Here is a 56,437-nt window from a genome sequence, read left to right as displayed (position 1 = left end):
GGTCGGCGCGGTGCTGGTGAAGACGAAGATCGCATCCGACGTCGCGGCATTGCCATCGCCGACCGCCGATTGCAGGTAGAAGCCGTTGGTGTCGACCGCGGTGACGATGCCCGTCGTTCGGACCGGCTGGCCGACATATTGCGACGTGTGCCCGGCGCCCTGGATCTGGCTGATCGTCAGCGTCACGAAATCGTCGTTGACGATCGTGCCGATCGCACTGCCGTCGGTGATCGCGATGTTGCCGGTCGGATTGTTGAGCGTCAGCGACAGCGTTTCGTTGGCCTCGCCCACTGTATCGCCGACGACCGGTACTGTCACCGTCGCGCTATGCGCGCCGACCGCGAACGTTACCGTACCCGTCAGCACCGCGCCCGCGCCGATATCGTCGCTGGTGGCGGTGCCGTCGAAGTCGATCGAATAATCGACCGTCGCACTCGATCCCAGCCCGCCCGCACGATAGACCGTGAAGCTCAGGTTGCTGGTCCCGGCATTGCCCTCCACCACCGACGCATCGGCGACGCGGATCTGGCCGGTGGCGTTGTCGGCGATGATGATCTGGCTGGTGTTGAGCGAGCCGAGGCTGCTGGTCGCGTCCGATTGCCAGGTGAAGTCGGCATAGCTCGCGCCGCTGCCGATCAGCTGGAGCGATTGGCCGAGCGCGCCGCTGCCGTCTTCGGACACGCCGATATCGGTGCTGGTCACGCCCGCAGCCGGGGTGCCGGCGGCGGCGGTGAAGACGCCCTCATAGGACAATAACTGGATCACCGTGCCGTCGGGCGCGATCAGCGCGACGCCGTCGGCAATGCCGTTCTGGATGCCGTTTGCGGGATAGCTGAACGACAGCGCCCCGTAGCCCGAGCCGCCTTCGTTGTCGATCACCCCACTCAGGTTGGTGGTCATGTACGTAGGGGCGGCGCCGGGGGTGTTGCTGCCGTTGTAGAAGACCAGTTTGTAGTTGGTGAGATCGGTGCCGGCGACCCCGGCGATCTCGATCGCCTCGCCGGCGTCGGTGCCGGCATTATCGTAGTGGATCTCGTTGATATAGACGTTGGCGGCGGGCGGGATGGGATCGTCGTTGGTGATCGTGCCGGTACCGGTCGCGGTACCCAGCGACGCGCCGCCGGTCGGCGCGCTCAGCGTGACGGTAAAGGTCTCGTTGGGCTCGTACGTCGTATCCCCTGCAATCGGCACATGGATCTGCGCGGTGGTCGCGCCGTCGGCGAAGGTCACCGTGCCGGTCGAGACGAAGCCCGCACCGAAGTCGCTCGCATCGGTCGTGACGTTACTAATCGTATAGGTCGCCGAAACCGCGCCAACGCTACCGTTCGCGCGCGTGACCGTAAACACGGCGTCGGTGTCGCCGCTATTGCCCTCGGCCAGGGTCACGTTGCCGACGTTGAGCGTGCCGGCGGGGGCGGCGTCGTCGTTGGTGATCGTACCGGTTGCGGTCGAATGACCGCCTAGCGTGGCGCCGCCGGTGGGGGCGCTGAGCGCGAGTGAGAACGTCTCATTGGGTTCGTACGTCGCATCTCCGGCAACCGGCACATGGATTTGCGCGGTGGTCGCGCCGTCGGCGAAGGTCACCATGCCGGTCGAGACGAAGCCCGCACCGAAATCGCTCGCATCGGTCGTGCCGTTGGCGATCGTATAGGTCGCGGAGATCGCGCCCGAGCTGCCGCCTGCGCGCGTCACGGTGAACACCATGTCGGTATCGCCGCTATTGCCCTCCGCGAACGTCATGTCGGCAACGGTCAAGCTGCCGGGCGTCGGTCCGGCGGCGGCGATCGGGGTCAGCGAGAAATCGTCGATCGCCAGGCCGTCATCTGCGCCGGTGGCGTCGGTATCGACCCAGCGGATCCAGAAGGTGGCGCCGTTTGCCAGCGCATCGGTCAACGTATAGGTGAATGAAAGTGCAGTCCGGTCCGCCGCTCCGTTACCGTTCTTCGCGCCGGTCGTGGTGGTATCCGGCGTCGTGAAGTCGAGCTGGTTGATATCGATCCATGTCCCCGTGCTCAGGCTGGACGCGTCGAAGCTGATCTGGAAATCCACCCTGTCGGTCCGGCCGGCAGTGCCGAGCCGCCACTCTTCGCCGGTATAGGCGATCGCCAGCGAGCCGAGCGCGCCGCCGGTATTGTTGGTGAATTGGCTGCCGATGATCGCGATCGCGGTGCCGCTGCGCAATTGGCCGAAGGCGCGATCCAGGCTGGCCGCCGCGCCGTAGCTGTATGTATCGCCCGTCGTGCTGCCGCCTGTGTCGACGGCGTACTGACCGTTGTCGCGCGCGCCCCCGCCCGATTCAATGAAGTACCAGCCATCCGGCGTGGCGGTGTTGGTCGTACTGCCGGCGGTGTTGGATAACGTGTCGAAATTCTGGAAGACCGCTGTCCCAGCCGTCGTCAGCGAAACGCTACCCGCGCCAGCCTGCGCGGCCTCCGTCTGATCGACCGCCGCCACGAAGCCCTGGGCGGGTGCGACCGCACCAATTCGCGCATCGACCTGCGCGATGCTCCTGACGTCGTCCACGCGGTTCGTGTCGAAGCGGCCAAGGTTGAACAGCGAATCGTCTTGCGGGTCGAACAAGATACGGGACATGATACTTCCTTCGCAACGCGGCCGGGGCTGGTGGTCCGGCCGATAAGAATCGACCGAGGAATCGTGGAAATTCAGACCATTCTGTCGCTATGCGCGGACTGTGACAACCACGTTGCGAAGGATGTGGATAATGCCTTCGCCGGGACGGACCGGCGATTCACCCGCGCGTCAGCGCCGCCTTGGGTGCTGTCAAGAAAGGGGTCATTCGATGCGGAAACGGCGTACGGGTGTGCGGTCATGAACCTCGCGCCGATCCGGTCCGAGGCGGACCACCGCAAGTCGCTGCAGAGGCTGGAGAAGTTACTCGCGACTACTAGCTTCTGATCCACCATCCTTGTTCATATGACGCCAATCGCCCGGTTTATATCGCTTGCGAAACGTACTGGAACAGCGTCAATTGCGACGCGTTTCCGAAAGGATGGAACGCTGAATCGAGGAGGGTTGAATGCATATCGTCCGAATGCTCGTGGTTGGCTTCATCGTCGGTCTTCTCGCCCGCTTTTTCTATCCCGGCGCCGTGCCCATCAATATGCTCGGCAGCATCATCCTCGGCATCCTCGGCTCGCTTCTCGCGGGCTTCGTCGTCCAGGCGACGAGCGGCGCCGCAGCCAAGCAGCCCTTTCACCCGGCTGGCTTTCTCGCCTCCATTCTCGGGTCGATGGTGCTGATCTTCATCGCGCGGCACTTCCTCCACCTCGTTTGAGGGGAGCCGCAAGGCGCCCGCTTATTGCTGCGGTAGCACCTTCCAGTAGCGCACATAATCGACTGCCATTTGCTGGGGCAGCGCTGCGTCGTCCACGCCCTTCGCGCCGCCCCAGTCACCGCCGATGGCGAGGTTGAGGATCAGATTATAGGGCCGCGTGAAGGGCCAGGCCGGTTTGCCGCCGGGCTGGTCGTTCCTGACGCGCATATAGGCATGGTCGTCCACCCCGATGGTAATCGTGTCGACACCCCAGTCGAGCTGGTAGCGGTGAAATTCCGAACAGCTTGTCGGCACCATCGTCTCGGCCCCGCGCTGCGTTCCCAGCCGGTGGTTGAACGCGCCGCTGTGGAGCGTCGCGTGCACCACCCCGGGCTGCCAGCCGACCATCTCCATCACGTCGATCTCGCCTTCGTCCGGCCAGGCTCCGCCCGTGGGCAGCAGCCAGATTGCAGGCCATGTGCCGCGCGCGCAGGGCAGTTTCGCGCGGACTTCGTAAAAGCCATAGCCATAGGCTTGCCGGGTGACGAGCTTGGCGGATGTGTAAGCCTGCCCAGCCCAGTCATGCGCCTTGGGCAGCGTCTCATGACGCGCCTCGATCACCAGCACGCCCCGCTCGATCCGCGTATTTTCGGGCCGGGCATCGGCATAATATTGCAGCTCATGATTGAACCAGCCCGGCGTGTTGAACGCGGTATCGAACCGCCATTTCGCGGGGTCGACCGCCGCGCCATCGAACTCGTCCGCCCAGCTCGGCGGCGATGAAGGCGCCTGCATCGGCGCATCGACCGTGTAATTGGTGGCCGCGAGCGTCGTCGCCTGCGCGGTCACGAGAAGGAGCAGGCTCATCATAAGGCAATCCTCAGTCGATCCCGGTCGCGAGAGTCCCCCACGGTCATTCCATCGATTCCACCAGGTCCTTGGCTTCCTTCAGGCCGCAATGGGTGGCCTCCCGGGTGAGCTTGATCGCCTCGAGTTTGCGCCCCGCCGTCAGCAGTCCGCGCACCTGCTCTTCGATCTCGGGCGGTAAAATGGCAGCGGGAGCTCCCTCCAGCGACGCAGCGCGCGCTGGCGCCTGCCGCACGCCCATCAACGGATCGCGCCGGCGCAACGCGCGCAGGGCCCAGCCGACCAGCAGCAGCATGGCGATACCGATCGCGATCAGCACAGGCATCGGGATGAACATCTTGGCTCCTCTCGCTGGCCTTACGGTCTCGCACGTCCAGTCTCCCTCCGCCAGTCCGCGAAGGTGAGCAACATGGTCCCGCTGTTGCAGTTTATATCGTAATACGATATAAAACCGAGTCGGCTTTTAGCGGCAATACGAGGCCTCGGTCATGCACCTGCTCCTCATCGGACTCGAGTCGATCGCCCTGATCATCGGATCGCTTGTGGTGGCCATCCTGATGTGTCGGTTCCTATGGTCCCTGTTCCGATGGCTGCGTCATCCAGCCTGGGCGGCATTGGCGGTCCTCACCTTGGTCGCCTTGGCACTCGCTGGCCAATTGCCGTCCAGCAAGTTTCTGCAAATGGTGCTTATGTTCGCTGCCCTCGGTGCCATCCCGCTATGGATGGAGGGCCTGGCCTGGCGCCGCCGGACCAAAGATGCCGCATTGCTGAACCACCCCGCCACGCCGCGCAGAGCCACGCCGGCGGCATCCGCTCAACCTCAGCCAAGCCATGGCCGCTATCCGGCGATCATCGCCTGTATCGGCCAGAATCGTGAGGCCGAGCGGTCAGAACTTCGCCTCGTGGCCGCGCGGATCTGGCGCGAGACATATCAGCCCCGAGCCACGCAGTCGGACTCCACGCCAAGCTTTGCGCTACGCCGTCAGCTGGTGAGAGCGGCAAAATATGCGATGAGCGGCCGAATCCGCGTCCATCACTGAAGCCCCTCACGCTTCGGCCGGTCTGTGCCCCCACCGATCCACATTCGCGCGGGAAGCATTTCTACGAAGCGGCTCACGCTGTAATCAGTCCCTGCCGATCGACCGCAGAGGGAGACTGACCGATGATCAAGCCCGCCACCCCCGATACGATCGATCAGCAACGCCGTCGCCTGTTCGGCGCCGCAGCCGTCACGATCGCCGCCGCGCCCTTCGTCGCCAACGCCCAGACGGAACCAGCAAAGCAGAGCGGCGGGGTAGGGACCAGCAACGCCTTTGCCCCGCTCAAGCAGATCCACGCCGGCCCGCTCAATATCGGCTATGCCGAGGCGGGCCCGGCGAACGGACCCGCCGTCATCCTGCTGCACGGCTGGCCCTATGACATCCACAGCTTCGTCGATGTCGCGCCCGTGCTTGCCGCCGCCGGCTACCGCGTGATCATCCCCTATCTGCGCGGCTATGGCACCACCCACTTCCTCTCGCCCGATACGACGCGCAACGGCCAGCCCGCCGCCCTAGCCCTCGACGTGATCGCGCTGATGGATGCGCTCCATATCGACAAGGCGGTGCTCGCCGGCTTCGATTGGGGCGCCCGCACCGCTGATATCGTCGCGGCACTCTGGCCGGATCGCTGCAAGGCACTCGTCTCGGTCAGCGGCTATCTGATCGGCAGCCGGGAATCGCAGAAAGCGCCGCTGCCGCCAAAGGCCGAGCTGACCTGGTGGTATCAATTCTACTTCGCCACCGATCGCGGCCGCGCCGGCTATGCGCAATATCGTCGCGATTTCGCCAAGCTTATCTGGCAGATCGCCTCGCCGCGCTGGGCGTTTGACGACGCCCTGTTCGATCGCAGCGCAGCCGCCTTCGACAATCCCGACCATGTCGACATCGTCATCCACAATTATCGCTGGCGCCTGAGCCTCGCCGAGGGCGAACCGAAATATGACGCGCTGGAACAGCAGCTCGCCGCCGGCCCCGCCATCACCGTGCCGACCATCATCCTCGAAGGCGACGCCAATGGCGCCCCCCATGCGCCCGATGACTCAGCCTATCGCAAGAAATTCACCGGCGCCTATCAATACCGGGTCGTCACCGGCGGCATCGGCCACAACCTCCCGCAGGAAGCTCCACAGGCTTTTGCCCGCGCGGTGCTCGACGTGGCCGGCTGAAGCGCATCACGCTTTGGCCAGCGCCTGCTCGACCCATTGCACGATCGCCGCCGTCGGCATCGCGCCAGAGGTGCGCGCCACTTCGCGGCCCTTGCGGATCATGATCATGCTCGGAATGCTCTGGATGCCATAGCGCGCGGCAATCGCCGCCTCGGCCTCGGTATCGAGCTTGGCCATCCGCACCCGCGGCTCGAGGCGCGCCGCCGCCGCCTCGAAATTCGGGCCCATCATCCGGCACGGGCCGCACCATTCGGCCCAGAAATCGATCACCACCGGCAGATCGCTCTTCAGCGCATGCCGATCGAAACTCGCCGCCGTCAGGTTCACCGCCCTGCCCCCGAAAAGCGGGTTGTGGCACGTCCCGCATTTCGGCGCCTCGCCAAGCCTCGCGCGCGGGACCCGATTGAGCGCACCATCGACAGGGCAGGCAACCACCAGGCTATCGGTGCTGGTCTCGCTCATCGAAAAATCTCCGGTAAATCCGCGCAGCCGGCGATATCGTGACGATGGCGCCACTTCGCAATCGTCGCTCGCCATCGAGGCGATACCGGGCGAGAAGGGCCCAAAGGAGAGCATAACGATGATCCTCGCCCTGGCAGCCGCCGCCTCCATCGCACCGCAATGGACCGAGGATTTCCGAAAGCTCGATCCGGCGCGCTGGGAAATCCAGCTCTATTCCTTCCCTGCCAATGGCTGCGACATGCGCGCCGATCAGGTCCAGGCCGCCAACGGCGCGCTGCAGCTGAAAGTCACCCACCTGGAAACCCCGCATGAAGGCAAGATCTGCAAGGCCGGAGAAATCGGCTCCCGTCGCTTCTTCCAATATGGCCTGTTCCAGGTCCGCATGGTCCTGCCCGCACTACGCGGCGGCGTCACCGCCTTTTTCCTGATGAACCAGTGGCAGCCGGAAAAATGGGAACACAAGGAGATTGACTTCGAATTCCTCGGCAACAAGCCCGACCAAGTCCAGCTCACCAACCATGATTTCCAGAAGGGCGGCACGGTCTGGAAATCAGCGGCAACCGAGGCCAAGCTCGGCTTCGATTTCGCCGCCGCGCCGCATGATTATACCATCCTCTGGACGCCCGCGAGCGTGCGCTGGTACGTCGATGGCCGCCTGCTGCACGAAGAGAAGCAGTACGTGCCGCACGAGCCCCTTCAGATCCGCGCCAACATCTACCTCGGCTCCCCAAACGAGCCGGGCGTCGCCGCCTGGCTCGGCCCGATCGACAAGCGCAGCGTTCCCGCAACCGCGACCTATTCGTACCTCCGATACTTCCCGCTCGATGCCCTGCCACCGGAATTCAAACCGGATTGAGGCCCGTGCGCGCTACCGCCTTGAAACCCACCCACAAATATGAAACCCATCCGTCGCCGACATCACCACAAGAGGTTGCCTTGAAAATCGAAGCTTGCTGCGCCGGGCGTTCACGTCGGCATTTCCTCGCCACCGCCGGAACCGGTGCGCTCATCGCCGGCGTTTCCGCCCTCACGCCAGCGCCCGTGCTGGCGAAGGAGCCTGAACAGCCAGCCCTCCAGCCCGCAGCAAAACTCAAGCCCTTCGACATCGCCGACATAGACCTCGGCGAAGGCCCTTTCCTCCACGCCCAACGCAAGACAGAGGCCTATTTGCTGCAGCTCAGCCCCGATCGCATGCTGCACAATTTTCGCGTCAATGCCGGGCTCCAGCCCAAGGCGCCGGTCTATGGCGGCTGGGAATCCGAACCCATCTGGGAGGACATCAATTGCCACGGCCACACCCTCGGCCATTATCTGTCGGCAGTCGCGCTCGCCTGGCGCTCCACCGGCGACAAGCGCTTCAAGCAGCGCGTCGACTATATCGCCGCCGAGCTCGCCGCCTGCCAGAAGGCATCGGGCACCGGCCTGATCTGCGCCTTCCCCAAGGGCCTTGCTTTGGTCGCGGCGCACCTGCGCGGCGAGAAGATCTCAGGCGTCCCCTGGTACACCCTGCACAAAGTCTATGCCGGTCTCCGCGACGCGACCCTGCTCGCCGACAGCGAGACAGCCCGCGCGGTGCTGCTGCGTTTCGCCGACTGGGCGGTCGTCGCCACCCGGCCGCTGTCCGACGTTGAGTTCGAGACCATGCTCGGCACGGAACATGGCGGCATGAACGAGGTCTTCGCCGATCTGTATTTCATGACCGGCAACCCAGATTACCGCACCCTGGCCGAGCGTTTCTCGCACAAGGCTATCATGGAGCCGCTCGCCAAAGGCCGCGACTATCTGGACGGCCTCCACGCCAACACCCAGATCCCGAAGATCGTCGGCTTCCAGCGCGTCTATGAGGCAAATGGCGACGCGAAATACCAACAGGCGGCCGCCTTTTTCTGGCAGACCGTCACTCGCACCCGCAGCTTCGCCACCGGCGGCCACGGCGACGGCGAGCATTTCTTCCCGATGGCCGATTTCTCCCGGCACGTCTTCTCCGCCAAGGGCTCGGAGACCTGCTGCATGCACAATATGCTGAAGCTCACCCGCGCCCTGTTCCTGAGCGATCCGCAGGCGGAATATGCCGATTTCTACGAGCGCACGCTCTACAACGGCATCCTCGCCTCGCAGGATCCGGAGACCGGCATGGCGACCTATTTCCAGGGCGCCCGCCCCGGATATATGAAGCTCTACCACTCGCCCGAACAGTCCTTCTGGTGCTGCACCGGCACCGGCATGGAAAACCACGTCAAATACCGCGATTCGATCTACTTCCATGATGATCGGGCGCTCTACGTAAACCTGTTCCTGCCTTCCACGGTCCGCTGGAAGGAGAAGGGCGCGGCGCTGGTCCAGACCACCAGCTTCCCCGAGACGCCATCGACAAAGCTGCGCTGGAAACTCCAGAAACCAACCGAGCTGACCCTCAAGCTCAGGCACCCACGCTGGAGCCACAGCGCGACTGTCCTCGTCAACGGAACCGAGGCGGCGAAGTCGATCAACCCCGGCAGCTATGTCGAACTCGCCCGAACCTGGCAGAATGGCGACGAGGTCGAGCTCCGCCTCGTCATGGAAGCTAACACCGAATGGGCCCCAGCCGCGCCGGACATCGTTGCGTTCACCTATGGCCCGCTGGTCCTCGCCGGCGCCCTGGGCAATGAAGGCCTTGCGCCGGGCGCCGACATCGTCGTCAACGAACGCGAATACGGCAACTACAACAAGGCCCCCTTCACGCCGCCGACGCTCGCCGGCGAGCCTAATCGCCTCGCGAAGGCCATCCGCGCGAGCGACAAGCCGCTGGAATTCACGATCGCCTCATCCGAGCAGAAGCCGGTGCGGCTGGTGCCATACTACCGCATCGCGCACGAGCGGTATGCGACTTATTGGAAGGTTGAGCCGGCGGTGGTTTGAGGCGGATGGAGTAGGGTCGCTTGACGTTCCGCCGCTCAGTCCAAGCGGGGTTGAGCGACGCGCCCGACTTCAAGCCTGTACGGCGGAACGGCTGAACAGTGGGATGCCGGTCGGCTTTGCCGCGGGGACTGGACAGTAATCCGCGCGCCGCGCCTCACGCGGGACACTTGCAATGAATCTGTTCAACATCATCGGCGACGCCTCTCGGGCTCGGTCGGTTCGCCACTCCTTCGCTCAGATCCACGGCATGTCACTTACGGCGTCCACTACAGACCCAGCTGCACCTGCTGTGAGACACCTTTGCATGTCCGTCGCATGTCCGTCGCCTTTTCGTCCGCTTCTCCCTGCAATCGCCGAAAAAGCGCTATAAGAATCGCACCGACTCGGATGTTTCCAGTCTAATCTGGATAATTTTCCGCTCAGTATTTGAGGCCTTCAAAGGATCGGTAGACCGATGTCTTTTGGCGATCGCAAAATCTCGGTGATAGGGCGCTTGGGCGTCTACCCGATGGTGAGGCTGTCTCTGCCGGCCCGGCGCCTGCTCGCGTGCCTGGCGGTTCGCGGCGGCGCCATCACGCGACAAGTGGCTGCGGATCTCCTGTGGCCCGATGTGAGCGAGGAGTGCGGTCGAGCCAGCTTGCGCCGGTCTTTGTGGCAGGTCCATCGCGGGTGGGTGAACTCTGTTGATGGTGAACTGGTGCTCGACGCGGAGTGCGATCTCCCGCGCGCACGGGAGTGCGCGGTCGCTGCAATCAGCGGCCGCCCGCTTGCGTTCGACGAAATCGACTTGCTGGCGAGCGACCTCTTGCCGGGCTGGCACGACGAATGGGCCATCGAAGCCAGCGAGGAATTCCGCACCTTGCGCATCCAGGCGCTCGAGGCCGCCTGCCGTACGTTCGTGGCGCACGGGAACTTCCCGCTTGCGATACAGGCTGGCGCCGCGGCGGTGGCCGCCGAACCGCTGCGCGAGTCGGCCAGCGAGGTGCTGATCGAGGCACATTTGGCGCAGCACAATCGCTACGAGGCGCTGCGTTGCTACAAGGCGCTGGCTCGCCGGCTCGGCGAAGAGCTCGGCGTCGCACCGATGGAAGCCCTGAGCGATCGGATGGCTGACGCCGGTATCGTCCGACGGGTCGCATAGGCGGCGTCCATCAGCACTTAATCGAAGTATCGCCTGCGGACGCTGGACGGACGCTGGGCGGACGCGCACGCGACGCGTTCCGGTGCCGAGACGGACGCGCATTGAATGGTGCAACGACGCGCGACCGACGATGCGCGGCACGGCGCGCGACGGCGGGTGTGCTTAAAGGTCATCAGACTTGGCCGGGAGCGCAGCGCGATGGAGGCAGCAACAGATATCGCGGGGCAATGGGAGGCGAACGCCAACGCCCCGTTCGGATCGCCGTTCAGCGAGGCACCCGCAGTGCGGGCCGACGACCGCTACATCAGCCCCACGATCATGCTCGCGCTCTCGCCGTTCGCCGATCACGAGGATGGCGGCATTGAAGGCCAAACCGAAACGGTCATGCGCGACGCTTTCGCGCAACTTCGCGACGACAGCTTCCATGAGGCAGTCTCGGCGCTCGCGGAAGAGCTCGAAGCGGCGGTCGACGAACGCTTCGAGGGCGAGGACCCAGCAAACGTGGCCGAGCGCGAGCGGTTTGCGCGATCCTATCTCGCTCCCACCCAGTTCGAAGCCGATCAATACCTGGCCTCGCTGGAGACGAGTTTAGCCGAGGTCGATGCCGGAGCCATGTCATCGGAGGCGCTCGACGGCCTGCTCGAGCGCTTGGATCCGACGCTTTCCGACTTGTCGCCCGCCGGCGAGGAATTCATCGGCGGCCTCATCAAGAAGGCGAAGGGCGTGGTTCGCAAGGTCGCCAGCGTGGCCAAGCAGGCCGCGAAGCTGGCCAGCCCGCTGCTGATGCCTATCCTCGGGAAATTGCGCGCGCTCGTGCGGCCCTTGCTCGAGCGCGTGCTGCGCTTTGCGGTTGGCAAGCTACCGGCACCGCTCCGCCCGGTCGCGCGGACGGTGGCGGATCGCATACTCGGCAAGTCGTCCACTCCCGCGGCGCCCGCGGCCGCCGCCGGTGCGGCGATGGCACCGGCGCAGGCGACCGACACCGAAGAGCTGGCCGACACCTTCGACCTCTGCCTCGCCGAGGCGCTGTCATTTCCCGAAACCCTTGAGCAGCAACAGGACGAGTTCGGCATCGGCGAGGCGCCTTCGACCCCCGCCAGCGACGAGCTCGGTGACCTGACGGAAGCCCGCCGCGCGCTAATCGAGGGACTGGCCTCAAGCGACGGGCCCGAAGCGCTCGGCCCCGAGATCGAGCAGTTCGTGCCCATATTGCTGGCCGCGCTGCGCACCGGCATCAGCATTGTCGGCCGGCCAAAGGTGGTCTCCTTCCTGTCCGGCTATCTTGCCAAGATGATCGCCCAATGGGCCGGCCCGCAATCAAAGCCGCTTTCGAAGGCGATCGTCGACGCCGGGCTCAAGATGGTCTCGCTCGAAGCCGAGGGCGCCGACAATACCGCGGATAGCACCACCGCGCGGGCCGGGCCGGTGGCGATGGCCAGCGTCGTCGAAGACACCGTGCGGCGTCTGGCCGAGGCGGACGAATTCGTTTTCGAGGACCCGGACCTCACCGAAGTGGCGATCGCTGAAGCGTTTGGCGAGGCCGCCGCGACGTTCCTGCCGCAAGAGACGTTGCGCGAAGAGCTCCAGCTCGCGCCGATGCTGGGCGGCCGTTTCGTCACGCACCGATCCGGGCTCCCGAGGAGCTATGCCAAATATAATCGCGTGCCGGAGGTGACGATCTCGGCACGCGCCGCCGACACGCTGCCGGGTTTCGGCGGCGGCACGCTCGGCGCCTCGATGCGTGCGGCAGGCGGGCGCTTTCCGCTCCGCGCGCGCATGCACATCTTCCATACCAAGCCCGGCGCCAGCGCCGCGACGATGGTGCGGCACGGCCTGGGCCATGGCTTGCGCAACGTTGGAATCTTCCCGCTGACACGGCGTGCGGCGGGATCGCTGTTGCGCGAGCCGGGTCTCGGCGCGGCCACCCCCGCGCGCTTCATGCACAGCCATCGTCGGTTGGGCGCGGGCCAGCGGCTCTATGTACTCGAGCCGCTCGACCAGACGGTCGCCGGAGCCGGGGGCGCCGCTACCGCACCGGGCAAGGCGTGGGTATCGATCAACCCGGCCAAGTCTCGCGTCACCTTGGGCTTCTATCTGTCGGAAGCCGACGCCCAGCTCGTCGCGGGGGCGGTGCGAACGGGGCGCGGGCCAGGCGAAGTGCTGCGACGCGTGATGACGTCCTATCGCCGGTTGGCCGATCCCACCCATGTCGACACCGGCGGACTGGCGCATGAGGACGGCGAGGATCTTGCCAGTTTCGCGGCGCGTTCCGCGGCCAAGCTGCCGGGGGGCTTTTTCCCGATGCTTCGCAATCGCATCGCGGCATGGGCGTTACCCGCGCTGTCCGCATGGCTGCGCGACCATGCGGAGAAATTCCAGGCAGCAGCAGCCCATCCGGACCCGGGGGTGCGCATCCTTATCCGGTTGTTCGAGGTGCCGGGCTTAGCGCAGGCGCTGGCCGCGGGCGAGGGCAAGACGCTGGCCGCGTTGCAGGCCGCGATGAAGGGCAAACCGAAAATCTCCATAGCGGTCCATCCCGGCGGCAAGAAGCGGTGAGCGAACCAGCGAACTTCGACAGCAAGCTGCTCGCGGCCGATTTGCGGCGGCAGGTGGCGCATTGGCTGGCGTCTGCCCGGACGTTCCGCGATGCCGAGCAGTTCGCCTCACTCGAAGCGTGGCGCTCGGTCGAGCGTGACATCGGCGTTCCGTTGCGGGGAGAGATAAACCGCATCGTCGAAGAGCTGGTGGCGATGGGCGACAGGATCGAACGCGACATCGCCGCGCTCGACGCTGATCCCGTGTCCCTGGCGCGTATAGCCTCGGACGTTCAGCGTTTCCGCAGGCGCTACGTGCAAGTCGACACCACGCTCGATTTCCTTGGTGACGCCATCAACTCGCGCACCAGCCCGGTGCTCCGCGCCGCGTTGACGACACTCGACAGGCTGGCGGCCGCGAGTATGGAGAAGGTGCTCAAGCTTGCCTGCAAGCCGGTTCCGCGGGTCCTGGTGTATCAGGACAAGGGCACCGGTGCCTCGATCCTGCGCGCGGGCGTCAGGCTGTGGACGCCGGGCGCGGTGATGCCGGTGGCCGCGATCAAGATTGTGCGCCACAACCTGTATCGGCCGACGTCGCTGTTCCACGAAGTCGGCCACCAGGTCGCCTTCCTCACAGGCTGGACGGAGGCCACCCGGCAAGCGATCGGACAGGCGCTGGCGGGGGATGTTGAACTTCAGGCGATGTGGACGCCGTGGGCGTCGGAGATCGCCGCCGACGTGTTCGCCTTTCTGCATACAGGCTATGCATCGGTCGCCGCGCTTTATGATGTCGTCTGCGACGCGGCGACAATTCTGCGCTGGCCGATCGGCGATCCTCATCCCATCGGCTGGCTGCGCACGGTGCTCGGCTGCGAGTTCTCGCGACAGGCCTTTGGGCCGTCGGGTCCGTGGAACGGCCTCCAGCGGGCGATGGTCGCACGGTTTCCGCCCACCTTGGCCGACGTTTCGCTGCGCGAGTTGCTGCCCCGCTCGCTGGCCGCGATGCCAGCGATTGCGCGCGCATGCCTGGAGGCGCCGGTGCCTGCGCTGCACGGTCGACCGATGACCACCGTATACGATCCACAGCGTGTGTCTCCGGGCGCGCTGGCCGAGCTCGAACGGGCGGCGGGGGCGTCACTGTGGACGTCGCCCCACTGGCGGCGTGCCGAAGGTATTCGCATCGTCGCACTGGCCGGGCTGCGCGAAGCCGAGCGGCCCGACCAGGCTTCGCATTGGATCGACAAGGCTCGTTCGTGGCTCAACTACCAGGCCCTTGCGGCGTAAAGGAAAGGATCGCCCCATGCGCAAGAACACCGAAGAGAAGATTGATTACGAGCGCGCCATCGCCGGCGCGCTGGCGATCCTAATCGAACGCTCGAACCTGGGGGGCATGGAGGCGATGCAGGCGTCCGCCCCTGGTTGGGTAGGTGAAGTGCTGGATGCCCTGGCTCCGCTCAAGGCTCTGGCGCCGGGACTCGGGCAGCTGCCGACTCAGGAGGCGACCATTTTGGCGCAGATCCAGGACGCCCTGAGCCGTGCCGACCTGTCCAAGGCCGCCGCCGCCACCAATCCTCGCCGCCTCTACAAATAGCCTCGCGTCAGGAGGAACGACCATGATTCACCACCTTATCAAGCAGGTCATCGGACTTCCCGATCCTACTTCCGCCACGCCGGAGCAAATCTATGACGCCGCGCTGACGGTGCTGACCGCCGATCCGCTCGATCTCGTGCTGTACATGGAGCGGGTCTGGGATCTGGCGACGCATGGCGAGCCGGACGATTACCACAGCGCCCGCGACCGCTTCTGGGAAATGAGCCGTTTCACGGACATGCCGAGCACGCTCTATCCGATCGATCCGTGGGACCATCTGGGCTACGCGTACGTGCTCGAAAGCACCCGTGCCGTGCAAATCCTCAACCGCGTCGTGCGCGCCTATCGTTCGGGTGAAAGCCTCGGCATTCCCTCGGTCGAGACGCAGCGCTGGGTCGATGCGACCGAGGCCATCATGTTCGGCGCTGCGAACCCGCTGGCGGCCTGGCTGTCGACCAGTGTCGTGCGGCCCGATCCAGAAGCAGTACGCCGCAATGCCTATTGGAGAATGTTTGGGCTCGATCTGTCGTTCGGCACCGAAGACGAAGGCGCCCCCAGCTACGAGAAGGCTGCGGCGGCCAATACCGGCTTTACCGCGTTGTTTGAGGAGCTCCTGTTTGAGCTGTGGCAGGCGATCTCCAACGAGCGCAACCTGGTCGGCGTCAACAAGTCGGACAATGATCGGATTTTCCGGATCGCCGAACAGCTCAAATACGTGCTGATGTCGCGTCGCCAGAAGGGCATGCTCCGCCGCGAAGAGCTGGCGGCGGTGACCGCGCTCGGTTGGGCCGAACTGACGGTCGCGTTCGACACGCCGGTGGTGCAGGATTTGGTGGCGCAGGGATCAAGCGCGGCCGAGCGCCTCAAGCTGATGGGCGAACGCGTGGGGCTTCGGCCGCACAGCAAGTCAGCGGCGTTCTTCTCGATGGCGAGCGAGATATCGGTGCTGCTACGCACCATCGAGGCGGGCACGGTCTCGAACGCCGACCTTGCATGGGTCCTGTATGCGCTGCCGTCGACCACGACCACCGGCCCCAAGCCGATCGGCGTCGAGACGCGAAGGGTCATCACTGAATGGGCCGCCGCCACCGGCAAGAACCTGAAGGATGGCAGCAAGCCCATCGAGATTCGTACGCCCCGCCTCGCGGCGGTGCGATAAGTCGGGGGCCGGGCAATGGTTGAGGTGATCCCCTACGAGCAAGGCTATGACCCGTTCGGCCTTGAGTCACCGTTCGCCTCGGGCGCGGTGGGCTATGAGGACAACCCGTGGAGCGGGGAGGCGGCAAAGCCGCAGATGCGCGCCGCGCCACGCACCGACGACCCTCCGCAGCTCGCCGATATGTTGGCGATCCCCGGGCGGTTCGATGATCCCAAGCGGGACGCTGCGCTGGAATTCGACGGCACGCGGTTCGGCGCCTTCCTCCCGACCCGCGACCGCCGGCAGTTCGCGGCGGACTGGCTCGCCTCGCGCCCAGCACTGGCGCTCGCCGCGCGCGAACCGGGCGCCGACCTTACGGCCGGCGATATCGCCAAGGCGTGGTTCGTCGTTCACGACATCGGGGTGCCCGGCTCGGTCACCGACAGGCGTTTCCAGGCGAAGGACCCCAAGACCAAGAAGGGGGCCGTCCACGGCTACCTCAACCGCGGCGGCTATTATGCGGCGACCAACGACTTCGACAAGAACAGGATGGGGACCGTCTACGAGTTTCTCAGCCGCAAGGGCGTGGCGATCTGCGGCAAGAAGACGATCAATATCGAAACCGCGCCCGATATCGAGAAGTTCGACCTCAACGCCAACGGGTCGCTGCCGCCGCCGACCAATCCGGAGCGCTACGCGTCGATCGGCTATCGCCGGCTGGGCAAAGCCGACGCGGCAGCACAAAAGCACACGCATTTCTACTACAAATGGACCGTCGAGGCGTTCGACGTCCTGGCCGATCTCTATATCCTGGCATCGGCGAGGGCAGGGCACCTGCTGACCATAACCGCGCACAAGGAAGTCGATCGCAACCTCGGCAAGTCGGTAATCTGGCGCGAATATTCCGCGAAGGAACTCCGCGCGCCGAAGAACACATACCTTCTCAAGGCGCGCGACCATCCAAGCGATTACCACGGCGATCCGTTCGCGTTCGATATGCAGGCGCTCTACGACCGGATCACCGCCAGGTTGAATGCGCTTGGCGGCCTGCAGATTCCGGCCGGGGCGCGTTATGGCGTCCACCCGCTTCGGCTGCGCAAGAGCAATGGGCAGGATGTCGGCAACGGCGACAGCCAACTCCACGAATTTCCTCACCAGTCCGATCCGATCGTCAAGACCGACGGCAATCTCAAAAAGGCCGGCTGGTGGAAGGCCTCCGGCGACGGCGAGAGCTGGGAGGAAAGCCCATGGTCGGCGGGGGAGTGGGCCGCTTCGCTGGCCGAGAATGCCGATTTCGAGGCGCCAGACCAAGAGGAGCTAGCCATGTGCGGCACGCATGAGCACGATCACGAAGGCGGATTCGCCGAACCCGAAGGTCTCGCCTGGCTCGATATGCAGGGCGAAGCTGGCGTTTGCCCGCATTGCGGCGCCTCCGAAAACTCGGACGAGCAGGCGTGGTCCGAGAGCGACTATGAGGGCGGCGATGCGGCCTATGAGGTGCCGTCCAGTACGGGGACCGGCACGGCCTCGATCCTGCAGGAGGCAGACTATGAGACGCCGCGAAGCGCCGCGCCCTACGCCCTCCTCGCGGCCATTCCCGACGATGCGAATGTCGCCAGGCATATACCGCTCGAGTATCGGCTCGACGCCAAGGCCATGGTCGGCAAGCTCGCTGTCGATCTCGAGCAGTTGAAGACCCCTGACGCCAAGGAAATCGCGAGTTTCGGCAAGGAGCTGTTCGACCTTGTCCGTGAAGGCAATCCGGCCTCGATGATGGTCAAAATCCTCAAGGACGTGCTCGAGAACATTCCCAACGCCTATCTCGGTATTGCCGACAACGCCGCAAAGGAGTGGGCCGCCAGGGGGTTTTCGCGCGCCGTCGTGCTCGGGGCCGAGCGCGTTCGCTCGAAAAAGTACCTGATCGACATGTTCGGCCGCGAGAGAATTCCCCCCAACAACATCTTTCCTTATGCCCGCAAGGTCGCCGCGGCAAACTATGCAGGCGGGTTGCTGGCGGGCTATGTGCAGGGGCGCGCGCTGTCTGACAACCAGCGCAAGATCTTCTTCAAGGATATGGTCTCCAGGATGGGCAGCCAGTCATGGCGTGGGCCGGTCGCCAGTTGGAGCCACAACCGCTGGCAAGAATGGTATGTCGACTTCGCGGCGGCATTTTGGCGTTGGCATCTGTGACGACGCGGGGACAGCCTTGCGCGCATCTATCGCCAAACTGCGGCGGTCGTCGCGGGTTCCGATGGCACGTGCAACAACGCCTCTTCAGCACCCTGATTGCCTTTGCCCATGAGCGTAGCGGCGCGTCCCACCTCACCCAAAGCGACTCTCACGGCGCAGGCACCTCAGCGCGTCGCCGATAGAGAAAGGCGAAGCTCGGCTTCCACGTGTTGCCTCCATCGGCGCTGCTGATGCCTTCCTGCAGCACTGATCCATCCGGATTGGGCGTATAGGTCATCCGCACCCGGTTCGGTTTCGCCGGATCGGCCGGCGCGGGCCAGTCGCCCTCGATCACCATCGCCTTGCCATTCCACCCGCCGACGAACTCCGCGCGCGAGCCCTGCGCGTCGATCCAGGTTTGAAACCATTGCTTCTGTGCCGGCAGATAGATGTTGAGGCTCCCGCCTTGATCCTTCCGGGGCTGCCAATTCTCCCGGATGCCGCACCCGTGATAGACTTTCTCGATCAGGCTCTCGCCGACATTCTTGCCGCTCTTCGGGTCGAACACGTCCCAGTGGCCCACCCAGAAATCGAACTGACGATGTTCGGGCGCCGTGCAGGCGGGCGGTGGGGGCGGGGGCGTACCGACCGTCGCTATGGCCGTCTGGGCATGTGCCGGTGCCGCGATCGCGAAAGCCGCAACGAGAGCGCTCAACTGGATCTTCATGCGACAAATCCTTGTTCGCGTTGATTGCATTGAGCCTAGCAGCACACATCTTTTGGATGGATAGCATGGCGGGGCGCTGGCAGCGGATTGGCAACCGTTCGCAGCTTTCGCGCGGGGCCAGGCGCCAGAACCGAACGCTCGCGCCGATGTGCCAGACCCCGAAAGCAACTGGACGTCTTCCGCCCCGCTTGCCGCAATCAAACTTGGCTGCCAGACCCCCCTGGATGGGAGGTCTGCTGAAACATAAATCGGAAGAGACCCCGGCATGATGGGGTGCCTGCGCATCGGGGTAGCGCTCCTCATTTTAGCGGCGCTCGCCCTATATTGCGCGTTCCCGCACCCCACGCACAATGACACGACATTGCAGGCAGTTGCAGCCGAATCGCGACAGCTGATGGTGACTCATCCCTTTGGTCCGTCCGGGCCCTCTACCCGCTTGCGCAAAGACCAATGGCCGCCTGCGATCGCCAGCCTGAAGCCTGTTTCCGTCACCGTCCGCCGCGGGATGGTGGATATCACCACAAAGGAATATTTCGACGGCGGCTGGGGATACGGCTTCGCCCCGGACAAGCAGAACCTGACGATGCTGGTGGAATGCTGGTCGGAGCTGGGTCACGGCGTCTACTGGCATGGCCCATGCTGATCAGGACTTGTAAGCTAGGCAGTCGCCAATCTCCAGTGAGTGACGATCCTAATAGTTGTATGATGTAGTTTAATCGTTGAGCGGGGTCGTTGTAAATGACAAGCAAGGTAAAATATATAATTTTTCTATTATTGTCATTTTTGACAAGCTCACCGTTACTTGCTCTGGACGAAAAATGTGACGCGCCCAGCGGTTGGTATCCGGCCGATCAGCCGGTGCCAGAGCCCGGATATTACATATCGATCAAGGTAAAAGAACATAGTCTCTATGTATTGGATAGCGTAAATATTAAGGAAAAAGCGCTTATCAAGGCTCTATCGCATGCATACGCACATAAAGAAAATTATGAATTTGTGTCTGGGTATTTATATCTGACTTCGGATGTGAATTTCAGCTGCGATAGCTACAGGCATGCTGCCGACATAGTCGACAGATCCTTTCATTGCACCGAGGATCGTAAATGCGTTTGGGCATACGGAGTCGGCTCGAAACAACCCTCAAATATTCCGGAGCCACCCGATAGATAGACCAACTTGCCCCAGGCAGAATGACATTGCAGCAAGGCTACGCACCGTCAGTGTGCGCCGCACTCGACATAGTAGCTCGAAACGGTGTTGCGTGCGGGCTCCAGCGCGCCGCCCACTGTGCTGACATGCAGCAGCCCCGCTTTGCCGCGATAAGCCCAGTTGCAAAAGCCGACGCCCGTGCCGGAGCACGCCTCGGCTTCAATCAGTCCCATCTCGGCCATTTCACGAGCCATGTCGCCATCGCCCGGCTTCTCGGCAGGGTGCTGCGGCTTCCAGCCCCGCGCGAACAGCATCCTGCGCGCAGTATCGATGCCCTTTTCATAGATGTCGGGCACTCGCGCCAAGCCCTGGCAATAGGCGTGTTCCTTCGCGCGAGCGGTCAACCGCAGGCTCTCGCCCTCCACCCGAAGCTCGCCTACGGGCGTGCCCGGAGGATCCGTCCAGATCAGCAGCCCCGTACCATCCTCCAGTGGCTCGACCACGCCGAGCGGGATCGGGTTCGAATTGGAATCCGGTCCCTGGTAAGGACGCTTCGGATAAGCGAGCGCCACCAGTGCGCCACCCTCGAACACAGCGATATTGGCATTGCGGGCAAAGCACAGCGCGCTGGTGCCTGGGTTGAACCCGCTTGCGAAGGTAACTGTCCGGAAGCGCCCAAGCGGCGCCTCGGACGTGACGATCCACCCCAGTTTCTCGACCGAACGCGCCAGCGGACTCTGCTTCGCTGCCCGGTATCCGCTGCAATACTCGTCCAGCGCCGACTTCTCCGGCGAGCGCGGCAAACGGCGCAGGGGGATCAGCTGGTATTCGCCAAGATCCGATTTCAGCCGCAACCCGGAGGTCTGCGCCGCTGCCTCCCCAACGCTTGTCCCGCGCGATTGAACCACCCAGCCAAGGAGGCCTAGCGAAACACAGGCAAGTAAAAGAACCACTATTCTCATGCGGGAAGCCTCGCACGCGCACGAACCGGGGGCAACGGCTTGCGGCGAAAGCGCTTCGTAAACCGATAGCTGGCGCCCGAGTGCAGCTGAGCGCCAGGTTCTGGCCGGAAATGACGGTGGACTCCCTTCCCGGGAGCAGAAAATTCCCCGAGGCGCCTTCCCGGTCGGCGCTACTCGCCCATGCCCGAAAGAAATTCGCCAAGCCGGTCCAGCTGCTCCGGCAATGCGGCCGCTCCGCCCTGCAGTGCTTCCTCGAGAGCCTCCCTGGAGGGATAAATTTCGTGGAAAGTCAGAAGCGTCGTTCCGCCCAGGTCCTTAAAGGTCACGGTCGTGATCGCGCCCTCTTCGCCCTCATCATTGGTCCAGACGATGCGCTCGTTCGGCACCACCTCGAGATATTTGCCGTAAAAGGCCATGGTGTCCGGGCCGCCGGCGCTGAATTCTAGTCGATATTTGCCGCCGGTACGGACGTCCATCTCGCACGCTACGAGCGAAACGCCGCCGGGGACCGATTTCGGCACCCACCAGCGCCGGAACAGCTCGGCCTGGCTCCACGCCGTGAAAACGATGCTCGGCGGCGCATCGAATGTCCGCGTAATGACGAGTTCGCGGTCCCCTCTGCGCTCGACTGAGGTGGGGTTATGCGTTTCAGCTTGCTGGGTCATCTTTTGCCTCCAGTTTCACTTCGCTGATGATGTCGTCCAGTGCGTCGAAGCGGTCCTCGAAGAGCTTGCGATGTGCCTCGATCCACGCGGCCTCCGCCGTGAGCCCGCCTTTCCCAAGCCTGCATGTCCGCACCCGCCCGACCTTCTGCGTCACGACGAGCCCCGCCCGTTCGAGGACCTGCACGTGCTTCTTCATGCCGGTCAGCGTCATCTTGAACGTGTCGGCGAGGCTGGTGATCGAGGCGTCCGCTCGCCCGAGCTGATCGATGATCCCGCGCCGGGTCGCATCGGACAGCGCCGCAAAGGAGAGATCGAGGGGAGGGCTTGCAAACTGAACCATATGGTTCAGTGTGTAGCCTGCGCGCGCAGGAAGCGCAAGCGGCGCGCGTTATCCAGGGGTGAAGCAGGCGCGCATCACTCGATGCCGTCCTCCTCGCGGTCCTCTTTCATAGCGTCCGACCAGAGGCCTAGTTTCTTCTCGCGCGCAAACCGTTCCGCATCATTGATACGGGTGATCCTCACCTGATAGTCTTCATCGGATATAAGGCGCTCGCTGTGGTCCTGCGGTGCCGCAGCTCGCTCTTTTTCGATTTCGGCACGCATGTCGGCGAGCTTTGGATCATTTTTCAGAAGCCAGTCGAAACTCTTTTGACTATCAACCATGTCATACATTGTTCCGCCCGCGAATATCCCGGCGCGGATCAGATCGACATTCAGGCTGTCGCTCCCATCCTCTGCCCAGACATAAACGATCTCCATCACCTGATGAGTCCGCGTGTTGGTCGACAGCATGCGCGAGATCGGGGTAACAATCGCCTTTGGATGCGATTTCAGCCACTCGGAAACAAAGGCTTTGGGGTCGCCGAAGGTCGTCGGTCGCAGAAAACCGCTGCCAAGTAACACATAGGTAGCTTGATCGCCCTGCTTCGAGGCCATGATGTCGTCAAAGTGATACTCGCTCGCGCTCCCGCGCACCGGCAGGCTCGGCGCAGGCGGCGCGGCATAAGCACTGGGCGGAAAAAGAGTGGCCGCCAGTAACGCCAAGCGGAACGAAGAAAGTATTTTCACGGATCAATCCTTCAGCACGTCAACGCTAAAACTACTGCAAGCAAATGCAAATTCGATCCGGATTTTGTCCACTTCTCGCATTATCATAAACAGGCGCTACCCCGCACAGCACGGCTGGGATTGGTCGTTAATAAGATGAGGTATCGGCACATGTCCGGCAAAATCGCCGCCTTCATCGCGGCACTGCTCTTCATGGCCTGCGGTGCCGTTCCGGCTTCCGCGCAACACTGTCCCCGCGGCACACCCTCCGGGGCGGACACCGCGTCCGTCGCGCAAGCCCTGCAGGGCCGGCTTACCCATCATGCCGGCATCCGAGACTGGTTCGAGCTGAAGCTGGATCGAGCCACATGCGGTTACAAGGCGATCCAGCTGACTGTATCGAATGACCATTGGGAGCCGCTCGAGCGCATGCGGGGCTGCCGGGTGCAATCCTTTGGGAAAATCGACTTCTCCCCGACAGGATATTATTCGCTCGGTCTCTTCCAGGATGTGGCGCGGTTGAAGGCGGTCGGCGCCTGTGTCCGGCAGCCGCTCTTCGCTGATTATTCGAATGTCCGGCCCGACATGCACCTGCGGAGCTACACGGTGGCCATGCACGTCGATTATCGGCCCGGCGATCACCCGGTCATGTTCACGGTGACGAGCGGGCGCAGGACCCTTCATCCCTGGCAAGCCTATGCGAGTTATATGCTGACCGGCGGTTTCGTTCTGTATGGCCTGTGCGGGCAGGGGTTTGCCGTCGACCGGGTCTACGGACCCCGTGCCGCCCGGCCCGCGCCTTCCGACGAGCCGCGCGGCTCGGGCAACATGGCGCAGTTCGATCCGGAGACCGCGGCCAAGTCCGGCAAGACTGACCTGCATCTCGGCTATAGCTGCGTCCGGGCGCGGTAAGCGGCGACGCTGCTCAACCCTTGCGATTCAACCCTCCGCCGCGCTCGCTGTCATCCCGCACCGGTGATCCGCACCGGCATTCCGAACCTCAAGCCGCCCAGGCGGCAAGGTCCTCCTGCTGCCCGATCAGTGCCAGACCATGCGCGATCGAGGTCAGCTCACCGCCGGACGCGATCCGCTCCTCGCCGAAGCGGTCCACGAAGAGTCGGCGGATGCGCGGCGTCAGCGAGGTGCCGCCGGTGAGGAACACACGGTCGATCGCGCCCGCCTCCACGCCCGCGACATCCAGCGCCCGGTCGACCGCCGCCTCGATCCGCACGATATCGGGCGCGATCCACGCCTCGAACTGCGCACGCTCCACCTCCGCCTCGATCGACAGCCCCGCGCCCGTGAAATGGAACCGCGCCGTCTCCGCGGCCGACAGCGCCCGCTTCAGCTGGCCGACCGCGTCGTACAGCTGATAGCCGAGCTCCTGCTCGATCACCGCGATCATCCGGCCGATCGCCTCCGGGTCGATCGCCGCACGGCGCAGCTTCTCCAGATCGGCCAGCGTGCGCCGGTTGCGCATCAGCGCCAGCCGCGACCAGTCGGCAAAGTCAGTGAAATAGCCGCCGGGGATCTCGAGCACCTTGTCGAAAGACCGATAGGATCCGCCCTTGCCGAGCAGCGGCATGACGAGATGATTGACGATGCGGAAATCGAACCGGTCCCCGGCAATGCCGACGCCGGCATGGCCAAGCGGCTCGCAGCGCCGCGCCGCGCCCGGTGCCGCGATCCGCACCACCGAGAAGTCGCTCGTGCCGCCGCCGAAATCGGCAACCAGGATCGTCGCCGGCTCTTCGATGCGCGATGCATAGCTGAACGCCGCGCCGAGCGGCTCATAGACATAATGGACCTCGGCCCCGAGCGCACCGAACATCGCGTCATAGCGTGTCCGGGCCAGCGCTTCGTCGGGCCGGGCGCCCGCATATTCGACCGGCCGCCCAACCACCACCCGCGCCGCGCCGCCGCTCATTGCGGTGCTCCCGCCGCCCGCCCGCGCCGCCATCTTCTCGAGGAACAGCCGCCCGAGCTGCTCGAAGCTGTAGCGCCGCTCGAACACGGTCGCATGCTCGAAGCTCGCGCTCGCCGCGACGGTCTTGAACGATTGCAGGAAGCGGCTGTCCTGCGGGAAGGCGAGATACTCCTTGATCGCCCACGGCCCCGCATCGACGCCAAGCCCACCGCGCTGCGCCTCATCCTCCCAGAAGCACAGCGCCGATCGGAACACCGCGTCGGGTGCTTCCGGCCCGTCGAACAGCACCAGCTCAGCCGCATCGCCCCGCGACACAGCCGCGACCGAGTTGGTCGTCCCGAAATCGAGTCCGAGTGCAAAGGGGGCAGGGGCATGCATGAGGCAGCGCCCTCTAGCGGCGCCTCACGCCAAAAGGAAGCGAAGCTCTACTTCCTCCCTCTCCCAGCGGGAGAGGAGTGTTGGGTGAACAGCGCCCCGCGCTGTTCAGGTCATGCCGGGGGCATGGCCGACCCAACACTGGGCCCGTCACGAAGTGACGGGAAGGGTGAGGGCGACCAAAGTGAGCGCCACCCACTCAACCTCACCCCGCGCTGCTGCGCAGCTTGCCCCTCTCCTAAGAGGAGAGGGGAAGGAAGAGTTAACCACACTCAATCCTGTTTACCTCATCCACACAGAGAGAGGCGTACACCCGGTCCAACCATTTCCCGCTCCACCTCAGTTTGACCACCCAATCCAACGGACCCATCACCCGCAACATGGCCAGCTTCTTCCGCTCGATCAGTCTCAAGATCTTCAGCGTCTCCGTAGGGCTGCTCGTGCTCATGGTGGCTACCGCCTTGTGGTCCGCGCACGCCACCAATCTGGTCCACCTCCAGCTCCGCACGCTCAGCCGCTCGCTGTTTCCCCTGGCGATGACCCTGACCGATCTCCATGCGGTGGCCCAGGCCGAGGAAGCGCATACCGGCACCGGGCTCCACACCCCCGATATCGCGGCCGTGAACAAATGCCGTGAGACCGCGGCGAGACAGGGGAAGTCCGCTGACCAATTGGTGCGCCAGGCTCAATATTATCGCGATCTTGGCGCCCGCATCGCCCAGCGTGAGGTCAACAGGATCAAGCTCGCCGCGCTGCAGCCGATGCTCGTCGAGCTCGATTACCAGCAGGACGCGCTCAATCGCCTGATGTTCACCGCGTGCGAGCATGACGCAACCGACGTCCAGATGGACCGCGCCCGCGCACAGGCGCGCGAGGTCGAGCGCCTCTCGGAAAATGTCACCGGCGAAATCAAGGACTTCGTGTCCGAGGGCGTGGTGACGATCGGCGAAAACCAGAAGACGGCGATGCAGGTCAACCTGCTGATGATCGGCTCGGCCGCCTTGGTCGGGCTCATGCTGGCCTGGCTGATCAGCCGCGGCCTTACCCGGCCGATCATCCGGCTCCAGGCGGGTGCGCGCGCGGTCAGCGCCGGACTGCTCGCCGAGGCCGATGTGCGCGTCACCTCGCGCGACGAGATCGGCGACGTCACCCAGGCCTTCAATGTCATGGTCGAGGATCTGCGCGAGAAGGAGCGCATCAAGGAAGCGTTCGGCCAATATGTCGATCCCCGCGTCGTCGCCGGGCTGATCGGCGGCGGCCATTATTCCACCGTCGGCGAAAAGCAGGTCGCGACCCTGTTCTTCTCGGATATGGCCGGCTTCACCGCCATCTCGGAACGCCTCGCTCCGAGCACCCTCGTTGATCTGGTCAATGCCTATTTCTCCGAAATGGCGATCCCGATCAGCGATCGCTCCGGCATCATCGACAAGTTCATCGGCGATGCGATCATGGCCTTCTGGGTGCCACCCTTTGTCGAGGCCAATCTCCAGGCAAGCCTCGCCTGCGCCGCAGCACTCGATCAGTTCGCCCGGCTCAAGGCATTCCAGGCCCGGGTGCCTGACGTCATCGGACTGCGCCGCGACATCCCCATCATCGATTTCCGCATCGGCCTCGCCTCGGGCGAAGTGGTGGTCGGCAGCATCGGCTCGGCCCAGGCGCGCAGCTTCACCGTCATGGGCGACACCGTCAATTTCGCGTCTCGGCTTGAGGGCGCCAACAAGATCTACGGCACCCGCCTGCTGATCGACGACGCCACCCACGACATGGCCGGCGACAGCATCGAATCCCGCGAGATCGACAGCATCCTGGTCCTCGGCCGCGAAGAGCCGGTCCGCATCTACGAACTTGCCGCGATGGCCGGGGAGCTGCCGGCAGAGCGCCGCCGCATCTTCGATCTCTACGCGGAAGGGTTGGCCCGATACCGCCTCGGCAAATGGGATCCAGCCGCCAAATCCCTCCACGCCGCCTTGCAAACCGACCCCTCCGACGGCCCCAGCAAGACGCTGCTCGCGCGCATCGAAGAGTTCAAAGCCACCCCGCCCAAAGCTTGGGACGGCACCTGGCGCATGACGACGAAATAGGGGGCGACTCTTCTCCCTCTCCCAGCGGGAGAGGAGTGTCGGGTGAACAGCGCCCCGCGCTGTTCAGGCCATGCCGGGGGCATGGCCGACCCAACGCTGGGCCCATCGCAGAGCGATGGGAAGGGTGAGGGTGACCAGCAAGAGCCGTCACGCACTCAACCTCACCCCGCGCTGCTACGCAGCTTGCCCCTCTCCTAAGAGGAGAGGGGAAGAAGGGGAGCCCCGCACTATGATTGAAGTCCGCCACACCACAAAAAAAGGTGCTGCCGCGACGCGTGAGCCCTGCGTCGCGGCAACACCCAGGAAAACCCGCCACCGCCCGGATACGCGCGGCGGCAGCGGCATTTCCCTATCTCAGCTGACGAAATCCATTTCGACGGCAACGCGGAAAATCCCCTCGTTATTGCCGTTGAAATCGAGCGTCTTCACCCGCTTCTTGCTGGCGGGTGGCACCAGATCCGCCGCGGTCAGCACGAACTCGTGCGTGCCGACGACATCGTCGAAATTGGGCGCGCCGGTCGGCGTGCCGAGCGCACCGCCGATATCGGCGATCAGCTTCTGAACCCGCACCGAGCGCGACATGCCGCTCGAGGCCGCCAGGCTGCCCACCGCGGCGAGCTTGACGAGCGTACGCAGCGTGTTCGGCTTGCCGTCGTCATTCTCCATCACCGAGACGATGAACACCACGTCGTTCGGGCTGGCGATCGGCGCCGGCGTCTTGTTGTCGAGCGCCCAGAAGGGCCGGCGACCCAGCGGGCCCGAATTGATGGCGTCGGCGATCGGCTTGGGCAGGCCGGCGGGTGCCACGATCGTGGCATGGGTCTCGCCCTTGTCGACATCCTCGAACGGGCCATAGAGCGTCACCTCAACCTGCGGGATGAGCCCGGCGAGATTGGCGGCGGTGACCAGAACATAGGGCTCGTCCGAGCCGACTTCAGTGCTGTCGTCGAGGGATTTGATGCTCTGCATTGTGATTGAGAGGTTATGTGCCATGATATTGATCTTCCTTCGATGTTTTACGCCGAATAAAATCGGCAAGAATACAGATCACGACCACTCCATTCGAGTGCGTACATGTCATTGTACAAAAGCGACATCATTGTCGCCTCAGTTGTTGTCTGTGGCGCCGCTCTATGTACGGAAATTACATTGAGAAACTGGCCGTCGACGGAAATGAGATGAAGCTGTATTTCATTATAGTGTCGCGCTATTGGCGACATCATGAAACCGTCAACGCATTCCCGTCGCGCCCGCGCCCACGAAAAAAATTGTGCAGCCCATGTCGATTTCGGACAAACTCGTTCGTCGTCCCGATGAGACGCCAATGGGGCCGGCTCGAACAAGGAGACAGACGATGCGCGTTATGGTGTTCGCAATGGCAAACGAGAACAGCGACAAGGGCATGGAGCCGACGCCCGAGATGATGGAGGCGTTTCAGGCCATGGACCGCTTCACCGAGGAGCTGGTCGCCGCCGGGGTCATGGTGGCCGGCGCCGGCCTCAAGCCCACCGCCGAGGGCAAGCGCATCGTCTCCGAAGGCGCCGCCCGCAGCGTCATCGACGGGCCGTTCGCCGAAGCCCGCGAGATCGTCGCCGGCTTCTCGATCTGGGAGGTCAAGGACATGGACGAGGCAATCGCCTGGGCAAAGCGCGCCCCGGCCGTCATGCCCCGCCGCAACGTAATGGAGATCCGCCCCTTCTACGAAGCCGCCGACCTCGCGGATTTCATCACCCCCGAAGAACTCGCCACCCCCCGCGAAGGCGACCGCGGGAAACTTGGGGTGGCGTGATACGCGGCGAGGGCACGCACATTCTTCTCCCTCTCCCCCTGTGGGAGAGGGAAGGGGCCCGTGCGAAGTACGGGAAGGGTGAGGGGGACTCTTGAGAGGTTAGCGCCGCCGGACATCTCATCCCCCTCATCCTTCCGTCGCTTCGCTCCTCCCTCCTTCTCCCACAAGGGGAGAAGGATTTATGCGCGCATCGCTATGTGTGAATCCGGTAGCCTGAAGATGAGGCGCTGAAACTCCCATCCACACCCGACCAAACCCCAACTCCACCGCCTGGCCTACCCCCAACACCTTGCCTCCCCCGCACCCATGCCCGAAAAGACGGCATGACCCCAGGCGAGGCACCCCCCACCACCGAGACCCACCGCACAATCGAAGCCACCTTCCGCATAGAACGCGCCAGGCTCATCGGCGGCCTCGCCCGCCTGGTCCGCAACATAGACCGCGCCGAGGAGCTCGCGCAGGACGCGCTGGTCGTGGCCCTCGCCGAATGGCCGAAGACCGGCGTCCCAGCCAATCCCGGTGCCTGGCTGATGGCCGTCGCCAAGCGCCGCGCCATAGACGCCATCCGCCGCGACACCATGCAGGCCCGCAAGCACGAGGAGATCGCCCGAGAACTGGACGAAGCAGTCGACGACACCGCCGCCATGGTGGAAGCAATGGACGACGATCTAGGCGACGAGCTGCTCGGCCTCATCTTCACCGCCTGCCACCCGATGCTCTCGCGAGACGCCCGCGCCGCGCTCACGCTACGGGTGGTCGGCGGCCTCACCACCGACGAGATCGCCCGCGCCTTCCTCTCGGCCGAAGCCACTATCGCCCAGCGCATCGTCCGCGCCAAAAAGGCGATCGCCAATGCCGGCCTCGCCTTCGAGGTGCCGCGCGGCGCAGACCGGGCGGCGCGGCTGTCCTCGGTGCTCGAGATCATCTACCTCATCTTCAACGAAGGCTATGCGGCCACCGCCGGCGACGATCTCGTCCGCCCCGGCCTGTGCCTCGAGGCGCAAAGGCTCGGCCGCATGCTCGCCGGCCTGATTCCCGATCAGGCGCCGGACAAGGCGGAGATACTCGGCCTCCTCGCCCTGATGGAGATCCAGGCCTCGCGCCTCGCCGCGCGCACCGGGCCGGACGGCGCCTTCATCCCCCTCGCCGAGCAGGACCGCGCCCGCTGGGACCATCTGCTGATCAGCCGCGGCCTCGAAGCCCTGGCCCGCGCCGAAGCCCTGAGTGGCAAGGGGGAAAGCGGCCCCTATGTCCTGCAAGCCGCGCTAGCCGCCTGTCACGCCCGAGCCCGCCGCGCCGCCGACACTGACTGGCCCCGCATCGCCGCGCTCTATGATCGGCTGCGCGTGGTGGTGCCCTCGCCCGTGGTCGACCTCAACCGCGCGATCGCCCACAGCATGGCCTTCGGACCCGAAGCCGGCCTCAAACTGCTGGACGAGATCCCCGACGCCGAAGCTCTCCGCCACTATGCGCCCCTGCCGGCGGCGAGAGGCGACTTCCTGTTTCGCGCCGGCCGACTGACCGAGGCGCGCGCCGAATTCGAGGCGGCCGCCGGGCTTACCCGCAACGAGCGGGAAAGGGCGTTTCTGCTGGCGCGGGCGGGGGCGTGTGGTGGGTGTGGAGTGACCTTTCCGAAGCGCTGACTGGCAACGTGCCAAGTTGAATGCACTGTCGCCGAGATCTGGCCATTATTTGGCTTGCAAGGGGTTCTACACCCGTTCCATTGCGCCGAAGCAGCAACTGCGCCAACTTGGCGTGGGGGTTGGCATGAAGGGAATTGAGACTGCGGCGATACTGTCGGTATTCGGTGTAGCAGTCGCCGAGTGCAGGATCCGCCTGCGGGTGCCCAAAGGGTTGATCACATGACGGGCAGCAGAGGCAACATAGTCCGTTCCTTGAGCTACATCGACGGGCACGGTGAAAGCCAAGTCATCGGTCAAGATGAAATCTTGTCTCTGCCGGGGCCGATCATTGTACTTGGCGAGCCCGGGCAAGGTAAATCGGTGCTACTACGCGAGACAGCATCGCGTTCCGGCCTGCCGTTCATCACGGCGAAGCAGTTGCTCCGCCGCAGCGCGATTGCCGTGGACGGTCGAGCGCTGATTATCGATGCGCTCGACGAGGTCGTGACGGCGCGAGAGGCGGATGCGGTTCAGCGCGTGCTCGAAAAGCTAGACGCGGTCGGTCGCCCTGACTTTATCCTGTCCTGCCGTGCGGCCGACTGGCAGGGAGCGGTGGCCGCACAGGATATAGAAGCAGACTATGGCCGCGCGCCGATCATCCTGACCCTGCTGCCGCTTTCGCGCGCGGAAGCGCTCCGTTATCTTGCGGCTCATGTGCAAGCGGGCGATCCCGAGACGCTGGTAACGCATCTCGAGGCACGCGACCTGGACAGCCTATACGGCAATCCACTGACGTTGCGCCTGTTCGCCGACGTGGCCGGCACGACTGCACTGCCGGATAGCCGAGGCGAGTTGTTTCGCGCCGCGTGCAACATCCTCTGGCGCGAAGAGGCAATCCAGCACGAAGTCTCCCCGCTGAGCAACCTCAGCGAAGCCGAGGCGCTAGACGCGGCGGGCGCCGCGAGTGCGCTGCAGATTTTGACCGGCGCCGATGCGATCTCGACCCGCGCGGTCGCCCGTGTTGACGAGAACGACCGAGCGCTTCGTGACGTGGAGCAACTGCCAAAGGGCAAGGCAGCCCGCGCGGTGCTGGCGAGCCGGTTGTTTGTACCGGTGGGCGAGCAGCGGTTCGCGCCGTTGCATCGGGTGATCGGCGAATATCTCGGTGCGCGTTGGCTTTCCGGGCTGCTTGCCGCGAATGTGTCGTCCCGCCGGCTATTTTCACTGCTGACCTTGGCCGACACTGTGCCCGCGTCGTTGCGCGGCCTGCACGCCTGGATAGCCTACTACAGTGACGCGGCCGCCGCGCATGTGATTGCCACCGATCCGTTCGGCGTGGTGCGCTATGGCGATGCCGGCGCGCTCTCGACGCCGAAGGCGCGGCTACTGCTGGAGACGCTCGAAAAACTTGCCGCCGAGGATCCCTATTTTCGCGCGCAGGATTGGGGGCAGCTATCGGTCCATGGCCTGGCGCGGTCAGATTTGCAGGCCGATTTCGAGCGCATTCTCGATCAGAGCCGCAATTTCCATCTGCGCAAGCTACTGCTTGAGGCGATTAATGAATCGCCCTTGGCTGCCGCGATGGAGACGAGACTGCTGGCCTTGGTGCTGAACGCGGAGGCGACCTTCTCCGAACGCGTCGAAGCCGCCGAGGCGCTGGCCAACGTCATGGCGAGCGATGCTTGGCCTGCGATTATCGACATGCTGCGGAGATTTGCCGACCAAGATTCGACGCGTTTGGCGCTCGAGACGATGACCGACCTCGACCTCCAACTCTTCACCGACCAGCAGATTGTCGAGACGATTGTCGCCTTTCTCGGCTATTCACTGTCACCGATCGATCAGGCCGGCCAATGGACGCGTCAGGCCGCCGGCTCGATGACGCTGTTTGCCCGCAAGATTATGAGCCCGCGCGCGGCGAGCCTTCTCGATCTCCTGACCGACTATGTCCCCATCTCGGCTTCGAAAGACAATTGGGAGCGCCGATGGGAGCTGGCGAACCTCGCCAGCAATTTGATCCTGAAGGCGCTTCCCGACGATCAAATTACACCGGCGCGCGTCTGGCGATGGCTGAAGCTGCTAGACCCTTATCATGGCCGCAGCCGCGACGATCACGTGAAACTGGAGGAATTTTTCCGCACCAACCTGGCTTTGCGTCGCGCGGTCCAGCGTCACGCGCTCTTCGGTACGAGCGACAGGACCTTGTGGGAGCGGGGCTGGCGCCTGCGCGAAACACTTGGGGCGCTGGGAATGACTGCACAGGACGCACTTGGTTTTCTCGAGGAACTCGCCGCCCAAGATGTTCGCGATGAGCTGCACGACCAGCAGTGGAAAGACTTGGTGCAGCTCGCTCGAACGCAGGAGGGCCTGACGGCGGAGGCGCGCGCAATCGCCCGCCTGTATGCGCGCGGCAATAGTGAGCTGCTGACGCTTCTGCGCAAGCTGGCGCGACCGGTTACCAACCGCTGGGAAAAGCAATTTGAGCGGCGGCGGCTGAGGGAGGACCAAGAACGTCAGGCAGCGCACGCGCAGCATCGCGACGATTTCTTAGCCCATGACGCTGCATTGCGTGCCGGCGAGCTACAATGGATCGTGCCGGCGGCGCGCGCGTATCTCGGTCTCTATCGCGACAACGATCGCGAGCAGGCGCCCATTGATCGGGTGCGAACTTGGCTTGGCGATGCGATCACCGAGGCCGCTGCCCAGGGTTTCGAAGCTGCGCTTTTCAGGGGCGACCTGCCGACGGCCGCCCAAGTGGTGAAAGGATTTGCCGAACGACAGATTTGGAACATGGTTTATCCGATCGTTGCGGGCCTTGCCGAACGCGTTCGCGGCGAGCGCGCTCTCGACGACGTGCCGCGCGACACGCTGCGTGTCGGCTGGCTTACCCTACAGAACGAATCTTATCTCGACGACCACGCGAAGATAGATGACTTCGCCGGGCGCTTGGAACGCAGGCTGGCGCTAGATCCCATCGCGTTTGCGGAAGATTTCCGACTTCTCATCGAACCGCAACTCCAGGCACGGCACGATCATGTTTCCGGCCTGTATCGCCTGATGCGCGCGCCGGCGCTTCGAGAACTGGGCGCGCGCCTCGCCGCCGAGTGGATCGAGCGCTATCCGTCGTTGCCGCTCACGACCGAACTCGAGCTGATCGAAGGCATGCTGTCTGCGCGCGAGCTGACACTGCTCGCGGGCTTGTGGCAACGGCGCCGCCCCGACCCAGCGGTCGATCCCGAACGCGCCATAGCCTGGCTCGCCGTCGCCTTCGTCGCCGATTTCAAGAGAGCCCGACCCGATCTCGACCGCACCGCAGCGGCGCTGCCGAGCCTCATCTGGCCAATCCGCAGCAGGCTTCGCCGCGACGAGCAGGGCGGGCGCATACCCGTTACGGCTGAGCAACTCGCGTGGATCGTCAGCACCTTCCGTGAGCCGTGGCCGAACGTCAGCCATCCGATTGGGGTGACGTCCGGTGACATGAATTCTTGGGACGCAGGCGAATTGCTACGTTGGGCGATCGTGACGCTCGCCGGCGATACCTCGGAGGAGGCGATGGACTGCCTCGCCGCACTACGTTCGGGCAAGCAGGATAGTTATTCGGATCTCATCCGACATTCGGCCGCGCAACAGCGACGTGCGCGTAATGAAGCCAATTTCGCTCCGGTAACGGCAGAGCGAATCGCAGCGATGGCATGCAACAAACCGCCCGCCTCGATCGATGATCTGCACGCCATGTTGCTCGACAGTCTCGCAAGCGTCCAGGCGAAGCTGCAGGGTAGCGAAACCAATCCGCTCGCTGCCTTCTACTCATCCGATGGTACGCCTCATGGCGAGAACTATTGCCGAGACCGTTTGGTCGAGTGGCTCCAGCGGGAGCTACCACGCGGTGTCAGCCAAGCGACGGAACCGCGCATGCCAAGCGATAAGCGCAGCGACATCGCCTTTGTCAGTGGCGATTCGCTGGTGCCGGTGGAGATCAAAGCGCAATGGCATTCCAACGTCTGGGATGCGGCAATCGATCAGCTGGACCGCTTCTACACCAAAGAATGGCGCGCAGCCGGACGCGGTATCTATGTCGTTCTGTGGTTCGGCGATGTAACCGCCCCTGCGAAGCGGCTGACGCGTCCTCCCGAGGGAGCGCCGCCGGTCCGAAGCGCTGCGGAGCTACGTGTGGCGCTCCAGCTTCGCATTCCGGAGGCGCGACGCGGGCAACTCGCGGTCGTGGTTATCGATCTGGCGCGATAGTGATGACGGCGCGCTCAGATCGCGCAGATCGCGCAGGCACGACGCGAGCAAGCGCTAGAGGCCACGCGTGATCGACCGCGCGCTCGCTCCGTACCTACGGGAACGGCTGGCCACATTCCCGTGCGTGGCGTTGCTCGGGCCGCGGCAGGTCGGAAAGTCGACGCTCGCTCGAACGATTGCCGATTCCACTGAGGGCGCGTTGTTCTTCAACCTCGCCCTTGGCGAGGATCGCGCACAATTGGCCGACCCCGCGACGTTTTTGGCACGACAGATCGGGCGTCTTGTTGTCCTCGACGAGATCAGCCGGGCACCGGACGTGCTCCAAGCACTCCGGGCACAAGTCGAGCTGAGAGGGCGCGAGGGCCAGCGGGCTGGCCATTTCCTTTTACTCAGCTCCGACTGTGAATGGATGCGGCGCAACGCGGCAGAGCATCTGGGCGGTCACCTCGCTTCGATCGAACTCACCCCACTGCAAGCACAGGAGATCGGCGATCCGCCGCCTCTTCCTGAGCTGGAACTCATCGCCCAGGCCCAATCGCCCGTACCCGAAGTCGATCCACGCGAGGAGGAAATGCGACTCTGGCTTCGCGGTGGTTTCCCCCCGAGCTACCTTGCCGACACTGACGAGCATAGCTTCGGGTGGCGGCAGGCCTTTATAGAGGCCGTGATCGGCCGCGGGTTTTATGCGGATGGCACTGCCCTCCCAATTGAAGCGGTTCGACGGGGGTGGCAGAGCATCGCGACCCACCAAGGCACTGAGGTTGATCCCAATCGGATTGGTCACGCGCTCGGCATCGTCGCGAACCACGCGGTCCGATTTGTCGACTCCGGCTGCGACGGACAGCTCCTCCGGCGCCTGCCGCGGTGGACTACCAATGATCGCAAGCAGCTCAGGTTGCCGGACAAGCTTTACATCCGTGATTCGGGGATGCTGCACGCCCTGCTCGGCGTTGCCGATGCTGGAGCACTTGATCAGCACGGCGCTGCCGGCAACAGTTGGGAGGGCCACGCAATCGAAGCTCTGATCACGGCAGCGGACCCCGATGCGCGACACGCCTATTTCCGCACCGACGACGGCACTTCGGAGATGGACCTTGTCCTCGCGCGGCGCAAAGAGACTTGGGGAATCGAGATCAAGAAGAGCGCTAATCCTGCGCTGAGCAAGGGATTCTATGCTGCGCGGGAGGCGCTGAGATGCGACCGCTCAATCGTCGTCTATCGCGGCGCCGACCGATTTCAGGCGGATCGCACCGTCGAGATGATGGCGTTACGGGATGCAGCGCGTGAAGTTGCGGGTTGGTAGCGCAGGACTACGTTCTCGAGCCGCACCTATGCTACCAGCTACGGTGACGGGTGCGTTTTGGGTGAGAGGCGTGAAAGCCCCTTATGCAACTGGCTCAATGATCACGTGTGAGTAGAGATTGCCGCGCGTGTCAACGTTGCAGTAAGTATTATTCCATATATAAATGATATATATCAATATATTAGTTGATAAATACCGGCACCCTACGCTGACAGAACAATGTCAGCACCCGCATGACATTCCCAACAGCCACCCGCGATTCAAACCGCGCACCACACTCCCTCTTCACGGCCCCGTCCAACAGCCCACCCCCCGGATAGGCATGACATAATTCAACCGCCACACGCGCCCACTCCCACCCATTCCCCCTCGTGAAACCCCAACTCGCGCACCGCATCCGCCCCCGAATTATGTCACAACCAGCCCACGACAGCCCACCAAACCCGCCCCGCCGGCACGTTGATTCAACCCCACCACAACCCGCGCTACCCAGTCCTCATGACCGCAGGACGCCCCACCACTTATCGCCCCGAATATGCCGAGCAGGCGCGCAAGCTGTGCCGCAACGGTGCCACTGATCGCGAGATCGCCGATATCCTCGGCGTCTGCGTGCGCACCTTCTATCGGTGGCGCGCCGAATATGACGCGTTCGCCGAGGCGCTCACCGCCGGCAAGGAATTCGCCGACGACCGGGTCGAGCGAGCGCTGTACGAGCGCGCCTGCGGCTATGAGTATTCCGATGTGAAAATCTTCCACCCCGCCGGAGCGAAGGAGCCGGTCATCGTGCCGGTCACCGTCCATGTCCCCGCCGATGTCGGTGCCGCCAAACAATGGCTCGCCACGCGCCGGCCGCCTGCGCCTCCCAAACCCCCGGAGGATCCGGGCCTCGCCGAGCAGTTCCGCAGGGCGCAGGAGCGCTACGACAAGATCATGGCCGAAAAGGAAGCCGCTGACGCAATCCGCTTTGCCGAGCGCGTCGAGACCCGGGTCTGCGAGGAACTCGCCCGATACGGACATTCCCAACAATCGCCCTCGATTCAAACCGCGGACAACATCCCCTAAAACACCCTCATGGCAGACGGCTCACACCCGCCCGCTTCTTTCTCATCGTCGGATCAAGGGCTCACTGGCCTGCGCGAAACCTTGCGCAACGCCCGCGCCTGAGCGACAGCGCGGCCATGTCGAACCCGCCTGAAGTCTCCCCGCCGGTCGAGGCGCACGAAGCGGATGCGCAAGGCGTCATCGCCTTGTGGGAAGCCTGCGGCCTCACCCGGCCGTGGAACGATCCCCGGGCCGATTTCGCCCGCGCGCTCGCCGCGCCCGGCTCGACCATCCTCATCGTCCGGGGTGAAGGCGGCGGGGCGGGGCAGGGCGGTCTGGCGGGCTCGGTCATGGTCGGGTTCGATGGGCATCGCGGCTGGGTCTATTATCTCGCGGTCGCGCCGGATCGGCGGCGCTCCGGGCTGGGGCGCGTGCTGATGGCGGCGGCGGAAGCCTGGCTCCGCGCCCGCGGCGCGCCCAAGATCCAGCTCATGGTCCGCGCGGACAACGAAGCCGCGCTCGGTTTCTACGAGGCCTTGGGGCTCGAGCGGCAACAGGTCGTCACGCTCGGCCGGTTTTTGAAGGATTGAGGAAAATGGCGGTCACGCTGCACGGCATCAAGAATTGCGACACGATGAAAAAGGCCTGGACCTGGCTCGATACGCACGGCGTTGCCTACACCTTCCACGATTACAAGAAGCTCGGCATCGATGAAGCCACGCTGCGGCGCTGGGCCGGTGTCGTCGGGTGGGAGATACTGCTCAACCGCGCCGGCACGACCTTCCGCGCTCTGCCCGACAGCGACAAGGCCGATCTCGATGAGGACAAGGCGATCGCGCTGATGCTGGCCAACCCCTCGATGATCAAGCGGCCGGTTCTGGAATCGGGCAGCACGCTGCTGGTAGGGTTCAAGCCCGATACCTATCTGGGGGCAGGGCTGGGAAACTGAGGAGCCGATACATGCCGACCGCACGCTGGAACGGAACCGTCATCGCTGAATCCGACGATACCGTGGTCGTCGAGGGCAATCATTATTTCCCGCCCGAAAGCGTGAACGCGGCTTTGCTCGAAGCCAGCGACACCCACACCAATTGCCCATGGAAGGGCGTGGCGAGCTACAAGAGCCTCGTTATCGACGGCAAGCGCAACCCCGACGCCGTCTGGTTCTACCCAGATCCCAAACCCGCCGCGGCGGAAATCAAGGATCGATACGCCTTCTGGAAGGGCGTGACGGTCGAGTAGGGGTGGGATTGCTTTCTTCTCCCTCTCCCAGCGGGAGAGGGAAGGGGCCCAAGCGAAGCTTGGGAAGGGTGAGGGTGATTAAATGAGCGCCACCCCCTCAACCTCACCCCGCGCTGCTACGCAGCTTGCCCCTCTCCTGAAAGGAGAGGGGAAGGGAAGGCCATCACCCCTCCCACTGAAACACCTCATCAAGCGTCTTCCCAAACACCTGGGCAATCCGGAACGCAGCCTCGAGCGTCGGCGAATATTTCCCCGCCTCGATCGCCGCGATCGTCTGCCGCGTCATGCCGATCCGGGCGCCGAGATCGGCCTGGGTCATCTCGCCGGCCATGAAGCGCAGCGTGCGGATATTGTTCGAGATCGGGATGTTAGCCATGCCAGCCTCGCCGGTAAGCGGCGATGATCGTCCCATAGCGTGCCAGCTCGGCAACCACGATCGCGAACAGGGCCGCATTGGTGATCGCCCAGCCCCGCGCGGAGAACGGCATGACCATCCCGACCAGGACCATCCCCGTCATCATCACATAATAAGCGATCGCGGCTGATCGTCCGGCAATCGCCCGGTCCCGCTCATCGGCCGGCGCGCGGGCATCGTCGGGGGAGGAGGCGCGGATCGCCAGCGTGCCCGCCCCCATGATCAGCAGCCGCACGATCGTGGCGATGCTGAGCAGGGCGAACAGCTTCAGCACCATGCCTGGAGGATCGCCGCCGATGATCTGCGGCGGCAGGGTAGCGATCGCGGCGAAATAGCCGCCATAGCCAATCACCATGCCCGCAACCGCCACCCAGGCGCTTTTCTCGCGGTACGGCACGCCGGCTTCGGCCAGGTTTATGTCGGATAGGTTCGTCATCATGTCAGCTGCCTTTGCGATAGAGAAAGAGGATAGTCGCGGATCGCACCAACTCGGCGATCACCAGCGACAGGAGCAGCGCGTTGCTGATCACGATCGGCACCAGGCTCATCGGCTTCCCGCCCAGCCACGCGGGCGCGGTCGCCATCGTCAGCGGTGCCACCACCGTCAGCGTCGCGATCAGCACGCTGAGCGTGACGAAGGCGGCGCGATAAGCAACCAGCGCGAACTCGCGGTCGCGGTCATCCTCCGGCGCCTGCGCTTCCGCCGGCGAGGAGATCGCCAGCCCGATCGCCACCACGATCTGGACGACAGTCAGCGCCACAACCGCCGACACGAACTTGCCGACCTCGACGCTGACATTGAACACGGGTGCCTCGAGCGCGGACACGAACCCCAGGAAATACCAGCCCCAGATCACGATCGTCGTTGCGGTCGATCCCCAGACCATCTTCTCACGAAACGCCATTTTTTCCTCCAGCGTTAGCTCAATACGACATCATGTAAAGGATATCGAACATTAAGTCAAGCGTTGCAAACACCGCGTCCGGCTGGAGGTTCGCCGGCGCTGGCCTAGGGCGCGTTGCGGCGCTAACAGCGCGCCATGTCCACGACCTACACGATCGACACCTCGACCAGCCGCGCGAACCCGACGCCGGCGCCGATGAAGCGGCTGACGATCCCCGCGATTCGCAAGGCCAAGGGCGGCACCCCGCTGGTGATGCTCACTGCCTACACAGTCCGCACCGCGCAGCTGCTCGATCCGCACTGTGACATCCTGCTGGTCGGGGACAGCCTCGGCCAGGTCGTCTACGGCCTGCCCTCCACCGTGCCCGTCACGCTCGAGATGATGGCCGCGCACGGCGCCGCGGTGGTGCGGGGCAGCTATCATTCGGTCGTGGTCATCGACATGCCGTTCGGCAGCTATGAGGCCTCGCCCGAAAAGGCGTTCGAAAGTGCCGCCTGGATCCTGAAGCAGACCGGCGCCGCCGCGGTGAAGATGGAGGGCGGCGAGGCAATGGCGCCCACCATCCGCTTCCTCACTGAGCGCGGCATTCCGGTCATGGGCCATGTCGGCCTCACGCCCCAGGCCGTGAACATCCTCGGCGGCTATGGCGCACGCGGCCGCGACAAGGCGGAAGCCGCGAAGATCGTCGCCGATGCGGTCGCGGTCGCTACGGCCGGCGCCTTCTCGATCGTCGTCGAGGGCGTGGTCGAGCCAATCGCGGTGGAGATCACCCAGCAGGTTGCCTGTCCCACCATAGGAATCGGCGCTTCGGCCCTATGCGACGGGCAGGTGCTGGTCGCCGAGGACATGCTCGGCCTGTTCGAGCGCACCGCGCGCTTCGTGAAGCGCTATGACGATCTCGCCGGCCGTATTTCCGCCGCGGTTGAGACCTATGCCGCAGAGGTTCGGTCGCGCCAGTTTCCCGGCCCCGAGCAGACCTACGCGCCCAAGGATTGATCCCTTCCGTTTGTCCGGCGGCACCGCTAAGGTCCGCGCCTTTCCAGCCCAGCCCCGATGGAGCACCACTTGGCCGTCACGCCGAATACCGACGAAGCATTCCTGCGGGAGGTTGATGAAGAACTCCGCCGCGATCAGCTCGCAAGCGTCTGGACCCGTTATGGCCGCTGGATGGTCGGCGCCGTCGTCCTCGCGCTCGCTGCGTTCGGCGGCTTCATCTATTGGCAGTACCATCAGGCAGAGGTCGCGGGCGATCAGGGCGAGAAGCTGCAAAAGGTCTATGACGATCTGGTCGCGCAGAATGTCGCCGCAACCAAGGTTCCGCTCGACGACCTCGCTGGTTCGAAGGTCCCCGGCTACCGCGCAATGGCGCGCTTCACTCAGGGCGATATCCTGTTGCAGAACAAGGATTTGAAGGGCGCCGCTGCGAAGTTCGCTGAAATCGCCGGCGATGCCTCGGCCGGCCAGCCGATCCGCGATCTCGCGCTGATCCGCCAGACCAGCGCTGAGTTCGATACGCTGAAGCCCGATGTCGTCGTCAGCCGGATGCGGTCGCTCGCCGCGCAGGGGAACCCCTGGTTCGGCAGCGCCGGCGAACTGGTCGGTGCCGCCTATATCAAGATGAACAAGCCCGATCTCGCGGCCACGCTCTTCCGCCAGATGGCGAATGATGAGACGGTGCCCGAATCGATCCGTCACCGCGCGAGCACACTCGCGGAAACCATGAGTGCCGGGGCGGTCAGCCCGGTTGAGGAAAAGAAAGCGCAATGATGTACAAGAACCGGGTGCCGGTCGCGATTGCGGCGCTCCTCGCGCTGAGCGCATGCGGCATTATCAAGGGTGGCCACAAAAAGACCCCGACACTCGGCGATCGCGTGCCGATCCTGATGTCCGAGAGCGAGGTCACCGCGGACAAGAGCCTGGGCGACGTCCAGGTCCTCTTGCCCCCGGCCACTCCCAATGACAGCTGGGCGCAGCCCGGCGGCAACGCCGCCAAGTCGATGGGCCAGCTCGCGCTCGGCGGCACTCTGTCGCGCGCCTGGAGCGCCCAGATCGATGGCGGCTCGAACCGTCAGCGCCTCGCCGCGTCGCCGGTCGTCGCCGATGGCAAGCTCTTCGCGATGGATGTCGATGCGACCGTCCACGCCTTTAACTCGGCCAATGGCAGCAAGCTCTGGTCGACCACGATTGCCAAGCCCGACAAAAAGGCCCGCGGCGCCCGCTTCGGCGGCGGCGTGAGCTATGATGACGGCAAGGTCTACGCCACCGACGGCATCGGCGATGTGGTGGCGCTGAACGCAGCCAACGGCACCGAGCTCTGGCGTGCGAAGCCGGGCGGTCCGCTGCGCGGCGCACCCTCGATCTCGGACGGCAACCTCTACGTGCTGAGCCAGGACAATCAGCTGTTCGCCCTGTCGGAGGCCGATGGCTCGGTGGTCTGGACTCAGTCTGGTTCGATCGAGAGCCAGGGCGTGTTCGGCGTTGCGGCGCCCGCTGCGAGCCAGGGCACGGTCGTGGCCGGCTTCTCCTCGGGTGAGCTCAACGCCTATCGCTACGAGAATGGCCGCACTTTGTGGCAGGACGCGCTGTCGCGTTCGAGCATCTCGACCTCGGTCTCCTCGCTCGCCGATATCGATGCCGATCCCGTGATCGATCGCGGCCTTGTGTTCGCGGTCGGCCAGGGCGGCCGCACCGTCGCGCTCGAGATCGTCTCGGGTCAGCGGATCTGGGAGCAGAATTTCGCCGGCATCTCGACCCCCTGGGTCGCAGGCGAGTGGCTGTTCCTCGTGACCGACGATGCCCGCCTCGTCTGTCTCGCGCGCGCCACCGGCAAGGTGCGCTGGATCCATCAGCTCCGCCATTACAAGAGCGAGAAGGGCCGCAAGAACCCCTACACCTGGTATGGTCCGGTGCTGGCGGGCAATCGCCTGATCCTCACCAACTCGCGCGGCCAGATCGTCTCGGCATCGCCCGAGACGGGTGAAGAGGGCGCTGTGATCGATGACAGCAAGGGCTTCAGCCTGCCGCCGGTCGTCGCCAATTCGACGCTCTATGTGCTCGATCAGAAGGGTCGGATCTCGGCCTATCGCTGAACGAACTCGCCCATTCGTCGCCCCGGTGCACTGCCGGGGTGACGAACGGGCGCAGGCGCGGTAAGGCGCGCAATGCCTAAACTTCCCGTGGTCGCGATTATCGGCCGGCCCAATGTCGGCAAATCGACACTGTTCAACCGCCTTGTCGGCAAGAAACTCGCGCTGGTCGACGACCGGCCGGGTGTGACGCGCGATCGCCGTGAGGGCGATGCGACGCTGGTCGGCATGGAATTCCGCGTGATCGACACCGCCGGTTACGAAGATCAGGACGCAGCCTCCTTGCCCGGCCGGATGCGCGCGCAGACCGAGGCGGCCGTTGCCCAGGCCGATGTCGCGCTGTTCCTGATCGATTCGCGGGTCGGCCTCGTGCCGCTCGACGAGGAGATCGCGCGGTGGCTGCGCGGATCGACCACGCCGGTGATCCTCGTCGCCAACAAGGCGGAAGGCAAGGCAGGCGAATCGGGCATCCTCGAATCGCTGGCGCTCGGCTTCGGCGATCCGGTGGCGCTGTCCGCCGAGCATGGCGAGGGCATGGTCGAGCTGTTCGAGGCGCTGCTGCCGCATGTCGAGCCCGAGGGCGGCGACGATATGGTGCCTGCGCCCGAGGAGGAGGAGGACGAAGACGATCTCTCCGCCCCGCTGAAGCTCGCGATCATCGGCCGGCCGAACGCCGGCAAATCGACCCTGATCAACCGCATGCTCGGCGAAGAGCGCCTCATCACCGGGCCGGAAGCAGGTATCACCCGCGATTCGATCGCCATCGACTGGACCTGGCAGGATCCGGAGGGCGAGCGCCGAGCGGTACGGCTGATCGACACAGCCGGCATGCGCAAGCGCGCCAATGTGCAGGACAAGCTCGAGAAGCTGTCGGTTGCCGATGCGCTCCACGCGATCGACTTTGCCGAGGTGGTGGTGCTGCTGCTCGATGCGACGCGCGGGCTCGAGGCGCAGGACCTGCGCATCGCCGATGCCGCGCTCCAGGAAGGGCGCGCTCTGATCGTCGCGATCAACAAATGGGACGTGGCTGAAAATGCGAGCTCCCTGTTCAACGGCATCAAGGGCGCGCTTGAAGACGGGCTGAGCCAGATCAAGGGCATGCCCGTGCTCACTGTCTCGGCGGCGACGGGCAAGGGCATCGACACCCTGCTCAAGGTCGCCTTCGACACGCGGGAGGCCTGGTCCCGCCGGATCGGCACCGGCGAGCTGAACCGCTGGTTCGAAAAGGCGATCGAGGCCAATCCGCCGCCCGCACCCGGCGGCAAGAGGATCAAGCTGCGTTACCTCACCCAGGCCAAGACCCGCCCGCCCGGCTTCGTCCTGTTCGGCACGCGGGTCGATCAATTGCCGACCAGCTATCAGCGCTACCTGATCAACGGCATCCGCCGCGATCTGGGTTTTGGCGCCGTGCCGGTTCGCCTTACGCTGCGTGCACCGAAAAATCCGTTCGACCGTTAACTTAAACCAAAAGCGTTATATCGGGCTTCCGCAACACTTTGAATCAGTGTCTTGCGGAGGGGCATGGGGCGAGTCGTCAACGCATCCTTTACTCTCCCCTGATAGGACGAATCCGCATCCTCGCGGCCTGTGGCGGCCTCGATGGGGGAGAATTTAGTGTCATCTGAGGACCGCAGCCTGGTCGATTGGACGGTGTTTACCCGGGCTCGCGCTGAGCTCGGCGCTGGCTTTGTGCGCATCCTGGGATATTTCCGCGAGGACGGGGTAAAGTCGGTCGCGGCGATCGAGACGGCGATGCGCGCCCAGAATGCCGCCGCCATGGTGATCCCGGCCCACACGCTGAAGGGCGAGGCCCGTCAGTTCGGCGCCGAACCACTCGGCCTGACCGCTGAGCGGATCGAGATGATCGCACGCAGCTGCGTCGAGAATCGCGATACGCCCGACGAGGCGCTGGAGCATGTCGTGACCCTGGGTCAGCTGTTCGAGAACACCCTCCAGATGCTCGAGCGCGAGGCCAACCCGCTGGTGGAACGTCGCCCCCCGCCCGTCTTCGGCCGCCGCGCGCTTTAAGGTCTGGACCTAGGTCCTGAGCCGCTCGATCGCCTGGGCGAGCGCGACATAGAGCTTGCCCATATCCGACGACAACAAGGTCACGCCAATCGGCGAGCCGTCGCGCTGCGCCAGGATCGCGCGGAGCATTGCCTCGAAATCATGGATGTAGCGGTTGACCTGCTCGCGGAAGCTGGCGTCATCGTCATAAAGCCGGTGGATCTCACGGGCCTCGCCGGCATCGAGCAGCCGCACCGCGCGCCGGGTGAAGACGCCGCGATCGCCCTTGAGATAGGCTGACCAGGAGGCATCCGACACTTCAGTCGAGAAGGTCTTGGCGATGTCGATCGAGGCTGAGTTGAGCGATTCGATCAGCAGCGAGACGCGCCGCGCGAACGTGGCCTCATCCGCCTCCTCGCGCTCGACCCGCGCTTCCTCGATCCGGCTTTCAATGACCGCGGTCGAATCGGTGATCGCAAGCATCTGGCGGGTGAGCCGCTCGGAGAGGCGTTGCGCGGCTTCGACGGCGGCCTCGCCGGCCTCGGTGAGCAGCGCGACCTGCTGCTCCACGGCGGTCGACGAAGCGCGGCGCATCGCCTCGGCGCTCGCCTGTTCGAGCGCGAGGGCGGCGTTGGGAATGACAGCGGCAAGCGCCTCGCGGGCGCGGTCGGCGGTGGCGCCGGCGGTCTCGCCGACACGGAGCAGGGCGTCGATCAGCCGCGGCGCCGCATCGTCCGAGAAACGGTTGCTGCGGCCGATCGTCTCCTCGACCACCTCGCTCACCGCATCGGCCTTGGCGCGGCTGGTGCTGAGGATTTCCCCCAAGGTGCTGGACAGCTTGTCGAGCGAGGCGCGCTGGCCGGACAGCACATGAGCCACGCCCTCGACCGCGTCATGCGTCGCCTCGGCGGCGGTGACGAGCGCGAGCAGCTCGGGCTTGGCCTCGCCCACCACCTGGCGGCTGTCGGCGATCCGCCCGTCGAGCCGGGCAAGCGCGGCAGGCAGGGTCTCGTCCATCTCGCGCGCGGCGGCGTCGAGTGCGGTCAACAGCCGTTCGGCATTGCCGATCGCCGAGACCGCCAGAGCGTCGCCGTTCCTGAGCGCCTCGGCCATTGTGTCGGCGCTTCCGCTGAGCGCGCTGATGGAGGCGGCAAGCGACTGGGTGCGGTCGATGCCCTGGGTGTGGAACGCCTCGAGGCGCTCCGAGACCTTGGCGAAGCCGGTATCGAGCTCAGTGATGACCTCTTCGCTCGCGACACGCTGTTCGCTCAGCCGGGCGCCGATGCGGTCGATCACTGCTTCGATCGCGCTGATCCGGGCGGCAAGCGCCTCGACGCTGTCGCGGCTGGTGCGGTCGAGCGCAGCCTGGTTGGTGCCGACCATGGCCAGCATTGCCTCGCCCTGGGCGGCGATACCCTTGCGCGCTTCGTCGACTGCCTGGGCGGTCCGGTCGAGCAGGCCATCGACCGCGGCTGACATTTCGCCGGTGACGGATTCAAGCCGCGCGCCCGCCGTTTCGCTCGTCGATTCCATCCGGATGATGTGGTCGGCGAGCTTCTGCGTGGCCCCGGTGGCGACCGATTCAGCGACCCGGCCGCGCTCGGTCAGGGCGACCAGTTGGGCATCGAGCGCGCTGGCATGCTCGCCGGCGGTGACGCCGGTCTGTTCGAGCAACGCGGCCATCTCGGCCGTCTCGGCGCGAACCTGCGGCATTGTCGTGAGCAACATGCTGACATTGTTCTGCGCAGTTTGTGCCGCGTCGGCGATGTCATGGGTGCGCGCATCGGCAAGCCTGACCTGCTCGGCCAGCTCGCTGCTCACCCGCGCCACAGTGGAGGCCGCGGTTTCGCCAAGCGCCATCAGCGCGTTGGTCTGTTCAGCAAGGTTCGCCCGGTGCGCATCGATCGCGCGCGAGAGGACGGCGACCGTTCGCTCGAGGCTGGCGGCCTCGGCACGCATCGCGCGCGCCGTCGCGCCAAAGCGCCGCGCCTCGGCCGTGCTGGTGCGCAGGCGAAGCTGCAACAGGATGCCGACCAGGATCGGCGGCACGCACAAGGCGGCGATGAAGCCGGTCAGCTCGATCGGTGTCGCCGCGAGCGGGCTCGGCCAGGCGAGCCAGAGCATCGCGCCGATCCAGGCGAGCGAGACCAGAACGCCGAGGGTGGGCAAAATCCAGCCGCCGCGACCGAGAGGCGCCGCGTCGAGCTCTTCCTCCTCCTGCTGAATCTCGGGCTCCGCCACCAGCGCCCGCTCGCGCCGAGTCGGTCTGGGTTCCGCGGCGCGCTCGGGCTGGCGTTCAGGCACCCGGCGTTCAAGCTCCACGGGGCGCTCGGGCTCCGCGACGCGCTCAGGCTCCGCTACGCGTTCTGGCGCCGTTACGCGCTCCGGCGCCGCGGCGCGCGCCTCATGCTCGGCAACGTCGTTGCGCGAACGCAGACCGATAATGCGCGATCCCCTGTTCATCATCATTGCTTAACCATGAATTTCGCCTTCGGGAAGCGAATAGGGAAACCTTCCTTTAAGCGCTTCCCGGTAAAATTACGACATGGCTTATGATCCCGGTGCAATCGATGCGACTCTCGCTGCGGCGGTAGGCGACGAACCCCAGCTGATCGAGGAGTTGCGCAACGCCTTCCTTGAGGGTGTGGAGCGTGGCCTGGACAATCTCGAACGTGCCCGCGATCCGCAGGAATGGCGCACCGCGGCGTGGCGGTTGAAGGGCCTGGCGGCGAGCTTCGGCGCGATCCGCCTGATGGCGATCGCCACCGACGCGGCCGATGTGCCGCCCCAGGACATGGTGACTCTGCGCAAGCTGCGGCGGGCGGTCGAGCGGCTTTAGGGCCGGTTGAACCGGGGCCGATTTGGCGCCGCTCAGGGCCGGTCGATGTATGCGAGACCGGCTGCGATCGCGCATAAAATCCGCGTTTCTGAACCATGAGTACCCTGTAAAGGGCAGGTACGTGGTTGAAACTGTGCGAGATTGTATCTCGCATTATTCTTTTACTATCACTCCACAGTAACGCCGAAGGTACGTTGCGGCGATCGGCTGCTCGTGGCTGAACGCGAGGCCGGGTGGAGAGTATTCTTTGGTCAGCGCGGTTTTTGCGAGTCCAGTATTCGTCGCATTTTGCGAGCCACCGTGCAGTATGAAATTTGAATCCCTTTATTAGCGCGAAGGCGGCGCGCTGCCCGTGCGTGTTTGTAGCTTTCATGGCTCCGGGCCGCCTCGTCGCGCCGCGGCGATAGCCATATTCGGAATATAGTGACCCTTTACTCGTGCAATTTTGCGAGTCGGGTTGAAATGGGTTTGGTTTCACCGGGTGGAGCGTCGCTGGCCGTGACATCGGGAATTCCTCCTGCCGCTCAAGGGGCGGTCGATGTCACAGGATGCGCGATGGAGCCTTTAATGTGAATCAAGGCGAGGGGAAGCGTGGCGGAAGAGCGCTGCGATGAGATCGTTAAGCTGGGTACGGCATGATTGGTATTGATGAGATGGCGGCAAGCCATCTGGAGATCGTGCGTTGGTCTATGGCCTGAATATCGTTTCAGCTAATCCGTTTCTGTATGCCGCCGAACTCCTCGACGGCAACACCGCCGCCATTCGCGCCCTCGACCGCAGCCCCGATGGCGGGGTCAGCTTTGAAAGCGTGAGCGCGGGCAGGCGCTGCCATACGGACCATTTCCCGACCCGAATGCGGTGGAAGGGTCCCCGGGGCTCCATCATCGGCGATTTCAACCGGCAGAATCTCGTCAATGTTTCCGAAAACGCGAAAGCATTGATCGAGGAGTGGGAACCCGGCGTGCATCAGTTCGTGCCGGTCGATTTCGTCGACGCCAAGGGCAATGTTCTGGAACATCGCTATTCACTGGTGATCTGCAACCGATTGGACAGCGTGGATCGGGAACACACCACCTTTGTGCTAAGTGCTGCAAAGACCTGGTCGGCAGCAAGCGATCTCGTTCGTTGGGGTGAGAAAGATAACATTCCGTCTCATATCGCCCCTGCAAAGCCGGGAAGATTCGTCTTCAAGAAAAGTCGGATTGGCGGCGCCCATATCTGGCGCGACAAGCACATGGACCTTGGCGGCATCCTGATTTCCGACGCATTCGCAGCAGCTTTGCGCAACTCAGGACTGACCGGGCTTGGCCTCCGACCAGATGGTGAAGGCATGGAAGAAGCGCAATGAACATCGTCCCGATCGTCAAGCCGCCGCCGATCAGAGGCAAGGTGCCGGAAGGCTATAGCGGTCCGATTTTCTATCGGATGACGAACTTCGACGCGCTGATGCGCGGCGGGATGCCCGACATTTTTTCGGTGCTGCCGTCCGAGCGTAAGCGGAAGGACAAGATATTTTCATACGCTCTCCGAGAAACATGGAATTTGCGCTCTTCCGGCTTGATCGTTGACGCGGAAGGAAAATTTTTGCCGGAGTGGGAAGCTCCAATCAAGGCCAGGGTGTCGCAGAAGAGCGAGGCTGGCAGCGTCCAGTTCGTGCCTCAGGACGCCAGTCAGATAAGCGATCGCATTTATGGTCATCTGGAGGAGCTTGAACCCGGCCGACACATGTTTTTGCCGGTAGATGCGCAGCATCCTGACGGAGTTATCTCCAGATTCTATTATTTTTTCTACCTAAATTCTACGATAAGCAATCCTTTGAATCCTGAAGCGAATAATATGAATTGGAAGCCGAGCCAAAGCGGGGAGTATCCGCTTTATAGGACTCCTGATTGGCTGGAAACGACCCGAGAGCACTACGCATCTGAGCATTTCGGCTATCTGGATGCTGCCAGAGTTTCAGGCCGGCATTTCTTCTACAGTGGGGACACTTCCATGGTTTTCTCCGAGGAGCTGCTGTTCAAGATCGGCGGCGTCTTCCCAAAATGGTGTAATTTTGTGCCGATGGGCGTGAAGTAGAAGGCGAGGGCGGCGGCGCATACGAACGACAAGGGTTGTGCGCACCATAGGCAGAAGGGGAACATGATGGCCTGGTTCGTTCAAGGAGCATATAAGGATTGGGACCGAGGCCGTTACTGGTCGCCCGGCATCGTGCAGATCGCTAGCGACCACGCGCGGTTCGACGACGTCGCACGAAAATTCGCTCATGAACTCAGTGAAAAATACATGGCTGGGGACCGAAATAGAGACTCGGCCGACTATCCGGAGCTATCATTTGGTGGCTTGCCCTACTTGCACGACGGCTGGAGGTTTCCGGCTTTCGATGCTCCGCTCCGCGATCAGCTCAAGCGTCGGGAAGACTCTGTCGTCGATATCATCAGCACCAGCTTTGGAACATATGCGCTTTCCCAGAGGGTGATCGACATCATCGAGAGCATCGAACCAGGCATTCACCAGTTCATCCCCTACGAGATGCTGAATCCCGACGGCTCAGTGCATCCGGCGAAGCGCTGGTTGCTCAATATCTGCACCAGAGCCGAGGTGATCAATGTCGAGAGGTCCAATGTGGTCTGGATGGATTTTGGTGGAGGACGCCGCAAATTCGGTGACATCACGGCTGGTGGGCGGCAGCCGCACATCATCATGAACGCGGGAGAAGCATCGCGGCGGGCGATGTGGTGCGAGTGGCGGTATCACTCAGGCACGGTTTATATCGTGAGCGATCGATTCTGGGATGCCATGCAGGCTGAAGGCATCATCGGTTGGGGGCCCCATCATTCCTACCTTGATCATGTCGAAGAGATTTGAGCCTGGCGTGGCGGGTTGTTCTCCGCGGGCGATCATGATCGACATGTCACGGTTGTTACGGGCCGCCCAACTCTTCGCCGGCGAGCGGGTGGCGGCGTCTGCGCGTGATTGATCAGCTGCGCGATGCGCGGGAGGTGGCGTGATGGTTTATGGTCTGAACGTGAAGCCGGAATGGGGTTACTATCCCAAGGTTGAGACGCTGGACGGCGATACTGCCAAGGCCAAGGCGATCGTCACGCCCGATGGCGGCGTCGGGACCGGTGGCTTTCCGAGAGAGACGGAGAGCCTTCCCAAGCGGGTCAAGTGGATGGACCCAAAGGGCAATCCGGTGCCTGATTTCGACACAACGCCGATGCTCAATGTCTCCGAGCGCGCCAGACACCTCATCGAGAGCCTGGAGCCGGGCGTGCATCAGTTCGTGCCGGTGGAGTATGTCGATCGGAACGGTAAGTTCCTGGAGAATCGGTACTGGTTCGCGGTGTGCAACCGGATCGATAGCCTCGATCGGGAGCATACGACGATGGTCCTGGCACCCCGTCTGGGATGGTATCCTGCGAGCGATCTTGTTGCGGTAGGTATTGAGATTCCGCCCGGTGTCGATCCGGACAGGCCTGCGAAGCTTGTGTTCAACCTCGATCAGATCGGCGACGCTCATCTTTGGAGTGACAAATTCCTGGGCAGCGGCGCGTTTATTTCGGACAAGCTGGCTGAGGCATTTCTGGACGCTGGAATAACCGGCCTCCGGCTCGCTGAAAGCCGTGGGGAAGCAGTGTGATTGCGACTCTTGAGACGATTCCTTCACCGACGGAAATCAAGATCCTGCGACGGCGTGGCGACTGTTGCAAATGACAATGAATGCGCGCGATGCACGGGGGTGGCGTGATGGTATACGGTCTGAACGTGAAGCCGGAATGGGGTTACTATCCCAAGGTTGAGACGCTGGACGGCGACGTTGCCACGGCGAAGGCGATCACCACGGCCGACGGCGGCGCCGGCACTGGTGGCTTTCCGAGGGAGACGGAGGGCCTTCCCAAGCGGGCCATTTGGAAGGATCCAAAGGGCAACCCTGTCCCCGATTTCGACAAGACGCCGATGCTCAATGTGTCCGAGCGCGCCAAGCAACTGATCGAAAGCCTGGAGCCGGATGTCCATCAGTTCGTCCCGGTCGAGTATGTCGATCGGAAGGGCAAGTTCCTGGAGAACCGGTACTGGTTCGTGGTTTGTAACCGGATCGACAGCCTGGATCGCGAGCATACGACGATGGTCCTGACGCCCGGGCTCGGCTGGTATTCAGCGAAAAACCTCGTTGCGATAGGTGTTGAAATTCCGCCCGATATCGATCCGGACCAACCCGCAAAGCTTGTGTTCAACCTCAATCAGATCGGCGGCGCTCAGCTTTGGCACGACAAGTTCCTGGGCAGCGGCGCGTTTATTTCGGACAAGCTGGCTGAGGCATTTCTGGCCACAGGAATAACGGGCCTCCGGCTCGCCGAAAGCCGCGTGGACGCGGTTTGAGCGCGACCTTTTCAGACGATTCCTTCGCCGACGGAAATCAAGATCCTGATTGACGCGCTGGACAAGACCACCAACCTCTCCGGGTTCCAGCGCGCGCGCATCGCAACGAAGATCGGGACGGGGTGAATTGAACCGGCCGGCGGTGCAGGCCGCAATCGGCTCCCACCAACGGCCGCACCATCACCTGACTTTAACGGCTCGGGGTGGATGGTGGTTCTCGGTCGAGGCCGGTTTGCAGCGATCAATCGGGGGCCTGAGCAAATGACTGCCGTCGACCCGGATCGCGGCGAATGACAGGCGTAGTTGGGAGAGGCTGGGCGCGGGCTTATCGCGACCCATGCGCTGGAGATTGAGTGATGGTTTACGGCCTGAATATCGTTCCAGCCGGGAAATTCCTGTACGGTGCCGAGCCGCTCGACGGAAATATCGCAGGGATTCGCGCGGTGGACCGGACGCCTGATGGCGGCGTCAGCTTTGAAAGTGTTTATGCGGGGCGTCGATGTGCTCTCGATGGGTTCCCGACCAGGATGAAATGGAAGGGGCCGAAAGGATCATCTATCGGTGACTTCAATTCGCAGCATCTTGTGAATATTTCGAACAGGGCCAAAACCTTCATCGAAGAACGGGAGCCGGGGATTCATCAATTTGTGCCGGTTGATTTTGTTGATAAAGCTGGATTGCTCATTGAGAAACGGCACTTCTTTGTTGTGTGCCGAAGACTCGACAGCATCGATAGGGGCAAAACAACGTTCGTTTTGCTGCGCGGAAAAATATGGAGGACCGCGCAGGAGGTCAGGGATCGTTTCCCAGATGACCTTCCCGCTGGATTTGACATGCGTGTCGAACCAGAACTTGTTTTTAGCCGCGCCCAGATCGGGCAATCTCAGCTGTGGCGTGATAAGCATTTAGATAACGGTGCCATATGGCTTTCTCAAGAATTCGGTGACGCCTTGAAGGCATCCGATTTGAGTGGCGTAAAGCTTAGTGCCTCCGGCATTGCTGAGGTTTAGAAGAAGTAGTGTAAGGGTCTATAGAGATAGTGATTTTTCGAAATTCATACTTCGCCTTAAACGCTTGGCCGTTGTGCGCTGCGATTTCGGAATGCATGTTGCTCGAACCGGTGGATCGGAGATTGAAGTTCCTGAATGGCGCCAGCTCTCGAGGGGCTGCGTAGCCTATCGCCAGTCACGTGATCGACAAGCGCCTGATTGGGGGCAGGACCCTGAAACCGGGCTCACTAGGTTCGTTCGTGCACCCTAAATCAGCATGCCGCCGCCCCAGGCGAGGACGACGGCATAGCAGATCAGCGCGATCAGGCCGAAGACAACGCCCGCGAGCAGGTACAGTCCGCTTCTCGCCCGTGCGGCTTGCCACGCAAAGGTGAGGCCCAGGGACAAAGGAAACCACGCTATCAGCAGGGCAGTCGCGGCGACCTGGGTGCGCCAGCCTCGCCCGGAACCGTCCATCCATCTCATCCCGATATAGGCAAGGAACGAGGCTGGGACGAAGGCGACAGCGTAGATGACGCATAGAGCTATCGACGACAACCGCACCGATCGCGCTGACGTTGGCGGCTTCATGGCCGCATTATGAGCGGCGCCTTTGCTGTCTGCACCTTATCCCCCTTCCTGTCGGACTGTGCGTCCCCTGGAGTTTGCCGCGAATAGGTGGAATCCGGCTATTCGCAAACAAGCACGCGACCACAAAGACTCCAGACTGGTCCGTGTTTCCATCGAAACATAGCCCGCTCTGACCTGGTATCAATCCGCATCGGTCTTCCAACTCCAGGCCTCGCCTCAGGCCGCACACCCAGGTTCACCGCGCCGGACGCGCCGTCTTGTCCTTGTTGCGCTTGTCCGCGACATAGGTGTGGCCGTTGTCGCCCCTGTAGATGTCGAACAGGCCGATCGTTTCGAACAACGCGGGGAAATTCTTCACGCCATAGTTGCGCGGATCGATCGATGCCTGGCGCTTGGCCGCGCTTCCGGCGCCCGACATGGACGCCCAGCCGTCATCCCAGGCTGCCGCCTCGACTGCGCCGCGGAGGATCGTGACGAGCTTCGCGTCCTGCGCGAGGGATTTGCCCGTCACCGGGGCCGGGGCGGGCGGTATAGCCGCTTCCGCCCTGACCTCGGCCTTGGCCGACTTGTCGCCAGTTTTGGGTTTTTCAGCCGGCTCGGGCGACGCGGCGGGCGTTGCCTGATCGCCCAGGCTGTCGAGATACAGGAAGGTCGTGCACGCATTCACGAACGGCGCGGGCGTCTTGCGTTCGCCAAAGCCATAGACGTCGTGGCCGTTCGCCTTGAGCTGCATGATCAGCGGCGTGAAATCGGCGTCGCTCGACGCGATACAAAAGGCGTCCAGCTTCTGGGTGTAGAGCAGCTCCATCGCATCAATGACCAGAGCGATGTCAGTGGCATTCTTGCCGGTCGAATAGCTGAACTGCTGGATCGGCCTGATCGCGAACTCGTGCAGCTTGTCTTTCCAGCCCTTCAGGCCCGGGCTGCCCCAGTCGCCATAAGCGCGCCGGATATTGGCGGTGCCATATTTGGCGAGCTCAGCCAGCATCGGAGCGATCTTGGCATGCGAGATATTGTCCGCATCGATCAGCAACGCGATCCTGCGATTGGGCGTCTGCGCCGTCGGTTGGTCATTTTCCAAGGTCTGATCCTGATGTGATGATGGGTCATGGGGCAGTTACGCGACAGCTCCCAAGCCCTTTCGCTGAATAATGGACAGCAAGCGCAGGGCAGGGCCTCCGGGGCGCTTCACGCCGCGCTCCCAATCCGACACGAGATTGCGCGAGACGTTGAGATAGGCGGCGAACACCGGCTGCGAGACATGCTCACGCTCGCGGATCGCGCGGATTTCGTCGCCCGCCAGCGCCGGAGCCGGCGCAAGGCACGCTTCGTCAAACGTGCGTAGCGTCGCGCGGGAGACCACACCCGCATCATACGCGTCGCTCATCATCTCATGGATCGCGCCAGCGATCTCGCTGCGATAGCCCTTGTCAGTCTTCATGTTCATCCTCGATCTCCACCAGCCTTCCTGACGCGACGAACTGGTCCAGGTCCTCGCCACTCCAGCCCAGTGCCTCTGTCGCCGCATCCTTCAACACCGCCAGATCCGTCTTCGAGATATTGGCCTGTGCATTCTTGGCGAAACCGAAGGCGAATATCGCGCGGTCACCCTGCCGGAACAGGATCAGCGTGCGATAACCGCCCGACTTGCCTTTGCCCGGCCTCGCCACCCGCTGCTTAATGACACCGCCGCCAAGATCGGCATCGATCAGCCCGCTGTCAGCACGTTGCACGGCTTCCCGTAGCGCCGAACTAGTCAGTCGTTCCTTACGCGCGAACCGTTCGAACCAGCCATTCTTGAAGATGCGGATAATGGCCTGCCTCCGGGTCAGGGGGCATATATATAACACATAGCGTTATATATCAACGGAGTCACTGTGGCGATGGCGTATTTTCTCAGAAACGAGCCAAGCTTGCCAGCAAGCTGAATTCTAGTAAGTAACTGATATATATAATAAATATATCAAGACTTCCCTTTGGAAAAGTCAGAACCCTCCTGACATTCCCAACACGCTCACCGCGATCGGCCGCCTCCTAGGTTGATTCAAACCCTCCCGCACCCGCGCTATTCCGCTGCCATGATCTACCAACCCGACTATGCTGAGCAGGCAGCCGAACTCTGCCGCCTGGGTGCAACCGACGAAGAGCTCGCCGAGCATTTCAAGGTGTGCGTGCGCACCATCTATCGCTGGCGCAACGCCCATGAGGAATTCGCCAAGGCAGTCGTCTGCGGCAAGGAGCACGCCGATGCGCGTGTCGAGCGCTCGCTTTACGCCCGTGCCGTAGGGTGCAGCGTCGAGCGTACCAAGGTCTTCAAGCACGCAGGCGACCCTGATCCGGTTTACGCCACCTACAAGCACCAGCTCGCCCCCGATCCCAACGCGGCGCTGCAATGGCTGCGTGTCCGCCAGCCCCGCAAATGGCGCATCCGCGAGGAGGAACGAAGCGATCCGACCGCCAAGGAGATGATCGAAAGGGCACTTGCCCGGGTCGCGGATCACCAGCCGCCGGTGATCCCATTCCGGCCAAAGGCGAAGGTGCCAGCCCCTTTCTACGTCCCCGACAAGGCCCGCATCCGTGCCCGATCAGGTTAGCCTCGAAGATCGCCAGCGGGTGATCGATCGCATGATGGACTTCGCCCACGATCCTGCTGGTCATGCCAAGCTGATCTACTCCTGGGGTGAAGGCGTGCTGCGTGGTCTCGCCGGCCCGCGCGCCTGGCAAAGTGACGTCATGGCGGCAATCGGATCGCACMTAACCGATCCTGCCA

Annotated in this window: 54 protein-coding genes and 1 pseudogene (1 of these 55 cut by a window edge); 36 read left to right on the top strand and 19 right to left on the bottom strand. The window is 63.6% G+C overall.

Features of this window, described 5'->3' with window-relative positions:
• Positions 1–2,592, bottom strand: partial view of a Calx-beta domain-containing protein gene (locus AC1DVS_RS22315; protein WP_478026491.1) — the start only. Its footprint begins 2,676 nt before the window's first position; only the first 2,592 of its 5,268 coding nucleotides appear in the window; it begins with the start codon at positions 2,590–2,592; the stop codon falls past the left edge of the window.
• Between the two features lie 445 nt (positions 2,593–3,037).
• Between AC1DVS_RS22315 and AC1DVS_RS22310 the strand changes: the two genes are divergently transcribed.
• On the top strand, positions 3,038–3,295 hold the full coding sequence (locus tag AC1DVS_RS22310; RefSeq protein ID WP_478026489.1) for a GlsB/YeaQ/YmgE family stress response membrane protein: 258 nt from the start codon (positions 3,038–3,040) through the stop codon (positions 3,293–3,295).
• 21 nt (positions 3,296–3,316) lie between these two features.
• Here the strand turns inward: AC1DVS_RS22310 and AC1DVS_RS22305 are convergent, their stop codons facing one another.
• Both AC1DVS_RS22305 and AC1DVS_RS22300 read right to left on the bottom strand, forming a co-directional pair.
• Entirely contained in the window at positions 3,317–4,141 is an 825-nt protein-coding gene (locus tag AC1DVS_RS22305; RefSeq protein ID WP_478026487.1) for a glycoside hydrolase family 16 protein, read from the bottom strand.
• A gap of 46 nt (positions 4,142–4,187) precedes the next feature.
• Positions 4,188–4,478, bottom strand: a complete 291-nt coding sequence (locus tag AC1DVS_RS22300) for a ribosomal protein L7/L12 (RefSeq protein ID WP_478026486.1) — start codon at positions 4,476–4,478, stop codon at positions 4,188–4,190.
• A gap of 151 nt (positions 4,479–4,629) precedes the next feature.
• Between AC1DVS_RS22300 and AC1DVS_RS22295 the strand changes: the two genes are divergently transcribed.
• On the top strand, positions 4,630–5,181 hold the full coding sequence (locus AC1DVS_RS22295) for a hypothetical protein (RefSeq protein WP_478026485.1): 552 nt from the start codon (positions 4,630–4,632) through the stop codon (positions 5,179–5,181).
• A 122-nt stretch (positions 5,182–5,303) separates the two neighbouring features.
• Positions 5,304–6,347, top strand: coding sequence for an alpha/beta fold hydrolase (locus AC1DVS_RS22290; protein ID WP_478026483.1), 1,044 nt, complete (start codon positions 5,304–5,306; stop codon positions 6,345–6,347).
• A 6-nt stretch (positions 6,348–6,353) separates the two neighbouring features.
• Here the strand turns inward: AC1DVS_RS22290 and trxC are convergent, their stop codons facing one another.
• Positions 6,354–6,923 (bottom strand): thioredoxin TrxC, encoded by a 570-nt coding sequence (gene trxC, locus AC1DVS_RS22285; protein WP_478026481.1) that lies wholly within the window; start codon positions 6,921–6,923, stop codon positions 6,354–6,356.
• A gap of 4 nt (positions 6,924–6,927) precedes the next feature.
• Here trxC and AC1DVS_RS22280 point away from each other — a divergent pair, with 4 nt between their 5' ends.
• From AC1DVS_RS22280 to AC1DVS_RS22245, 8 genes are all read left to right on the top strand, one after another.
• Positions 6,928–7,665: a family 16 glycosylhydrolase gene (locus tag AC1DVS_RS22280; protein ID WP_478026479.1), complete on the top strand. Its 738-nt coding sequence runs from the start codon at positions 6,928–6,930 to the stop codon at positions 7,663–7,665.
• 185 nt (positions 7,666–7,850) lie between these two features.
• Entirely contained in the window at positions 7,851–9,707 is a 1,857-nt protein-coding gene (locus AC1DVS_RS22275; protein WP_478026648.1) for a glycoside hydrolase family 127 protein, read from the top strand.
• A 454-nt stretch (positions 9,708–10,161) separates the two neighbouring features.
• Positions 10,162–10,848 carry an AfsR/SARP family transcriptional regulator gene (locus AC1DVS_RS22270; RefSeq protein WP_478026478.1) on the top strand — a complete coding sequence of 229 codons (687 nt, stop codon included), beginning with the start codon at positions 10,162–10,164 and terminating at the stop codon, positions 10,846–10,848.
• Positions 10,849–11,046: 198 nt separating this feature from the next.
• Entirely contained in the window at positions 11,047–13,404 is a 2,358-nt protein-coding gene (locus AC1DVS_RS22265) for a hypothetical protein (RefSeq protein ID WP_478026476.1), read from the top strand.
• Entirely contained in the window at positions 13,401–14,666 is a 1,266-nt protein-coding gene (locus AC1DVS_RS22260; RefSeq protein WP_478026474.1) for a hypothetical protein, read from the top strand. Before AC1DVS_RS22265 ends, AC1DVS_RS22260 begins: the two co-directional genes overlap by 4 nt.
• Positions 14,667–14,682: 16 nt before the next feature.
• The gene (locus AC1DVS_RS22255) at positions 14,683–14,973 is read left to right on the top strand and encodes a hypothetical protein (RefSeq protein WP_478026472.1); all 291 of its coding nucleotides are present in this window, start codon (positions 14,683–14,685) and stop codon (positions 14,971–14,973) included.
• A 22-nt stretch (positions 14,974–14,995) separates the two neighbouring features.
• Complete coding sequence (locus tag AC1DVS_RS22250) at positions 14,996–16,132, top strand: hypothetical protein (protein ID WP_478026471.1); 1,137 nt, start codon at positions 14,996–14,998, stop codon at positions 16,130–16,132.
• Between the two features lie 15 nt (positions 16,133–16,147).
• The gene (locus tag AC1DVS_RS22245) at positions 16,148–18,301 is read left to right on the top strand and encodes a hypothetical protein (RefSeq protein WP_478026469.1); all 2,154 of its coding nucleotides are present in this window, start codon (positions 16,148–16,150) and stop codon (positions 18,299–18,301) included.
• Between the two features lie 148 nt (positions 18,302–18,449).
• On the opposite strand, the gene AC1DVS_RS22240 is transcribed toward AC1DVS_RS22245, so the two are convergent.
• A complete protein-coding gene (locus AC1DVS_RS22240) occupies positions 18,450–19,007 on the bottom strand; it encodes a hypothetical protein (protein WP_478026467.1) in 558 nt (185 codons plus the stop codon).
• A 265-nt stretch (positions 19,008–19,272) separates the two neighbouring features.
• Here AC1DVS_RS22240 and AC1DVS_RS22235 point away from each other — a divergent pair, with 265 nt between their 5' ends.
• The gene (locus AC1DVS_RS22235) at positions 19,273–19,650 is read left to right on the top strand and encodes a hypothetical protein (protein WP_478026465.1); all 378 of its coding nucleotides are present in this window, start codon (positions 19,273–19,275) and stop codon (positions 19,648–19,650) included.
• A gap of 574 nt (positions 19,651–20,224) precedes the next feature.
• On the opposite strand, the gene AC1DVS_RS22230 is transcribed toward AC1DVS_RS22235, so the two are convergent.
• The 4 genes from AC1DVS_RS22230 to AC1DVS_RS22215 all read right to left on the bottom strand — a co-directional run bounded on the left by AC1DVS_RS22230 (position 20,225) and on the right by AC1DVS_RS22215 (position 22,851).
• Positions 20,225–21,118 carry a hypothetical protein gene (locus tag AC1DVS_RS22230; RefSeq protein WP_478026464.1) on the bottom strand — a complete coding sequence of 298 codons (894 nt, stop codon included), beginning with the start codon at positions 21,116–21,118 and terminating at the stop codon, positions 20,225–20,227.
• Positions 21,119–21,288: 170 nt separating this feature from the next.
• Entirely contained in the window at positions 21,289–21,783 is a 495-nt protein-coding gene (locus tag AC1DVS_RS22225; RefSeq protein WP_478026462.1) for an SRPBCC family protein, read from the bottom strand.
• Complete coding sequence (locus AC1DVS_RS22220; RefSeq protein WP_478026461.1) at positions 21,767–22,123, bottom strand: ArsR/SmtB family transcription factor; 357 nt, start codon at positions 22,121–22,123, stop codon at positions 21,767–21,769. Before AC1DVS_RS22220 ends, AC1DVS_RS22225 begins: the two co-directional genes overlap by 17 nt.
• A 74-nt stretch (positions 22,124–22,197) precedes the next feature.
• Positions 22,198–22,851 (bottom strand): hypothetical protein, encoded by a 654-nt coding sequence (locus tag AC1DVS_RS22215; protein WP_478026459.1) that lies wholly within the window; start codon positions 22,849–22,851, stop codon positions 22,198–22,200.
• A gap of 150 nt (positions 22,852–23,001) precedes the next feature.
• On the opposite strand from AC1DVS_RS22215, the gene AC1DVS_RS22210 reads away from it, so the two are divergent.
• Positions 23,002–23,742 (top strand): hypothetical protein, encoded by a 741-nt coding sequence (locus AC1DVS_RS22210; protein WP_478026457.1) that lies wholly within the window; start codon positions 23,002–23,004, stop codon positions 23,740–23,742.
• Between the two features lie 88 nt (positions 23,743–23,830).
• On the opposite strand, the gene AC1DVS_RS22205 is transcribed toward AC1DVS_RS22210, so the two are convergent.
• Complete coding sequence (locus AC1DVS_RS22205) at positions 23,831–25,135, bottom strand: Hsp70 family protein (RefSeq protein WP_478026455.1); 1,305 nt, start codon at positions 25,133–25,135, stop codon at positions 23,831–23,833.
• Positions 25,136–25,512: 377 nt separating this feature from the next.
• Between AC1DVS_RS22205 and AC1DVS_RS22200 the strand changes: the two genes are divergently transcribed.
• On the top strand, positions 25,513–27,213 hold the full coding sequence (locus AC1DVS_RS22200) for an adenylate/guanylate cyclase domain-containing protein (protein WP_478026453.1): 1,701 nt from the start codon (positions 25,513–25,515) through the stop codon (positions 27,211–27,213).
• A gap of 354 nt (positions 27,214–27,567) precedes the next feature.
• Here the strand turns inward: AC1DVS_RS22200 and AC1DVS_RS22195 are convergent, their stop codons facing one another.
• On the bottom strand, positions 27,568–28,206 hold the full coding sequence (locus AC1DVS_RS22195; protein ID WP_478026451.1) for a hypothetical protein: 639 nt from the start codon (positions 28,204–28,206) through the stop codon (positions 27,568–27,570).
• A 361-nt stretch (positions 28,207–28,567) separates the two neighbouring features.
• Here AC1DVS_RS22195 and AC1DVS_RS22190 point away from each other — a divergent pair, with 361 nt between their 5' ends.
• From AC1DVS_RS22190 to AC1DVS_RS22155, 8 genes are all read left to right on the top strand, one after another.
• The gene (locus tag AC1DVS_RS22190) at positions 28,568–29,002 is read left to right on the top strand and encodes a YciI family protein (protein WP_478026449.1); all 435 of its coding nucleotides are present in this window, start codon (positions 28,568–28,570) and stop codon (positions 29,000–29,002) included.
• A 323-nt stretch (positions 29,003–29,325) separates the two neighbouring features.
• On the top strand, positions 29,326–30,645 hold the full coding sequence (locus AC1DVS_RS22185) for an RNA polymerase sigma factor (RefSeq protein ID WP_478026448.1): 1,320 nt from the start codon (positions 29,326–29,328) through the stop codon (positions 30,643–30,645).
• Between the two features lie 252 nt (positions 30,646–30,897).
• Positions 30,898–34,869 carry an NACHT domain-containing protein gene (locus tag AC1DVS_RS22180; protein ID WP_478026446.1) on the top strand — a complete coding sequence of 1,324 codons (3,972 nt, stop codon included), beginning with the start codon at positions 30,898–30,900 and terminating at the stop codon, positions 34,867–34,869.
• 67 nt (positions 34,870–34,936) lie between these two features.
• Positions 34,937–36,172, top strand: coding sequence for an ATP-binding protein (locus AC1DVS_RS22175; RefSeq protein WP_478026444.1), 1,236 nt, complete (start codon positions 34,937–34,939; stop codon positions 36,170–36,172).
• 498 nt (positions 36,173–36,670) lie between these two features.
• Positions 36,671–37,234 carry a helix-turn-helix domain-containing protein gene (locus AC1DVS_RS22170; RefSeq protein ID WP_478026442.1) on the top strand — a complete coding sequence of 188 codons (564 nt, stop codon included), beginning with the start codon at positions 36,671–36,673 and terminating at the stop codon, positions 37,232–37,234.
• 116 nt (positions 37,235–37,350) lie between these two features.
• A complete protein-coding gene (locus AC1DVS_RS22165; RefSeq protein ID WP_478026440.1) occupies positions 37,351–37,803 on the top strand; it encodes a GNAT family acetyltransferase in 453 nt (150 codons plus the stop codon).
• Positions 37,804–37,808: 5 nt separating this feature from the next.
• The gene (locus AC1DVS_RS22160; RefSeq protein ID WP_478026439.1) at positions 37,809–38,162 is read left to right on the top strand and encodes an arsenate reductase; all 354 of its coding nucleotides are present in this window, start codon (positions 37,809–37,811) and stop codon (positions 38,160–38,162) included.
• An 11-nt stretch (positions 38,163–38,173) separates the two neighbouring features.
• The gene (locus AC1DVS_RS22155; RefSeq protein WP_478026437.1) at positions 38,174–38,455 is read left to right on the top strand and encodes a DUF427 domain-containing protein; all 282 of its coding nucleotides are present in this window, start codon (positions 38,174–38,176) and stop codon (positions 38,453–38,455) included.
• Between the two features lie 163 nt (positions 38,456–38,618).
• On the opposite strand, the gene AC1DVS_RS22150 is transcribed toward AC1DVS_RS22155, so the two are convergent.
• From AC1DVS_RS22150 to AC1DVS_RS22140, 3 genes are read right to left on the bottom strand one after another with little or no spacing between them, the layout of a single operon-like run.
• The gene (locus tag AC1DVS_RS22150; protein WP_478026435.1) at positions 38,619–38,831 is read right to left on the bottom strand and encodes a helix-turn-helix transcriptional regulator; all 213 of its coding nucleotides are present in this window, start codon (positions 38,829–38,831) and stop codon (positions 38,619–38,621) included.
• Positions 38,824–39,306 carry a hypothetical protein gene (locus AC1DVS_RS22145; RefSeq protein WP_478026434.1) on the bottom strand — a complete coding sequence of 161 codons (483 nt, stop codon included), beginning with the start codon at positions 39,304–39,306 and terminating at the stop codon, positions 38,824–38,826. The genes AC1DVS_RS22150 and AC1DVS_RS22145 overlap by 8 nt, the downstream gene beginning before the upstream one ends.
• 4 nt (positions 39,307–39,310) lie before the next feature.
• Positions 39,311–39,775, bottom strand: coding sequence for a hypothetical protein (locus AC1DVS_RS22140; RefSeq protein ID WP_478026432.1), 465 nt, complete (start codon positions 39,773–39,775; stop codon positions 39,311–39,313).
• Between the two features lie 135 nt (positions 39,776–39,910).
• Here AC1DVS_RS22140 and panB point away from each other — a divergent pair, with 135 nt between their 5' ends.
• From panB to AC1DVS_RS22115, 5 genes are all read left to right on the top strand, one after another.
• Positions 39,911–40,771 carry a 3-methyl-2-oxobutanoate hydroxymethyltransferase gene (panB, locus tag AC1DVS_RS22135; protein WP_478026431.1) on the top strand — a complete coding sequence of 287 codons (861 nt, stop codon included), beginning with the start codon at positions 39,911–39,913 and terminating at the stop codon, positions 40,769–40,771.
• Positions 40,772–40,840: 69 nt separating this feature from the next.
• Positions 40,841–41,542, top strand: a complete 702-nt coding sequence (locus tag AC1DVS_RS22130; RefSeq protein ID WP_478026429.1) for a tetratricopeptide repeat protein — start codon at positions 40,841–40,843, stop codon at positions 41,540–41,542.
• Complete coding sequence (locus AC1DVS_RS22125) at positions 41,539–42,864, top strand: outer membrane protein assembly factor BamB family protein (protein WP_478026428.1); 1,326 nt, start codon at positions 41,539–41,541, stop codon at positions 42,862–42,864. The genes AC1DVS_RS22130 and AC1DVS_RS22125 overlap by 4 nt, the downstream gene beginning before the upstream one ends.
• Positions 42,865–42,936: 72 nt before the next feature.
• On the top strand, positions 42,937–44,319 hold the full coding sequence (gene der, locus AC1DVS_RS22120; protein ID WP_478026426.1) for a ribosome biogenesis GTPase Der: 1,383 nt from the start codon (positions 42,937–42,939) through the stop codon (positions 44,317–44,319).
• Positions 44,320–44,460: 141 nt separating this feature from the next.
• Positions 44,461–44,889: an Hpt domain-containing protein gene (locus tag AC1DVS_RS22115; protein WP_478026425.1), complete on the top strand. Its 429-nt coding sequence runs from the start codon at positions 44,461–44,463 to the stop codon at positions 44,887–44,889.
• 9 nt (positions 44,890–44,898) lie between these two features.
• Here AC1DVS_RS22115 and AC1DVS_RS22110 read toward each other — a convergent pair whose 3' ends face one another.
• Complete coding sequence (locus AC1DVS_RS22110; RefSeq protein WP_478026423.1) at positions 44,899–47,331, bottom strand: coiled-coil domain-containing protein; 2,433 nt, start codon at positions 47,329–47,331, stop codon at positions 44,899–44,901.
• An 82-nt stretch (positions 47,332–47,413) separates the two neighbouring features.
• Here AC1DVS_RS22110 and AC1DVS_RS22105 point away from each other — a divergent pair, with 82 nt between their 5' ends.
• The 7 genes from AC1DVS_RS22105 to AC1DVS_RS22075 all read left to right on the top strand — a co-directional run bounded on the left by AC1DVS_RS22105 (position 47,414) and on the right by AC1DVS_RS22075 (position 53,097).
• Entirely contained in the window at positions 47,414–47,707 is a 294-nt protein-coding gene (locus tag AC1DVS_RS22105) for an Hpt domain-containing protein (protein WP_478026422.1), read from the top strand.
• 682 nt (positions 47,708–48,389) lie between these two features.
• On the top strand, positions 48,390–49,055 hold the full coding sequence (locus AC1DVS_RS22100) for an imm11 family protein (RefSeq protein WP_478026421.1): 666 nt from the start codon (positions 48,390–48,392) through the stop codon (positions 49,053–49,055).
• Entirely contained in the window at positions 49,052–49,783 is a 732-nt protein-coding gene (locus AC1DVS_RS22095; protein WP_478026419.1) for an imm11 family protein, read from the top strand. Before AC1DVS_RS22100 ends, AC1DVS_RS22095 begins: the two co-directional genes overlap by 4 nt.
• Before the next feature lie 66 nt (positions 49,784–49,849).
• Complete coding sequence (locus AC1DVS_RS22090; protein ID WP_478026417.1) at positions 49,850–50,572, top strand: imm11 family protein; 723 nt, start codon at positions 49,850–49,852, stop codon at positions 50,570–50,572.
• 142 nt (positions 50,573–50,714) lie between these two features.
• Positions 50,715–51,347, top strand: coding sequence for an imm11 family protein (locus AC1DVS_RS22085; protein ID WP_478026647.1), 633 nt, complete (start codon positions 50,715–50,717; stop codon positions 51,345–51,347).
• 80 nt (positions 51,348–51,427) lie between these two features.
• Positions 51,428–52,087 carry an imm11 family protein gene (locus AC1DVS_RS22080; protein ID WP_478026415.1) on the top strand — a complete coding sequence of 220 codons (660 nt, stop codon included), beginning with the start codon at positions 51,428–51,430 and terminating at the stop codon, positions 52,085–52,087.
• A 356-nt stretch (positions 52,088–52,443) separates the two neighbouring features.
• Positions 52,444–53,097, top strand: coding sequence for an imm11 family protein (locus AC1DVS_RS22075; protein WP_478026413.1), 654 nt, complete (start codon positions 52,444–52,446; stop codon positions 53,095–53,097).
• A gap of 246 nt (positions 53,098–53,343) precedes the next feature.
• On the opposite strand, the gene AC1DVS_RS22070 is transcribed toward AC1DVS_RS22075, so the two are convergent.
• From AC1DVS_RS22070 to AC1DVS_RS22055, 4 genes are all read right to left on the bottom strand, one after another.
• Positions 53,344–53,667: a hypothetical protein gene (locus AC1DVS_RS22070; RefSeq protein ID WP_478026411.1), complete on the bottom strand. Its 324-nt coding sequence runs from the start codon at positions 53,665–53,667 to the stop codon at positions 53,344–53,346.
• A gap of 235 nt (positions 53,668–53,902) precedes the next feature.
• The gene (locus AC1DVS_RS22065) at positions 53,903–54,748 is read right to left on the bottom strand and encodes an NYN domain-containing protein (RefSeq protein WP_478026409.1); all 846 of its coding nucleotides are present in this window, start codon (positions 54,746–54,748) and stop codon (positions 53,903–53,905) included.
• 36 nt (positions 54,749–54,784) lie between these two features.
• Positions 54,785–55,114 (bottom strand): helix-turn-helix domain-containing protein, encoded by a 330-nt coding sequence (locus tag AC1DVS_RS22060; protein WP_478026408.1) that lies wholly within the window; start codon positions 55,112–55,114, stop codon positions 54,785–54,787.
• Positions 55,098–55,517 (bottom strand): type II toxin-antitoxin system RelE/ParE family toxin, encoded by a 420-nt coding sequence (locus AC1DVS_RS22055; protein WP_478026407.1) that lies wholly within the window; start codon positions 55,515–55,517, stop codon positions 55,098–55,100. The genes AC1DVS_RS22060 and AC1DVS_RS22055 overlap by 17 nt, the downstream gene beginning before the upstream one ends.
• Positions 55,518–55,745: 228 nt before the next feature.
• Here AC1DVS_RS22055 and AC1DVS_RS22050 point away from each other — a divergent pair, with 228 nt between their 5' ends.
• Positions 55,746–56,261: a helix-turn-helix domain-containing protein gene (locus AC1DVS_RS22050; RefSeq protein WP_478026405.1), complete on the top strand. Its 516-nt coding sequence runs from the start codon at positions 55,746–55,748 to the stop codon at positions 56,259–56,261.
• Positions 56,245–56,437, top strand: a pseudogene (locus AC1DVS_RS22045) (hypothetical protein); the annotation flags it as partial. The gene AC1DVS_RS22050 and the pseudogene AC1DVS_RS22045, both read left to right, overlap by 17 nt.

It is taken from the genome of Sphingomonas sp. P3_C5 (assembly GCF_056402635.1).
This window is presented reverse-complemented; position numbering and strand designations above follow the sequence as displayed.

Coding starts and splice junctions, on each gene's coding strand:
- AC1DVS_RS22195 (WP_478026451.1), bottom strand. CDS start 28,206: ATGGCACATAACCTCTCAATCACAATGCAGAGCATCAAATCCCTCGAC.
- AC1DVS_RS22160 (WP_478026439.1), top strand. CDS start 37,809: ATGGCGGTCACGCTGCACGGCATCAAGAATTGCGACACGATGAAAAAG.
- AC1DVS_RS22295 (WP_478026485.1), top strand. CDS start 4,630: ATGCACCTGCTCCTCATCGGACTCGAGTCGATCGCCCTGATCATCGGA.
- AC1DVS_RS22290 (WP_478026483.1), top strand. CDS start 5,304: ATGATCAAGCCCGCCACCCCCGATACGATCGATCAGCAACGCCGTCGC.
- AC1DVS_RS22140 (WP_478026432.1), bottom strand. CDS start 39,775: ATGGCGTTTCGTGAGAAGATGGTCTGGGGATCGACCGCAACGACGATC.
- AC1DVS_RS22265 (WP_478026476.1), top strand. CDS start 11,047: ATGGAGGCAGCAACAGATATCGCGGGGCAATGGGAGGCGAACGCCAAC.
- AC1DVS_RS22255 (WP_478026472.1), top strand. CDS start 14,683: ATGCGCAAGAACACCGAAGAGAAGATTGATTACGAGCGCGCCATCGCC.
- trxC (WP_478026481.1), bottom strand. CDS start 6,923: ATGCTCTCCTTTGGGCCCTTCTCGCCCGGTATCGCCTCGATGGCGAGC.
- AC1DVS_RS22165 (WP_478026440.1), top strand. CDS start 37,351: ATGTCGAACCCGCCTGAAGTCTCCCCGCCGGTCGAGGCGCACGAAGCG.
- AC1DVS_RS22300 (WP_478026486.1), bottom strand. CDS start 4,478: ATGTTCATCCCGATGCCTGTGCTGATCGCGATCGGTATCGCCATGCTG.
- AC1DVS_RS22125 (WP_478026428.1), top strand. CDS start 41,539: ATGATGTACAAGAACCGGGTGCCGGTCGCGATTGCGGCGCTCCTCGCG.
- AC1DVS_RS22225 (WP_478026462.1), bottom strand. CDS start 21,783: ATGACCCAGCAAGCTGAAACGCATAACCCCACCTCAGTCGAGCGCAGA.
- der (WP_478026426.1), top strand. CDS start 42,937: ATGCCTAAACTTCCCGTGGTCGCGATTATCGGCCGGCCCAATGTCGGC.
- AC1DVS_RS22105 (WP_478026422.1), top strand. CDS start 47,414: ATGGCTTATGATCCCGGTGCAATCGATGCGACTCTCGCTGCGGCGGTA.
- AC1DVS_RS22250 (WP_478026471.1), top strand. CDS start 14,996: ATGATTCACCACCTTATCAAGCAGGTCATCGGACTTCCCGATCCTACT.
- AC1DVS_RS22305 (WP_478026487.1), bottom strand. CDS start 4,141: ATGAGCCTGCTCCTTCTCGTGACCGCGCAGGCGACGACGCTCGCGGCC.
- AC1DVS_RS22205 (WP_478026455.1), bottom strand. CDS start 25,135: ATGCATGCCCCTGCCCCCTTTGCACTCGGACTCGATTTCGGGACGACC.
- AC1DVS_RS22220 (WP_478026461.1), bottom strand. CDS start 22,123: ATGGTTCAGTTTGCAAGCCCTCCCCTCGATCTCTCCTTTGCGGCGCTG.
- AC1DVS_RS22185 (WP_478026448.1), top strand. CDS start 29,326: ATGACCCCAGGCGAGGCACCCCCCACCACCGAGACCCACCGCACAATC.
- AC1DVS_RS22115 (WP_478026425.1), top strand. CDS start 44,461: ATGGGGGAGAATTTAGTGTCATCTGAGGACCGCAGCCTGGTCGATTGG.
- AC1DVS_RS22145 (WP_478026434.1), bottom strand. CDS start 39,306: ATGACGAACCTATCCGACATAAACCTGGCCGAAGCCGGCGTGCCGTAC.
- AC1DVS_RS22070 (WP_478026411.1), bottom strand. CDS start 53,667: ATGAAGCCGCCAACGTCAGCGCGATCGGTGCGGTTGTCGTCGATAGCT.
- AC1DVS_RS22050 (WP_478026405.1), top strand. CDS start 55,746: ATGATCTACCAACCCGACTATGCTGAGCAGGCAGCCGAACTCTGCCGC.
- AC1DVS_RS22200 (WP_478026453.1), top strand. CDS start 25,513: ATGGCCAGCTTCTTCCGCTCGATCAGTCTCAAGATCTTCAGCGTCTCC.
- AC1DVS_RS22170 (WP_478026442.1), top strand. CDS start 36,671: ATGACCGCAGGACGCCCCACCACTTATCGCCCCGAATATGCCGAGCAG.
- AC1DVS_RS22060 (WP_478026408.1), bottom strand. CDS start 55,114: ATGAACATGAAGACTGACAAGGGCTATCGCAGCGAGATCGCTGGCGCG.
- AC1DVS_RS22080 (WP_478026415.1), top strand. CDS start 51,428: ATGCGCGCGATGCACGGGGGTGGCGTGATGGTATACGGTCTGAACGTG.
- AC1DVS_RS22150 (WP_478026435.1), bottom strand. CDS start 38,831: ATGGCTAACATCCCGATCTCGAACAATATCCGCACGCTGCGCTTCATG.
- AC1DVS_RS22235 (WP_478026465.1), top strand. CDS start 19,273: ATGATGGGGTGCCTGCGCATCGGGGTAGCGCTCCTCATTTTAGCGGCG.
- AC1DVS_RS22190 (WP_478026449.1), top strand. CDS start 28,568: ATGCGCGTTATGGTGTTCGCAATGGCAAACGAGAACAGCGACAAGGGC.
- AC1DVS_RS22245 (WP_478026469.1), top strand. CDS start 16,148: ATGGTTGAGGTGATCCCCTACGAGCAAGGCTATGACCCGTTCGGCCTT.
- AC1DVS_RS22085 (WP_478026647.1), top strand. CDS start 50,715: ATGGTTTATGGTCTGAACGTGAAGCCGGAATGGGGTTACTATCCCAAG.
- panB (WP_478026431.1), top strand. CDS start 39,911: ATGTCCACGACCTACACGATCGACACCTCGACCAGCCGCGCGAACCCG.
- AC1DVS_RS22095 (WP_478026419.1), top strand. CDS start 49,052: ATGAACATCGTCCCGATCGTCAAGCCGCCGCCGATCAGAGGCAAGGTG.
- AC1DVS_RS22310 (WP_478026489.1), top strand. CDS start 3,038: ATGCATATCGTCCGAATGCTCGTGGTTGGCTTCATCGTCGGTCTTCTC.
- AC1DVS_RS22075 (WP_478026413.1), top strand. CDS start 52,444: ATGGTTTACGGCCTGAATATCGTTCCAGCCGGGAAATTCCTGTACGGT.
- AC1DVS_RS22240 (WP_478026467.1), bottom strand. CDS start 19,007: ATGAAGATCCAGTTGAGCGCTCTCGTTGCGGCTTTCGCGATCGCGGCA.
- AC1DVS_RS22110 (WP_478026423.1), bottom strand. CDS start 47,331: ATGAACAGGGGATCGCGCATTATCGGTCTGCGTTCGCGCAACGACGTT.
- AC1DVS_RS22210 (WP_478026457.1), top strand. CDS start 23,002: ATGTCCGGCAAAATCGCCGCCTTCATCGCGGCACTGCTCTTCATGGCC.
- AC1DVS_RS22155 (WP_478026437.1), top strand. CDS start 38,174: ATGCCGACCGCACGCTGGAACGGAACCGTCATCGCTGAATCCGACGAT.
- AC1DVS_RS22230 (WP_478026464.1), bottom strand. CDS start 21,118: ATGAGAATAGTGGTTCTTTTACTTGCCTGTGTTTCGCTAGGCCTCCTT.
- AC1DVS_RS22270 (WP_478026478.1), top strand. CDS start 10,162: ATGTCTTTTGGCGATCGCAAAATCTCGGTGATAGGGCGCTTGGGCGTC.
- AC1DVS_RS22280 (WP_478026479.1), top strand. CDS start 6,928: ATGATCCTCGCCCTGGCAGCCGCCGCCTCCATCGCACCGCAATGGACC.
- AC1DVS_RS22090 (WP_478026417.1), top strand. CDS start 49,850: ATGGCCTGGTTCGTTCAAGGAGCATATAAGGATTGGGACCGAGGCCGT.